Below are 57,671 nucleotides of genomic sequence, written 5' to 3'. Positions count from 1 at the left end.
ACTTTTGCTGTTCCTTGGGCTAAGTATGCTCCTGTCTCACGCATTCAAGCAAATGTTCACACTGTATCGGGAAATCGAAGAAAAAGCGAACATGGATCGCAGAACAGGGCTATACAATCACAGCTACTTTGAAAATACACTTGAGGCTGAATTAAATATATCCAGATCCGAGAATACTCCTCTCAGTCTGGCTCTGATTGATATAGATGATTTCAAAAAATACAATGATCATTTCGGTCACCTCAAAGGCGATCAGCTACTGGGATTTCTCGGTGAATTTCTTAAAAAGGAGACCTCCGGCACCCACATCACCGTATCCCGCTATGGTGGAGAAGAATTCACTCTGCTGATGCCCGATCATACCGCTGAACAAGCATACGAAATAGTTAATGCTATTCGAAAAAGATTGAATGATTCTCGTTACGAGGGTGTTGAAATTTTTCCGCACGGCTGTCTGTCCTTCTCCGCAGGCATTGCACAAAGTCGCATTGACATCTACGACAAATCACAGCTGGTCGATCTGGCGGATAAAGCCCTGTACTACGCCAAGAAACAGGGAAAAAACATCGTTCATACGCACGGAAGTTTAAATGAAGTGGAGCACGAGGTCGATCTGGGGCAGGATATTCGTGATCTTGAACAGCAGCTTAATTTGTTCTTGTACAAGGATATTAACACTTTCAAGCATTCCAAACGGGTATTCAGATATGCAGCAGACATGAGCGATGTGCTTCAGCTCGGACCAGAGGATAAGCGGCGCCTCATACTAGGTGCCCTCATTCATGACATTGGTAAACTGGAGATTCCCTGGAATATCCTCAATAAAAAAGAGAAGCTGTCTGGTGAGGAATGGCAGATGGTGCAAGCGCATGTCATGTGGGGCAAACGAATTGTCGAAGCCAACGAACGATTCATAGATTTGGTTCCTTTTGTGGAGCTGCATCATGAACGTTATGACGGAGGAGGCTATCCGTTTGGCTTTAAGGGCGAGCAAATTCCACGTTTATGTCGGATGCTGACGATCATCGACTCTTTTGATGCGATGACAACTGAGCGCCCCTATCAACCCACCAAAACGTTCGAGGAGGCCATTGAAGAACTACATGCTTGCTCGGGTAGCCAATTCGATCCCGAACTAACGGCTATTTTTATCCATTATATTCAACATAAGCAACCTGCTTTCACGGATTTCATGGAAACAGGGCTCTAATTTCTTCATAGGTTCTTCTTCTTTGCCCCTAGCGTGGTTGAAATCGTCCTGAATTCAACCACGCTAGGGGTTTTCATATGATTGGCATTTTGCATAGTGCTTATTATTTCAAATTTCATATAAATGTCATAATTCGCTCCATCTATTCACGCTATATGCACTATGATTAAGATAGGAATGGGTTTGTCCGTATAAAATGTTACAAATGGGGATATCCTCGCTTCAAGTAATCGAGAGAAGGTGACTTCACAGGCATGTTGTACCTGTCCAGACCAGCCCGTGTGGCTTGTCTTTTATTGCTGTGTCTCCCCCTTCTAATCCTGTTTCCTCACTCTTCGTTGGCTCATGCATTTATCATTGAATCCAGTCCGACCGAAAATCAGGTTTTGGACAAGTCGCCTTCTCAGGTGACCATCACCTTCAATGAAGATTTGCAATCTGCCTTCATGTCGATCAAAGTGACCGACGAAACAGGCAAGCGGGTCGACACAGGAAAAGCACAGCTCAACCCGAATCACAAAGCCACCATGGAAATCCAATTGATTCCAGAGGTGAAAAATGGCATTTACTCCGTCAATTGGAGAGCTTTATCCGCAGACGGACATCCGGTTAATGGAGTCATTCCATTTCAAGTAGGTAGCGGTTCCAATGCGCCTACTCATCAAGCTATCGCACCTGAAAGCTCAGGGACATCACGAATCGACTTAATCGCTGTCCGTTGGTTTCTTTACATAGGACTATCGCTGCTTTTTGGAGCGATTTGTTTCCGGCTGTTCATCTTACCGAGCATAAGCCAAGACAAGAATCGAAGTGAACAGCATCAGCAAAATCAGCGGCCCTTTGACACATTGCCCCGCTGGACTAAGCTGCTATGGAGCGGCTACGGCATAACGTCTGCCGCCATTCTGATCAGCCTGCCACTTCAGGCTTCATGGGATGCCGGGGTTTCCATCAGGGAGGGCTTCTCACTCCCGATTCTGGGAGAAGCTCTCCAGTTTACTGGAGCCGGGCAAATTTGGTTTATCCAGATGATTCTCGTGCTGCTCCTAAGCGTAACGCTGATTTACGCGCTGGATTACAGCATTTCGGATCGCCAGCGCCGTCTTTGGGGCTACAGCTCAGCTCTCCTAACGCTATGCCTCATGCTGTCCAAAGCCTTTGTCGGTCATCCGGCAGCGGCTACCCACCCAGCTCCGGCCATTGCGGCGGACTTTGTCCATCTCGCAGCAGCAGCTTTTTGGATCGGCTCACTTGCCGTCATGGTCGTGTGCCTGCCTGTTGCCGGAGCGGAGTTGCCCGTATCCGAGCGGGCAACTCTGCGGCAAGCCGCCCTGCGCCGCTTTGCCGGCTGGGGCATTGCTATGGTGGCAGCGCTACTTGCCACCGGTATATATGGAGCCGTGCTGTACATTCCGGCTCCCTCCATGCTGCTGAACACGTCCTATGGACTCGTTCTGCTCGGCAAGGCAGCGCTGCTGCTAGTCATGCTGGCCTTTGCGGCCAGCCAGTTCCGCAGCGCAAGGCAAGCGGCGCCCAGCAAGCAAGCCGCCCGGGGATTGCGTGCCGAGGTGTCCGTCGGCCTGCTCGTGATGCTGTTGACTGCGGTGCTCACTCACCTGTCACCCGGCCAGGCACCTGCTGTTCCGTTTGAGGAGACTCGCACTACGGGCGGATACAACGTTACGCTGTCAGTCAGTCCCAATGCAGTGGGCAGTAATGAATTCAAGGTATCCGTTCAGGATAGCAAAGGTGCTGCCGTTTCGGGAATCCAGCAGGTTACATTAACGCTCACTCCAGCAGACCCTGACCAAGATCAACAGGAATTTGTTCTGCCCGTAAAGCAGCAACAGCCATTCCACAGTCAGGAATTGATGACCTCCGAAGGAACATGGGCGGTAAAAGTACATGCTCTGACGGCATCACTCGATGCGGTTGATGCTGATTTCACCCTGCATGTAGGCGGTAAAAAATAATTATTTTATGTTTAAAAGGAGCGAATTGATTATGAATACAACGATTCAAACAGCAAAATCCAGATTTTCCAGGTTTGCGACCTCTATGGGTCTAATTGCGGCGGGTGCCTTACTTTTTGCAGGTATGGCCAGTGCACATGTGACAGTCAAGCCTTCTGTTTCACAACCTAATGCGTGGGAAACGTACACATTGAAAGTACCCGTGGAAAAAAACATTCCAACCACCAAAGTCGCCTTGAAAATTCCGAAAGAGGTCGTTTTCAAACAATACGAGCCTGTACCGGATTGGAAAGTAGCCACCGAAAAAGACAGCTCTGGCAAAGTAACCACCGTGACCTGGACGACTGAAAAAGACGGCATTCAAGCGGGTCAGTATCAGCGTTTCAGCTTTGTAGCGCAAAATGCAGACCAAAATACCGCAGCACCCTGGGACGCCTTCCAATATTACAGTGACGGAAGTATCGTGGAATGGACAGGTGACGAAGGAAGTAATAATCCACATTCCATTACTGAAATCACGGCGGATGCCACGTCAGCAACTCCTGCCCCTGCCGCAGACAGCGGACACGATTCAGCGGGCACGGCAGCAGGCCATACGAGCACAGATGCGGCTAAAGATAGCAGCAGCCCCGCACCTGCTTCGAACAATGCTGTAGAAGCTACACCTGCCGCTTCTGCTCCAGCCAGCTCTGCTGCACAAACGACAGCACTCGTCCTCTCGATCATTGCAGTCGTTCTTGGTGCCGCAGCTGTCGGCATTGCACTCAAGCGCCGCAAGTAATCTGGGTTACGGATAAAGGTTAAGACCGTTTTAAAAAGAAAAGCTGACACCTATTAAAAGGGGTCAGCTTTTTTGGTATGAAAGAAAACGATAATATTCAGCTTAAATACATACTTAGATTCATCTCATCCTATTATTTCACATTCACCTTTCTATCATTTTTTTGGTAAAATAGGTAGAACCCTCACGATTCTAACATGATAGCATTGCAATCTATTGAGCATAGGAGATCATAGGATGAAAATCGTAAATAAGGCTCTGTTATCTAGTGCTATTTTTCTGAGTACCACAGTCGGTATCTATAGCCCCTTGGCACAAGCCGAGGCCAGCAAGATCAGCATTATGCTGGACGGATATCCATTACCGTTCCCCGTACAACCTGCCATGATGAACGGCACGACCATGGTTCCCTTTCGCGCTATTTCTGAGGCGCTTGGCATTACAGTGAAATGGGATCAAGCCAGCCAAAGCATCACCGCTACCAAAGCGCAAGGCTCTGCTACCAAGCAGGTGGTTCTAAAGATGGGTAGCCGCAATGCCACAGTGGACGGACAAACGGTTCAACTAACAGCCGCTCCGCAAACCGTGCACGGTAGCACCATGATTCCGCTGGGCTTTTTCGGGCAGCAGTTTGGAGCCACGGTGAACTGGAACCAGGGAACACGGACGGTCTCCATTACATCGCCACGTGAAGCTATGTATACAGTAGGCTTCTATGCGCTGTCTTCCTTTGACCAAAAATCCAAAATACCGGATTTTAACGCAGTTGCCTTCGGCTGGAGTCGAATTGATACGAACGGACAATTTACGACAAACGGCAAGGAATACAAATGGCCTCAAGCCGCTGGAACCGTAACGCCGGAGTCCATTGTGCAGGAGGCAGACAGCCAGGGGACTTCCCCTTACCTGATGGTCTATTCCGGAGATGGCAATCACGAGCTGACCAAGATTTTGGAAAATGCGCAGCTTCAAGAACAGACCATTTCCCAAATCGTCAGCACCGCCACCGACAAACAATTTAAAGGCATTACGCTAGACCTGGAAGGATTGGGCTGGAGCGGCGATAAAGCCAAAGCGCGTTCAGACTACAACGCCTTTATTAAAAAGCTATCGGCCAAAGCGCATCAGGCTGGACTCAAGCTCACCGTCGTTCTGCATCCGCTGAACAGCTCTTACTCTGGCTATGACTACAAAACGCTGGGCAATCTGGCGGACGATCTGATCATCATGGCCTATGATTACGGACAGAAGGCTACGCCTGAGCCTTTGGAAAAAGTGGATGAAGCCATACAACTGGCCTTGAAGGAAACCTCGCGGGACAAGCTCATTTTGGGGATTTCGATGGGTAGCGAAAAAGACAGCACCGTTAACGCCAAGATCGGTTTAGCCAAACGTTATGACCTCAAAGGAATCGCTATATGGCGCTTGGGCATCATTGGAGAAACAGCCTGGGCACAGATGAACGAAGCCATCGAGTTTAAATAAGTGTACATTTTATCTCCCTGACCTTATTCCGCCCGCTAATGATTTCTTATGCGTCTTCTATGAAATCATTTGGCGGGCTTTCTTCATTCCCTTTAACAAAAGTGCTTGCCTGATTTGGAAGTTGTCGTCACAGGCTCGCAACCCTGTTCTCCATAGAAGATCCCCCAGTCTCTCATAAAATCCAGCAACGGCCTTAACGTATCTCCTAACGGGGTAAGCGAGTATTCCACACGCGGTGGGTTCTCATTATAAATTTCACGGTGCACAATGCCATCTCTCTCCAATTCGCGCAACTGCAAGGTTAGCATCCGCTGTGTAATATTAGGCAAGGTCCGTCGAATTTCGTTATAGCGCCGCGGTCCTGTGGTCAAATGATACAAGATGACTCCCTTCCATTTGCCGCCTATAACCCCGACGGTTTTCGCTACCGGACATCCAAAATTAACGCTAACTGCATGTTCCATCTCCTGTGCCATGTATACCCCTTCTTTCTGTAGAATGTGTAAACCAATAGCCCCCGACGCATGACAAGGAACAAATATGTGCGTACTTGTTCCCTGCAAAAACTTTCTATATGATAACTATATATTCGATATCAGCTCTCATTATAGTAGCAGAAAACCCATAGAGTACCAACTAAACCCATACCCAAAGGAGTACATTTTATGTCTAATACATCAGCTAAAAAACAGGAAATTCTGGACGCCTTTCTGTTCAGGCACGCCACGAAAGAATTCGATCCCAATCGCATCATACCGGAAGAGGATTTTCAGTTCATTCTCGAAACCGGACGACTTTCTCCAAGCTCCGTCGGTTTTGAACCATGGCAGTTTGTAGTTGTACAAAATCAGGCATTGAGAGAAAAGCTGGCTGCAGTTTCCAGCGGCGGTCAAAAGCAGATTCCTGCGGCTAGCCACGTCGTCCTGATTTTGGCACGCAAGGATGTTCGTTATGATTCTCCTTACGTGGAGTATATGTATAAAGAGGTTAAAGGTATGTCTGAGGAGGACTTTGCCTCACTACCAGGCCGCTATAAGATTTTCCAGGGTGAAAATCAACGCTTACTGGAAAACGAACGTACGTTATTTGACTGGGCTTCCAAGCAAACCTACATTGCCTTAGGCAATATGATGACAGCAGCGGCTCAGATCGGTATTGATTCCTGTCCAATTGAAGGCTTTAACTACGATCAGGTGCATGCCATTTTGGAGAAAGAAGGACTGTTAGAGAACGGGCTGCTCGATATTTCAGTCATTGCTGCCTTCGGTTATCGCGCTCATGAACCCAAGCGGGAAAAATCCAGACAACCACTGGAAAAGGTCACCCGCTGGATTCTGTAATCTAATATCCCGAGTCTCTCCCCCAAACACTGAACACTGAAGCATCAAAAAAGGCGGGCTGCGGCACTTCATCTGAATGATGAATCTACCGCAGCCCGCCTTTTTAGGTCACTTCAATCTCTATTAAAATACCCTTGGAAGCCAGGTTATCCAGGCACTCCTTCATATACTCATCGTCATGCTCCACATATGCACCCGCGCCTGCCAGTTCCTCACCCAGCTCCGCCTCCCAAGGCTCACACTGCTTACCGCGATACAACGGCTGTTCCCATAGTGGATCAACATTGTACCCTCTGCTTTTCATTTCGTCCATAATGAGCCTATGATAGCGCACCAGCAGCATGGGGTGATAATCGAACACATAATTCACGGTGGCGTGTGGCTTGCCCCACCCATTCCCACGCAGGGCACAGCACTCACGATGTTGCCCCAGCAGTTGCGGACGGGGTAACTTGTCGATTAAATGTTCATGCCAAAGCCTCATGCTTCCACAACCCTATCTGTAGCTTTTTCTGGTCTATTGGATTAGCATACGGATACCTGTCAGCACAATGCCGATCAGGAAGCCTGTAACTGCGCCGTTAATACGTATCCACTGCAAATCCTGTCCCAGTTTGTCCTCCATCAGTGCAATCAGGGATTTGTTATCCATCTTGTCTACATTTTCGCGCACCAAGTTACCAATCCGACTATGGTTAGCTTCCACCAGTCCAGTAATACCTTCCACAATTCGCACATTGATCTTGTCCAGCAGCTCGGTATTCCCTCTTAAATCAGTCAGCATCCGATCCAATAGCGGTAAAATATAGGTCTGCACATAGCTTCCGTCTTCCATGTAGTCCAATAAGCGTATACGCAGTTCTTCCATTTTGCCCAGCACTGACGCATCGCCTTCCCAGGCTTCAACAAGGCTATCCTTCCAGCCGTTCAACCCTTCCTGAACCGTATCTTTCGTCGCCAATCGGGTCACCTGCGTCCTCAGACCATCCAGCACAGCCTGACGGCGCGGGTGCTCTTCCCTTTGCAGTTCTGCTACCTGATCCAGCAGGAAATGACGAATCATTTCACCCATACGCTCTTCGTTCAGATAGCCGAGGAATGCGTTCAAAGCAAACTGCATCAGCCCGCTCACCTGCAAACCACTGACAGCCTGCATCCCTAAGGTGCCCAGCGTATAACCCGTTTCGGGTCGCAAAATCCAGGACTCGGCTTGCTTCAGCGTGTAATCCAGTGCCCGGCGATCATAGCCCTTCTCGCTGGTCTGACGAGCAAGCGCCTCCAGCAGCGGTCCGGCGTCAAAGTCAGTCATCTGCCGCTTCAGCTCTGCCACGATGACCGGAGCCAATTCCGCGAGCGGGAGTGACTGGACAAGCCGCTTGGCAAGAACATCTATGGATGCCGCCGCCTCCGGCGTGCGCAATCCTTTTTCCACACCTCCCAGCACCAAATCGGCCAAACGGATATCTGCAATTTTAGACGCGATGCTGTCTTTGTTTAGCAGGTTATTTTCCACCGTACTTACCAATGCATTCGTGAGCTTGTCCCTATTTTTAGGAAGCAGCGCGGTATGTGGTATCGGAATGCCTAGCGGATGACGGAACAAAGCAGTGACAGCGAACCAGTCTGCCAGTCCCCCTACAAGTCCTGCCTCAAAAGCTCCGGCTAACAAACGAGCCCAGCCATATTGCTGGAAGGGCAATGTGGCTGCAAAGCCTGCCCCTAGAATAACGAGCGACCAAGCCGCTGCGGTTTTCGTATTTTTTGGTTTTCCCATCCTGTAATCCTCCAAACTGACTGTCGAGTAAGTAAAGCACTATACCTGTATTACCCATCATATCATTGCCCGTGTCATTTCCAAAGTTGAAAGCACTTGAGATGAAACGCGCAAGGGCACTTTTTGCGTAATTTTTTATGCATATATCTCTCTTTTTTACATTCATGTTTGTGAACAAAATCACAGCACTGGGCCCAAACTCTTATTTTCAATAATAAGCCTTACGAACCATTTTATCAGAACCAAGTCCCATTTTTTTTAAACCGAAAGGAGAAGTGAACAAGAAAGTTGAATGGGCATAAGATACCTTTTTTCAGTACCATGTTGGTATTTGACCTCAGAAAGGATTTGAATCCATGATAACCCCAGATTCTTTCAACAGCATTCGACTTTTTCATATGGATTACCAGGTTATATATCCATAAAAAGTGATACTCCCATAAAATTCAAACACATATTTTGCTATATAGACATATTTGATGTGATAAAATAAACTTTTATAAATAGGGAATCATGTTTAATCAGTCATTATATATTGGTAATTCAAACCAAGATATGCTAGATAAAATTGCTTTTTTGTAAAGGAATTGAATATGACAACAGACCAAAAAAACAACGTGGGCCTCTGGAATGGCGATCCGGTCGTTATTGTACGCACTCCCTCCGCTTTTGCCAAGCAATCCCTTTTGTATATCCAGGAATTAGGCTACTTCCAAAAAACTTCTGCTTTTATGATGGAAAGGAAAGAACTTGCCTCTTTTTTGCTTGTCTTTACGTTGTCTGGTAAGGGAGAATTACTGTACCGGGGCAAGAAATATATCATAAAACCTCAAGATTTGTTCTTTGTTAATTGCGAGGAATATGTTCAATACAGCACCTCCGGTCATGAATCCTGGGAGTTTATCAGCCTGTACCTGTATGGCAATCTGATTGAAAATTTTTACGAACAATTTGCCAAGCATAATAAACCGGTCATTTCCATGCATAATCCGCATATTATATTGGATAAGCTCCATGCTCTGATTTGTGGGCAGTCTGACAGAAGTCTTTCCGCTGAGCTACTAACGTCCAGGCTCATTGGTGAAATACTAACGTGCATTTTGCAACATCCCTATGATCATCCGTGTGTGAATGCTGAAACCCTGAGCGAAGTACGTCGGGTACAGCGATATTTGGATCAGTCCTACTGTGAGCGAATAACACTGGACTCGCTGGCAGATATGTTTGAATTAAACAAGTTTAATCTGGCTAAAAATTTCAAAAAGCAGATCGGTTTCTCTCCGATTGATTATCTCATTAATGTCCGTATCACAGCCGCTCAAAGCTGGCTTAAAACCAGTGACATGTCCATTGTGGATATCGCAAGGTACGTAGGGATTCCCAATACGAGCCATTTTATTAACCTATTCAAGGAGCATGTAGGAGAAACACCTCATTCCTTCCGCAAAAAATGGGGGAACCGTTCCAAGTTGTAAATGAGAGGTTACATGAAATCAGTTTGATAGATGATAGACGCACAAGCTATTCAAGTTAATGGCAAAACTGTCGAAAGGCAGTGACGCAAAACTATAGGGCCTTCCTTTCCAGATGGCAGCCAGCTACCAGATGAACGAGCTTTTTATTATGTCTTTTTTACATAGATCCATCACAAATTGCTTTACCTCTCTCGAAGAAAGCCCTGATCGCTATGATCAGGGCTTTTTTTCTATTGGGATAGTCATGTCAGCCTAGCATGCTGAATATACTAATTTCGAACTAGGAGGAGGGAAGGAAAAAAACATAACCGCCGAAGCATTGCCATATTACGATGAATAGGAGAATCACTTGGAGCATGAGAACAAAAATAAATGTAATGATCATTGCCTTATTGCTCATTGTCCAAAGCTTTTTCAGCGCAACGCTGGCTTACGCAGATGCTCCAGCCCCAGAACTGCCGCAGAGTGCTGTATCCGATCCTAACCATACCGTTACGGATGCTGTATACGTTGTCCCAAACCTTGAACCTCCTAGGGAGATTCCTTCAAACACGGTTCCCTTCGTTCAAGGAGCAACCAGTTCAAAGTCTCAACATGATGCAGCTCCGCAGAGCATATTAACGAAGTTGAGCCTGACCGACGAAGCAGGGCGTGTCATTGATGCGGTATATAGTCCAGACAGCCAATTCGACATCGGATCAGCCATCCAACTAGGCTATGAATGGGAGCTTCCTGACAATACCTATAAGTCAGGGGACACCTTCACCTTTCATTTACCAGAACAGTTTGTCATCTACACTGATATCTCATCTCCACTAGTCACTACCGACGGAACCGTGGGATACTTCACAGTAGATCGTCAGGGCAAGGTGATCATGACCTTTAACCAATATGTAGAGAATCATTCCAATGTCAGCGGCAAACTGCAAATCAAAACCGAGTTTACGAAAGAGATGATGAAAGGCAGTACAGAGATCATCATTGTGATTCCAATCAAAGGCGGGGTACAAACGGTCATCGTGAATGTAAAACCCCAGTCAGGGCCAACCCTAAGCAAACAAGGGAAAATAGCTGGCACCAATCAGATCGACTGGACCATTGATGTGAACAAACAGCTAAACACCGTAAAGCATGCCCTCATCACCGATCCAATTCCTTCAGGGTTGGAACTCAGAAGAGACTCTATCCGGCTCTATCATCTACAAGTCAATATCGACGGCTCGACCGTTGTTCGAGACCTAGTGAATGCAAGTGAATATGCCATTGAAGCAGATCAAGCCGGGACAGGGTTTGTGATTCGTTTTCAAGACGATAGCATTAACACGGCCTATCAGATTCAATATTCCACGCGTATTATTGGCGATGAAACTCGTTTCTCCAACACAGCAACGCTTTCAGGAGATGCGATAGAGAACGTTGTTGCTACCGCTACTGTTCAGGTGGAACGTGGTGAATTTTTGTCCAAAAAGGTTGAAAAATATGATCATGCCACACAAACACTCTCGTGGGCCATAAGATATAACTTCAGCGAGACAAAAATTCCCGAAGCCAAAGCTCTTTTAATTGATCATTTCAATAAAACTCAAGAATTGCTGCCCGGTTCTTTGAAAGTATTTAAGGGAAACACACTGGAGGAGCTCCCATCGTGGGCATATACTGTCATCCCAGTTGATTATCCGGACCGCAACGGCTTCAAACTTCAATTCAACTTCGACGTAGATTCAGCCTATACCATCCGATACCAGACTCAAGCCAGAGGCCGTGTCTATGATAATGGAAAAGTTATAAACATCATAACCTCGGATGGAACGCAGAAGATTGTATCGACGGAAATCATAAGCGGAGTTATGACTAAAATGTATGACACACCCAATTACAACACCAAAATCATACCTTGGGTGATTACCATCAATACAGACTTGTACATCATGAAAAATATTGTCATTCAGGATGTGTTTCCAAACGGGGGCTTGGCCTTGTTACCGGACACCCTGAAAATTCAAAGTGTTGACGGAACAACGGAGCTACGTGCACCCACGGATTACGAGCTGATTCCGCTATCACAGGACTATAAACAAGGATTTACGCTCATTTTTCATAAAGCCATTCAGAAGGCTTATACAATCAAGTATTCAACTACCTATAATAATGACTGGAAAACGGATACAACGAAGCCCGAGTTTCGTAATAAATCCCATATAGAATACCAGTTTGAAGACGGAGAAAGATCATCGCAAGAAGTGGAGTGCCCGATCTGGCCGGACTTTATGACACAACGAAACGGTGCCAAGCAAGGAAGCTATAATGCGACCTCCAAGCTCATTACCTGGGACATTAAAGCTAACTACAATCGCAAGATCCTGAATCACGCGGAAGTGAGAGACCCCTTGTTACAAGGTCAGAAGTTACTGCCCGCCTCCGTAAAAGTATACGATATGACCTTGCTGGGATGGTGGGATGGCGTACAAAAAGGGGCTGAAATCCCAGCAGATCAATACACCATTATTCCTCCCTCCGAGCAAAATGGTAATGAATTGCGTATCCAGTTCAAAAATAAGATACAGACTCCCTACTGGATTACCTTTCAAACTTCATTGGAAGGAGAACTGATTGAAAAGGAAATCCATAATCAAGCCCTTCTACTGGATGGACAAAAAACTGTCTCCGAATGGGCAGCGCAAGTCACGGTACCTCATGGCGGAGAATATGTATCTAAAGTCGGTACACAAAATGGAAATAAGATTGACTGGAGCATCCGCATCAATGAAGGACAGTCCCATGTATCCAATGCTAAAATTATAGATCAGCCTAGCAGCAATCAAATCTTAATTGAGGATTCCTTTCATTTGTACTCTACAATCATCGCTGCCAACGGAAATACCACCAAGGGCACCGAGTTGATTAGAAACCAAGATTACAAGCTGTATATCAAGACAGATGCTCAAGGCCAGCAAACGTTTGAACTTACTTTTGCTAAGGATATTTCCACTGCTTTTATACTTGAATACCAATCGTTCATTCATGCTGAAGACAAAGCCAAAGTGAGTAATAAGGTTGCCTTTGAGGGGGATCGCTTGACGACAGAACTGCGGGAAACCAGCCAGGAAATCATCGTACGAACGTCTTCCGGCTCCGGTTCTGGCGGGGGTGTGACCGAAAGTCTTGAGCTGACCAAGGTAGATCAGGATATGCCTGACAAGGTACTGCCTGGCGCACAGTTTGCGCTCTATGATAAAGGTCAAAAAAGAGCCCCTCTCATTCAGACCACCAATCAGGAAGGCAAAATCATCTTTTCTTCCTTGCTTCATGACGATTACATCTTGGAAGAATTGGCAGCACCGGAGGGCTATAAAATTACCGAGGGCAAGCTCGAGATCAAAATAGACGCAACACTGCGACAAAGCTCTGGCGTAAAGAGGGTTGTGATCACCAATCGTAAAGAAAAGAAAAACGACCCTGAACCACCTGTAGACCCGGGAACTCCAACAGACCCCACGAATCCCTCAGGACCAGGAACGCCTACTCATCCAAACCCCTCACCCCCGTCCGGAGGCTCAGGTAAAAAACATGACAAAGATCCGGAAATACCCAATATTCCGCCTATAATCGTCCCTCCGTCATTGCCAAAGTCTCCGGAGGACATAGTCCCTCCACAGGAGGAACCTGCGCCTATACCGCCGGAACTGCCAGCCGTCATGCCTCATCAAGATCCTCCTCCGGTGGATTCGAAAGACGATCCCGAACCTAAGATCCGTCTCAAGGTTCCGGGGAAAGAACCTGAAGAGCCGGAGGATACACCTGCGGTACATCAATTACCCCAAACAGGTGAAAGCAGCCCCGTTCCGTTCTATTTGACAGGCATAGCGATGGTTATATGGGGCGTATTTTTGAAATTCAGACGGACAAACAAAAAATAAAATTAATCACCTGCCCTGATCTCCCGGCTCATTCCATTCCCGATTAGAATGAGCCTGGAATGGGGCATTTTTTTTAAAAGTATGTATGATCCGTACTTTGCTTAGGGGAGGCGAGATTGCTGCGTCTGCGTAAACTTTCCTACGTATTTATTGTGTTAGGCTTACTTTTTATTTTGTTTCCTAAAGCGACGGAATGGAATGAGGATCAGGAACAAAGCAAGCTATTAAAAGCAGCCGAGCTACCATCAGGAAAAAGCGATGCGCTTAGAACCGCCAGTCTTACAGACAGCTATGCTCGCTTGTCCACTCGTCTTACGAAAGTTCCGGTTAGTGAAGCACGACAAAATACTTCCCCACCTCCTGCTCCCATGGCAAGCGCTAATGAACAAACTCCCATAGCCACTATTAGTATAAGTCGTATTGCTTTAAAGCTCCCTGTATTGGAAGGCGCAACGAGGATAAATATGAGACACGCGGCTGTACATATGCCGGAAACGGGGACGCTGGGACAAGTGGGGAATGCCGCCATTGCTGCTCATCGAGCCCGTACCTCTGGACGTTTATTTAATCGTCTAAATGAATTGAAGATTGGGGATAAGATTGTTGTCAACACTCGGGGTAACCAATATGTATATAGCGTTTATAGCCTGAAGGTGGTTGATCCTACGGACGTGTCTGTTCTAAAAAGCTTCAAAAAACAAAAGCTGCTCACGCTGATTACATGTGACCCTCTCGTCAACCCCACCCATCGTCTCATTGTTCAGGCCAAACTAAGCACCTAAAGCCATTTTAAAGTACCTATTTCTATGAGTAAAAATAAATCAGGCGGGCCATTCCTGTTCATTACAGAAATACACCCGCCAATGCTCACATCATGATTCAGTTGGATTCTTGGCAATCAGCTTGAAATCATCAAAGTGGAATCCTGGTGCAACCACACAGGTTACCAGCACGGGCTCATCCCCAAGCGGACGTGCCGTTTGCCATACTGCTCCTGGGACGAGTGCTTGTGGATGCTGTCCTGCCTCCACATCCGCACCGACGATAATCACAGTTTCTTCACCAGGCTCTTCTCCGCTTCCACCCAATTTCAACTCTACAGGGCTTCCGCTATGATATAACCACAGCTCATCAGAATGGACCACATGCCACTCGGAGAACTCGCCCGGATGCAGCAAGAAATACGTAGACGAAGCTGCAAAGCGCGGACCGGAATACACATCCGGCAGTACAGGCTTCGGAATTTGGAAATGGGCCTTCCACATCTCTTTGTACCAGCCGCCTTCTGGATGGGGCTCCATGCCCAATGCCGTTACTAGCGGTGAAATAGCTTTCGTCATTGTCTAACCTTCCTTTACCCTAAATTCCTTCTTCCCTACTGTAAAACATAGCGTTGCTTTTGTCACGTTTCTCCCTTGGCATGTCGAACGCTATTATTCCATGTCAAATTAAATAACATTAAATTGTGAATATTCATTTGATTTTATCATATAAATAGCAGTTAACAAGCAAAAGGACATACAAAAATATACTATGCGTAAAGTTTCATGACATAAAATCTTGTTTTTTATTGTAAGCTTATAGTATCATGAGAGAAATTTTGAAATTCTAATAGAGCTTGATCATGTCAATCCGTCTACTAAGCTATGTATCCAAGTCTAAAAGGGGTGAGCTCTCTGATCCAGTTTCGCAATGTCAACAAGCATTACGGTCACTTCCATGTACTCAAAGACGTCAATCTTCAAATTAAGGAGGGCGAGGTCGTCGTAATCATCGGTCCCTCCGGCTCGGGTAAAAGCACCCTGCTTCGCTGCATCAATCGTCTGGAAACGATATCGGATGGGGAGCTGATCGTTAACGAGGTCCCTGTACATGACAAAAAGATTGATATTAACGCCTTCCGCCGCAACATCGGGATGGTGTTCCAACATTTCAATCTGTATCCACACAAAAAGGTGATTGAAAACATTGTACTGGCACCTATGAAGGTACTGGGCATCTCGAAAGAAGAAGCTACTCAAACAGCCATCACCTATCTAAAGCGCGTCGGAATCGAAGAAAAGGCACAGAGCTACCCCTCCCAATTGTCCGGTGGACAGCAGCAGCGGGTCGCGATCGCCCGTGGGCTCGCGATGAATCCAAAAATTATGTTGTTCGACGAGCCTACTTCAGCTCTTGATCCCGAAACGATCGGAGAGGTACTGGATGTTATGCGCTCGCTCGCCCATCAGGGCATCACAATGGTCATTGTCACTCATGAAATGGGCTTTGCACGTGAAGTGGCGGACCGCGTGATTTTTATGGATAAAGGACAGATTTTGGAAGACAGCCAACCTGCCGAATTTTTCCAGAATCCGGGTGAAGAACGGGCTCGCCTGTTCCTGAGCCGTCTGATTCATCATTAAACAGACTACCAATGTAGCGTAAATCGAAAGGGGAATGTTCTGATGAGAAAAAGATTTCAATGGAGTACTTTGGTGCTGGTAGCTTTATCTTGTCTGCTCGTCTTGGCAGGCTGTGGAGGCAAAGAAGGAGCGGCAACGTCGGGGAATGAGCCGGCAGCAGCCAACGGGCTGGAAGCGATCAAACAGCGTGGCAAACTGGTCGTTGGTGTGAAATACGATACCAAGCTGTTCGGACTGAAAGACCCGGCTAGCGGAAAAGTAGAAGGCTTTGATATCGACATCGCTAAGGCTGTAGCCAAACATATTTTTGGCGATGAAACCAAACTTGAACTAAAAGAGGTCACGTCCAAAACACGAATCACCTTATTGCAAAACGGGGACATTGACGCCATTATCGCGACGATGACCATTTCGGATGAACGTAAAAAACAGGTTGATTTCAGCGACGTCTATTTTAACGCCGGGCAATCTCTGCTCGTGAAAAAGGGGAGCCCCATCACCGGGCTGGAATCTCTGACCCCAAAAACCAAGGTGCTCGCCGTGAAAGGCTCTACTTCCGCCAAAAATATCCGTGAAAAAGCTCCTGAAGCAACGATATTGGAATTCGAAAACTATCAGGATGCTTTCAACGCCCTCAAAGCAGGTAAAGGAGAAGCGTTAACTACCGATAACTCTATTCTGCTCGGCATGCAGAAGCAAGATCCGAATTATATTCTTGTAGGCGGGAACTTCACAGAGGAACCTTACGGCATTGCAGTGAAGAAGGGACAGCCTGAACTGCTGCAAGCCATTAATGATACGATCAAGGAACTGAAAAGCAACGGTGAATACGATAAGCTCCACGAGCAATGGCTTGGGGTTAAACCCGAATAGTATTCTTGTGAAGGAGCCGCGATTGCGAGCTCCTTCCTTTCTTAGGTCTGGATAAGGAGGTACATTCACAGATGCTTACTTTTGATATCAACGTACTTTTTGATCATAGCGACCGTTTCAGAGAAGGCTTGCTTCATACCGTTCAAGCTAGTGTCATTGCCTTGATCGGAAGCTTTATTCTAGGGGCTATTATTGCCATCCTCCGAATTGCGCCTTTTAAATGGCTGAACTGGATCGGTACCGTCTATGTAGAGGTCATCCGCAATATCCCATTGCTGATCGTCGTACTGTTTTTTTATCTCGGGCTTCCCACTTTGGGCATCCCTTTGGACGGATTCGTATCTGGAACGCTTGGATTGACCGTATACACGGCCTCCTTTATTGCTGAGGCCATACGTGCCGGCATTCAATCTGTGCCCAAGGGGCAATTTGAAGCGGCAAGGTCCTCCGGTTTGAGTTACAACCAGACGATGATTAGCATTATTTTACCGCAAGCCATCAAAATTGTACTGCCTGCGATCGGCAACCAATTCATTAATCTGGTCAAAAACTCTTCCGTGCTGGCTATTGTGGCCGGACTGGACCTAATGTATTACTCGGACCTCATTAACTCGGATACCTTCCTGCCCATCACAGTCTACGCCATCACGGCGCTGTTGTATCTTATCTTGACGGTTCCGCTTAGCTTTCTTGTACTATATATGGAACGGCGTCTGTCCAAAACATCCTAAGGAGGGAAGCCCGTATGGATTTCGGTGGATTGTTTGTGTGGCCTAATGTGCGTTTTATACTGGAGGGCTTCCTGCTCACGCTGGAGGTTGCTATTTACTCTATCGTGTTCAGCTTCGTTCTCGGTATCTTATTCGGCATCCTGCGCTATACTCGCTTACCTGTCATTTCACAGGTTGCAGCCTTTATCATTGATCTCATTCGCAATCTTCCACTATTGCTCATTATTTTCTTCATCGGTATGGTTTTACCATCCATCGGATTGTCGATTTCCCTCAAGTGGGCAGCCATTACAGGCCTGTCGATCTTCGAGGGAGCCATGATCGCCGAGATTGTGCGCAGCGGTCTGAATTCGGTCCATAAAGGACAGGTGGAAGCCGCACGTTCCTCCGGTCTAAGCTACTCTCAAACCTTATGGCATATCATTCTGCCCCAAGCGCTTCGTCGCATGGTGCCCCCGATTGTCAGCCAGTTCATTTCCCTATTCAAGGATACCTCACTGGCTGTCATTATCAGTTTGCCGGAGCTGACGCATAACATTCAGATTGTCGGTGGGCAAAATCAATCCTTTGTCATTCCAGCCCTGCTGTTCGCAGCTTTCCTGTACTTTGCTGTCAATTACAGTATGTCACTGATTGCACGCAGGCTGGAAGTTCGTACACATTAAAGCTCGTGATACTTATCAGCGTTGCCACTAGTTGGAACGCACTGTTAGTACAGCTTGTATCTTTTCAATTAATCGCTTCAATGCTTCTCCCTGATAACGGCCAGACCGATAAATCAACTCTAGCTGACCCTGGAGCACGCCGCACAAAATAGGTACAGTGCAAAATTGTGAGCGATCCAATTCTGCCGCAAGGGACTCCGTCTGTAGGGTTACGGCAAGTCCCTCCTGCACCCAGCGCAGGATTGAAGGTATGGAATTTGTCTCCAAGACGGTTGCAAAGGGATACCCGCGATCCCGGAAGCACTTCTCAATCAGCTTCCTGCCGGGATGACACTCTGGCTGCATCGCCCAGGGTACATGCCTCAATTCGTCTAGCGTAATGGAAGAACGGTTGGAAAACACATGCTCTACCGGAACAACAAGACAATAGTTCTCCGTACGAAGAGGAAGCTGGACAAGCCTTTCATCCGTACCCGAATGCAACGTAATGCCAACATCCATTCGGTTATCCAGCAGCTGTTCTGTTACATCAAATGATGGATGGATGTGCAGGCTGACTCTAGGAAATGACTGATGAAAATGGATAAGCATTTCATGCAATGACTCCTCCAGCTCCGGTAATGCAATACCAATCCGCAAACTCCCGCGTTGCTCGGTGCGCAACTCCTCAATGGAAGCCTTTGCTTGCTGTAAATCCTTGAGCGCATGTGCACTGTGTTGCAGCAACAATTTCCCGGCATCTGTCATTTTAATTTTCTTACCTGCACGGTCAAAAAGCGTCATGCCCAATTCCTCCTCCAGCGCCTTGATTTGCAAGCTAAGCGTGGGTTGGGAGATTCCAATCTTTTCCGAAGCTTTCGTAAAATGTAGTTCCTCGCATACGGCAATGAAGTATTGAAGCTGACGTATTTCCGTCTTCCTTCTCTCCCTTCGAGAATCCCCAGAATGATTGCATGAAAAGGTCAAAAGAAGCGCAAAATCGGATCCATCCGGTTCGCGCTTCTTCTTCAGGTTATTGCGCTTTTTTGAGATTATTGGGCTACTTCTGCTTTTTCCGCAGTCAACGTAATATTCGCAAACGTGTCTGCATCATACTCCTTGCCACGAGTAATATCGTAATTGGCTACCCGATTATTCACTGCCTCTAACGAGTAACGGAATAACGTCGGTACGATGGGTGCCTCCTCGCTCATATACGCCTGCCACTGATTGTATATATCTTTACGATAATTGTCGTCAAAGGCTTTCACAGACACCCCTTCCTGCAACAGCTTATCATTCTCTTCACTGGTAAAGCGCGAGTAGTTAAAGCTGGCTCCGCGTCCATACAGCCCACTAGGGTTTACATCTGTACCTGTACTCCATGCGCCGCCAAAAATATCAATGCCGGGGTCATCCTTTTGCACACGGTCATAGAAAGAATTGAACTCAAGCAGACGACCGTCCACCAGTTCGACATGAAGCCCGACATCCTTCCAATTTTGCAAATAAAACTTCGCCAGCGATTCGGCTGTCGCATCCCCGCTCATTGCTGCATAATGGAGTACCAGTTCCTTGCCCTTAGGGTCCTCACGGTATCCATCTCCATTGGTATCCACATAGCCTGCCTCGTCCAGCAGCTTTTTCGCCTTGTCCGGGTCATACGTGATGCCCTTTGCATTCATATCATGATATCCCTTAAAGGCAGGCGGAATCAGGGATGTTGCTGGAATCCGAAGTCCATGATAGAGCTGCTTGCCGACCTGCTCATTATTCAGCGCATAGCCGAGGGCCTGACGCAATGACTTGTTCGCCAGCTTGGCGTTCGGGTCCATGATATTTAGATTCTTGGCCTGATCGAATTTGCCCATCTTAAAGCCTACATAGCTATAAGATAATTCCTCCTGACCGAGAAACTGTACATTTTTCGGATTGCTGGCCTCATTGTAACGGGTGGTTGGATAGCTGGCCCAGTCGACTTCTCCACTTTTCAGCGCCTCGGTAATGACATTCGGGTTCACCACCTTCAGATGAAGGCCATCCAACTTGGGCTCACCGTGGAAATAATCTTCATTTTTGACGAATTCCACAGATTCACCTGTGACCATAGATTTAATTTTGAACGGCCCATAGCCAATCGGGTTTTTACGGACAGGATCAGATCCGGCCATATCTTTCACGGGAATATTCTGAAATACCTTTTTCTCCAGTGGTGTAGACCAAAGCCCCGATTTCACCGAAGGATTAGGTTCCTTGAAATGAATGGTAACCTCTTTCTCATTCAGCACCTTGATGCCAGAAATGGTTTTGGCCTTACCCGCGTGATAATCCTCCATGCCCACAATGTTGGTCATAAAGCTATCATAACGCGGACCTTCATAGTCTTTATGACCAATCACTTCATAGGAAAAAGCATAGTCCTCTGCCGTTACGGAATTACCATCCGTCCAGTTCAGCTTGGGATCAATTTTGACAGTCACAGCCTTATTGTCTGGGGAAAAGGAAATTGTCGCCGCTCCTTTATCGTCAATATTTAGATTGGAGTCAATCGAAAACATAGAAGGGTAGAAAAACTGGAAGACTTCAAAATCAGGATTGCCTTCATAAAATACAGGATTCAGAATACCTTCAAAAGGGGTATCAGACACGAGTGCATAATTGATGATGCCACCCTTAATCGGCGCCTTATCGTTCTTGACCGCCTTCGCCAGCGCTGTCGCATTCACCTGCTTGCTGTCGGACCCTGAGCCGCCTGTACCGTCAGACGATTTCCCTCCATTTGAAGCGGAAGGCGAACCGCTGCATGCGGCCAGTGAAAATACCAAAATTGCAGATAGAACAGGCAGAATTCCTTTTTTCCAGTGTTTAACCATTGTAAATCCCTCCTTGTCATTGTCCTTATCCTTGAACTTCAGTTAACCCAATCGTTGTCTGGCATCCGTGGCGCGTTTGAGCGCCTGGCCAATAAAGTTAATCGCCAGCATTAGCACCAAAATAAGCAGTGAGGCTGGCAACCACATCCACCAGCTATTCTGCAAAACATCCGGGTCATTGGCATAACTCACCAGTGTACCCAAGCTTGGCGTAGATTCCGGTAAGCCAAAGCCGAGATAAGAAAGCCCGGTCTCAATCCCGATATTCCCCGCGAGGCTGAGGGTCAGATTGACGATCACGACCGAGCTAAGATTGGGCAGCACGCCAAACCAAATGATTTTCCAATTGGGTGTGCCAAGGGTTTTGGAAGCCTGCACATAATCCAGTTCGCGCTCCGACAACACCTTGGCCCGGATCAGACGTGCTTTCCCAATCCATAAAAAGGCAGTCATAATGAAAATAAAGGACCCTATGCCGCTTTTGGGTACAATGCTGACAAATACGATAACCAGCATCAAAACCGGAAGCACCAGAATAAAATCAATGATTCGCATGATGATGTTATCGACCAGTCCCCCATAAAAACCAGCCAACAAACCTAACGTTAAGCCAATAGCGGCGGATAACAATGTAATCGTAAAGCCGATGGTGAAGGAATTGCGGGCTCCAATGACCAGCTGACCGAAAATATCCCTGCCCGCTCGATCTGTCCCCAGCCAATGCACTGAGCCTGGAGCTTCACGGATCGCGCCCAAATCGACCGTCGTGACTACATCCTGATTTACAAACAGGACAGAGGCATATATAAAGATCAAGAACAGAATTACAAAGCCAATGGAAACCAAGGACATTTTGTCACGCACCAGCTCACGACGCAGTACAGACCAACTGGATGGTGATTTACGAATGATTTCCGGCGTGAAGACCTCCTCCACCTGTATAGACACCATAATCCCTCCCTTTCTCTAGACTTGTTCGCTATTCAATTCGAATGCGGGGATCGACTTTGCTTAGGATGACATCAGATAAAAGAGTTCCTAATAGCGCCAAGAAGCCTGAGATCATGACCAGCGCGTTCACGACTGAAAAATCCCGTTGAGTGATGGACTGGAGGAATAATTGGCCCAACCCTGGATAACCGAAAATAGATTCAAGAAAAATATTGCCTGCAATTACTCCCGTCAGGTCATAGCCCAAAAAGGCAGCAATCGGCAATAGAGAGTTTTTGAAAATATGTCGGGAATAAATTTTACCTTCGGGTACCCCTTTGGAACGCGCTGTTTTCACAAAATCCTTCAGTCTTGTGTCAATGACCTCATTGCGCAGATACTGAATCGTAGCCGTTGTACTGAGCAATGCGCCTGTAACCGCCGGTAAAATGAGATGATACGACTTGTTCACGTAATATGACCATGTCCCCGGCTCCACGCCTACATCCACACTGCCGCTGGTTGGAAACCAGCCGAGCCTGAATCCGAATACGTACAGCAGCAACAACGCGAGTATAAATAGAGGTGTCGCAAAGCTGAGATAGGTATAGCCCACTACGGTTTTGTCCAGCAGACTATGCTGATAACGACCGCTGAGTACGCCGAGCGGAATGGCGATCAGATACGTCAGAACCAGAATTACTACGCCCAGAAAGAACGTGTTCCCCAGACGGCTGCCAATCAGATCGGTAACGCTAATTTTATGTACATAAGATTTGCCCAGATCCCCGTGAGCCAGCTGGACGAGCCAGTTCCCATACTGCACCCACACCGGATCATTCAGCCCCAGTTTTTGTCGCTGTTCTTCCAGTGCGGCCGGATTCAGATTGGGTGTCGAAGTAATAAGTCCTGTCAGGGCATCCCCCGGCATAGCCTTAGCTAGGAAAAATATAAGCACACTCAGTGCAAAAAGTTGAGGGATCATAACCAGCAGCCGACGCAGTGTAAATTTCCACATATCTGTACCCCCCTTATGGTAGCGCGACTTTATGGGATGGACTTACTGATTTTAGTGCAAACGGCTTTCCACTCGCGTCTAGATGTTTGGGTAGCTCTGTTTTGTAGGAGGATAAAAGCATTCGCCTTTTTTGGGCATTTTCCAGTCGTTTAGTAGGATCAATATTGGGAATGGTTGCAATGAGGCGCTGGGTATACAGATGCTGTGGACGTTCATAAATGTCTTGCTCGCTCCCCTGCTCCACTAGACGTCCTCGGTACATAATACCGATTTGGTCACACATATGGCGGATAATACCTAGGTCATGACTAATGAACAAATACGTTAAATTAAACTCCCGCTGCACATCCTTCATAAAATTAAGCACCTGTGCCTGCACGGAAACGTCCAGCGCCGACACCGGCTCATCTGCAATGATCAGCTTGGGGTTTAATGTAAGCGCACGCGCGATCCCGATCCGCTGCCGCTGCCCCCCGGAAAATTCATGCGGATATTTGTAGGCTGCATCGGCGTTCAAGCCGACCTTTTCCAGCAACGTCTGTACTTTCCTTCGTTCTTCCTCACTGCTCAGCCTTTCAAAATTTCGCAGCGGTTCAGCAATGACATCCAATACGCGCTTACGCGGGTTGAGCGAAGAGTATGGGTCCTGAAAAATCATCTGAATATCTCTACGCAGTGGATGGCGATTGTTACGGCTCAGAGCTGTAAGGTCCTTTCCTTTAAACAGAATCCGTCCGCTCGTCAGCTTATTTAGACCGATGATCGTCCTGCCTGTCGTCGTTTTTCCACAGCCGGATTCTCCCACCAGCCCGTATGTCTGGCCTGCCTCAATGCTGATCGACACGCCATCCACTGCTTTCACCTGATCGATAACACGCTGGAAGAAACCACCGCGCACCGGATAGTGGACCCTCAGATCATTTAACTCTAGTAGTGCCATGAGCAGCCTCCCCCTTTGCCTCGTCTTCAAAATGAAAATGCTGATAACATGTACAACGGACCCAATGTCCAGGGGAAATTTCATTTAGTTGGGGATGGTCTTCATGCACTCTCTGCTGAATCCAGGGAATACGCGGAGCAAAGCGGCAACTATTGCGGGGGATATCTTGTAATGAGGGAACAATACCGCCGATGACATGCAGTGATTCCCCCTTGGTATGAGATCCCGGCATAGAAGCAAGCAAAGAACGCGTATACGGATGCTGTGGATGCCTGAATAATTCAAAAACATCAGCGCTCTCCACGATTTCTCCGGCATACATGACCACCACGCGGTCGGCTACTTCTGCCACAACTCCAAGATCGTGCGTAATCAGGATAATTCCGCTCTCAGTCTCCTGTTGAAGCTGTTTGAGCAAGTCGAGAATTTGCGATTGGATCGTTACATCGAGCGCAGTAGTTGGTTCATCTGCAATAATAAGAGAAGGTCGGCAAGCTATGGCAATCGCGATCATCACACGCTGCCGCATCCCTCCTGACAGTTCATGCGGATACTGCTCATACACACGCACAGGATTCGGTATATCTACGCTTTCCAGCAGCTCCAGCACACGTTCCCTTTTTTGCTTCGTAGATAGTGACGTATGATAATCAAGATTTTCCTCAATCTGCTTGCCAATGCTCATCAACGGGTTGAGTGCTGTCAGCGGGTCCTGAAAAATCATGCCAATGCCCGCTCCGCGGATTTTATTCATTTGTCCTGAAGAAAGACGGTTCAGGTCCGTGCCTTTAAAAAGGACCTCTCCCTCTACACGTGTGCGTTCCATGTCATGCAGTTGCGGGATAGAAAGCGCCAGCGCGCTTTTGCCACAGCCAGATTCTCCGACTACAGCCAGCACTTCATTGGGGTTGACCGTCAGATCCAGATGGTCGACTGCGGGGTGATATTGATCCTTGATGCGAAAAGAGACGGATAATCCTTTAATTTCCAACACGGGTTCGGTATTCAATGCGCGCTTCCTCCATTCTCCATGGTCTTGTCCCGCTTATTCTCACCATGTTTGATGTTTAAAACCTCTCATGAACATTACATACCGTTTTTGTCGGAATAATTTGAATACATCCTATCACCAGTATATGGATATATCAATTAAGATTATGCTATCAACATCATTTAAAAAATCAATGATCCAGCAGTAGCGCGGCCTTTCTGGCACAAAATGTAATGAAATAACCAACCACAGGTTAATTTTCATCACAAAAAAAGTCGCCTGATCCCTCTACAGGGATCAAACGACTAACTAGCACCAGCTCACATTGAGCTCCTCACGATAATTATGATGCCGCTCCATAGGAGCCAGACTTGAACGTTCTAGGATCATACCATTTGTAGCCTGCTGCCGGAGCAGACCAAGGCTCAGCCTGCGGTTCGGTAGAAGCCGCAGGCTCCTCGAATGGCAGAAGCTTCGTTGGTTGATCCAGAGTCAAGCCTTCCACATCGGACAATTTCGTGTAGTCCTGCTTCCATGCAAGCCATTGGACCGTTTGCACCAGGAAGGTGGAATCATCCACTTCCTCGAAACCATCATATGTCTTCTTCGACTGTCCGTTTTCCTCACGCACATATTTCGGTGTAGCATCTTCTACAGGGGAAGAATCACCGATGAACGCTGCCTTGCCTTGACCTACCTTGGAGATAGCGGCATAAGGCCCTTCTGCACGGCCCCCGCCATTATAAACTCCCTGGTCTACAGCATTCCCCCATTTTTTCGTGCCTGAAGGGATATAAGCAATGCCTTTAGCCTTGGTAGGATCAATAATAGCCAGCGTAGATCCTGCATGCATTGCAATCGAGCGCACACCCTTGGTAATGCCGAAAGATTGATCTGCGGCTACAATGTCAGTAGCATTCACGTCACCAAGCGCATTATAACGGAAACGAACACCAAAGTTGGTCGCCAGCCAATCGGAGCTTGTTAATCCTTGCATCGCCGGTGATGCTGCTTCTTCTGCAGTCATGCCTTTGGCCGGATTAGTATAGGCTCCACGACGGTAGCCATTCATAACTTCGGAGGAATCCCAACGGTTTTTGTTACGGTCCGCATTATAATGATCGGAGATGAAGAAGACGCTCCCCCCGTTATTCACGTATTGCAGCAGAGCGGCCTGCTCGGATGCCTTAAAGGCAACATTCGCTTCACCAATAATGAACACATCATATTGGCGCAGCTTGTCATATGTTATGGCCTGCTCTCCATAAGTAAAAGGAATGGGACGATTCAATTGGTCTACCGTAAAGCCTACATTACGCAGTCCATTGGCAAAGTCGGAAAAGGCGCCTTCAATGACCCAATCTGCTGCACCAGCGGTCTGTGCGTGCGTATTATCGAACAGCACCTTTTTGCCTTTTCCATCCGGCAATGTAGTACCGGGTTGACCCGGGTTGCCAGGTTCAGGTTCGCCAGGTTCACCTGGTTCCCCCGGTTCGCTTCCGCCCACCAGTTCAACAGCGCTTGGGCTTTTCACTCCACCAAAATTATTGTAGGCGCCGAGTGTACCCGTCACACGAATTTTGCTGCCGATCAGCTCAGGATGGCCTGACAGCCCAAATTGCCCTCTATACGCTGAAGTCAGCTGTACATCCAATAGATTAGACGTATTACGTTCATTTGCCTGATCGGCAATCAGTACGTTAAAATCATTCGCGAACGGAGAAGAAAAGTTAGCCGTTTTCGATCCGGTAGCATGTCCGACAATGAAGCCTTCCACCGTCACCGTACCTCCACTGCTTTGGCCCTGAAGTGCTTCGGCTACTGTCGATGCTCCCTCTGCCTTGACCTGACCGAGTGGAACGAAGATCCCGATCAGCAGTGATACGATTGCTGCTAGATGCAGCATCCCTTTTAAGCGTGAACCTGTGAACCGCAAGCCTTTTACCATACGTCAATATCCCTCCTATGTTTTCCATAAATGTACTTGTCCTTTATCAGATTAGCCGCCAATCTTCTAATTCCTTCCTGATTTCATCCATAATTATGTAAATTTTAATCTTTTTTATTGGAAACGCACCTGTTTATGTAAAAATTGAACCCTGTGATTGACACCGAGCACGGCATACATTACCCTAAGAAAGACATGTAGAACGGTATACGCGAATGAAGATGACGGGAGAGTCTGTCCAGGGAGCCTACACTCTGGCGGCACCGAAGGAGCAAGACGCCAGCACCCGGCTGGCGGATAATCTCTCAGGTCCATGTATCGTCATCTGACGCAACTCTGGAGAGAGCGCAAGCCACCCAAGGGGTAAGGCGGTAAGAACACCGCACGAAACTCTCAGGTAACGAGGACAGAGATAAGGGAAACTTCCTTATCCTGTCCTTTTTTGTGCTCACATTGCGCGTCAGCATTAGGAACCGTCATAAACGCGCAAAGACGCGGAAATACCATATAGTATGGTATTAGAACATACAGGGGGCCACACCATGCGTTTCAAAGATGTATTTTCCATTATCGGCCCGGCCATGACCGGACCTTCCAGTTCACACACCGCAGGCGCGGTGCGACTCGCACGCGTTGCCCGGCACTGGCTCGGAGCGCAGCCTGACCGTGCCCGCATGACATTATACGGCTCCTTTGCCGATACGTATAAAGGACACGGTACAGATCTGGCGCTCATCGCAGGACTGCTTAATTACGATACGGACGATCACCGGATTCCCGATGCCGAGCAATGGGCCGAACAAGCCGGGATGGCCGTGGAATTCGCCGTTAGCGGACTCCCCGCCCCTCATCCGAACACTGTCCGTTTCGAGCTGTGGAAGGGCGAGGATCAGCGCACACTGTTGGGCTCCTCCATCGGCGGCGGCAGCATCCATGTCCAGCAACTGAACGAATTCCGGGTCAATCTGACCGGGGAGCTGCCTACGCTGGTGCTTCTCCACTCAGATAAGCCCGGTACATTGGGCGCGATAACTTCAGCGCTGGGCGCGGCTCACATTAACATTGCCTATATGCATGTGGATCGCAAAGGCCGAGATGGTGAAGCACTTACCGCCATCGAAACGGACAGTCCACCTACGGCTGAACTGATCGCAAAACTGCGCTCTTTGCCTCATATGTATGAAATTAAAATGATTAATTTGAAAAAAGGAGCTGAATCCGATGCGGTTTAGCCATTTGCATGAGATCAGCGCTTTATGCGCTGAAGAATCCACCACGATTGGCCGCTTGATGATTCAAGAGCAGGTACAAGAAACGAATACAACGGAGGAAGAAATCTTCCGTCAAATGTCTGATTATTATGAAGTCATGAAGGAAGCCGTTCATCGCGGACAGACACAAGACACCGTATCCCGCAGTGGATTGACGGGCGGGGACGGCAAGCGCCTAGCCGAGTATCTGCGGGCAGGGGAAACCTGCTCCGGTGATGCCTCCGCGCTCGCCATGGCTTATGCCCTCTCCGTGTCGGAGGTTAATGCATCTATGGGTCGCATTGTCGCCACGCCTACCGCAGGCTCATGTGGGGTTATCCCTGGTGTATTCATCAGTGCGCAGGAACGGTTCGGCTGGGATGATGAGCATATGGTGAACGGCCTGTTCGCCGCTGGTGCTATTGGCTACGTGATCGCCAACAACTCCTTCATTTCTGGCGCCGAGGGAGGCTGTCAGGCTGAGATTGGCTCAGCTATCGGGATGGCCGCTGGCGCTATGGTCGAGCTGCGCGGTGGTACGCCTGAACAGGCTGTTCACGCCGTGGGTCTCGCCCTTAAGAACACGCTCGGCCTGATTTGCGACCCCGTCGCCGGACTCGTGGAGATTCCGTGCATCGTGCGCAACGGGCTGGGAGCCGTGACTGCACTTGCCGCAGCAGATATGGCTTTGGCGGGTGTGCGTAGCGCTATTCCGTCTGACGAAGTCATTGACGTGATGCTTGAAGTCGGCAGTGCGATGCCGTCGAAGCACCGCGAGACCGCCAAAGGCGGGTTGGCCCAGACGCCGACTGGCAAGCGTTTGACCGAATCACTTACACGCAACACACCAACCAAGAAGGATAAGTCATAAATTATAAGCGGTAGCCTCCTTAAAATAAAAGAGCAAGCCTATCGTCCTTGGACGTATGCTTGCTCTCTTTTTTACTGAACGGTTACCTGTACCTTCGTCATTTTACCTGCATATTTCACAGTAATTACAGCTTTACCCTTGCCCTGTGCCTTAATGTTACCGTCTTTGACGGTCGCAACAATAATTCTGGACGAGGACCAGACAGCCGGTTTGGAAACATCCTTCTCCGACTCATCCTTATACGTGGCTGTAGCCGTAACCTTAGCCAGCTGTCCTGCCTTCAAATTCAAAGCAACTTCGTCTGTTTGCAGGTATTTAAGCGTATCAACATCCACGGGTACACTAATTACCTTCCCGCCAAACTTCGCCTGAATGTTAGCTTTACCGTAGCTAACCGCAGTAACCTGACCCTTTTTAACAGTGGCTACCTTATAATTAGACGTTTTCCATTCAGCTTGGGCCGTAACGTCCTTTTCTTTACCATCACTCGATTTAACCACAATCGCGATGGTTTTTTGATCTCCAGATTTGAGCGATAATGCAATTGCATCCGCTTCAATCTTTTGCGCTACGTCCACTTCTACCGTAAAAGTAATGTTTTGCTTGCCATATGAAGCAGTCACAGTTGCCTTACCGCTACCATTCGCTTTGATCAAACCTTCGCTAACCTCAACCACTTTTACATTGCTAGTTGTCCAGGTGGCGTCCTTAGTTACATCTGTTTTTGTACCGCCACTCTTAACTCCTGTTACTTTCAGTTGCTTCGTTTCCTGAGCACCAAGCGCAATTACACGCGAGTCTGTTTCCAGACGGTCTACAAGGCCTACTTGCACGTTAATCGTCAGTTTTTTGCCATTATAGGTCGCTGTAATAACCGCTTTACCAGCGGATTTACCCGTAATCGTTCCTTTGGACACAGAGGCAATATCTTCTGCGCTTGAAGTCCATTCTGCATCCTGTGTTACATCTTCTTTACGTCCATCCGCATAAGTAGCCGTCAAAGTTGCAGTATAGTCCTCATCAATATCAATCGTTGCCGTTTTGGAGGACAAAGACAGATCACCGGGTACATTTACGGATACCGTAGCTGTAACTGTTTTGCCACCATAAGAAGCGGTGATCGTAGCCTCACCTGTTTTATAACCCGTGACTTCTCCCGCACTGACAAAAGCGATGTCTTCATTGCTGGACTTCCACTCTGCCTTACTTGTGATATCTTCTTCCGTACCTGTTACATACGTTGCGGTCAGCTTGAGCTTTTTGGATTCCTTGGCATTCAGGCTCAGCTTGTCCTCACTCAAATCCAGATATCTGGAGGTTTCGACATCTGTCTTGATCGAAACGGTCTTATCTCCATACTTAGCGGTCACCGTAGCCGAACCCGCTCCAATCGCCATAATCGTTCCCTTATTCACAGTCGCAATTTTTTCATCACTTGATGTCCAAGTAGCTTTATCTGTGATATCCGTTACCGTCCCATCCGGATAAACGGCAGAAACTTGTACTTTTTTAGATTCATCCAGACGGAGAAAAATATTGGATTCACTGGCTTTCAGCTTATTCGTTTGATCGACATCCACCGAAATCGTAGCAGACATCGTGCCATATTTACCTGTAATTGTCGCCTTCCCCGCACTATAGCCGGTAATAGTGCCTTTCAGTACATCCGCCACGGCTGCATTACTGGAACTCCACTCGGCGGACTCTGTCACGTCCTGTACCGATCCATCCGGGAACGTCGCTGAAAGTTTAACCTTCTCAGTATCCTTCAACAAAAGAGAAACCTCTGATGAACTGACATCAAGACGTTTAACCTGCTCCACCTGCACAGCAATGGTTACGGTCTGTTGACCATATACGGCCTTAATATTGGCTGTACCTGCTCCCTGAGCGGTAACCAATCCGTTAACTACTGTGGCTACCTTTTGATTATCGGAGGTCCAAGTAGCATCACCCGAAACCTGAGCTGTTGTATTATCACTGTATGTCGCTGTCAAATCAACCTGTCCTGTACCGCTTGAACGCAAGTTCAGGCTTTGTACACTGGATGTCAGCGCCTTAACCTTTTTCGTTACATGTACCTGAACCGATTGCACCTTCTCTTTATAGGTCGCAACCACGGTGGCTTCCCCTTCAGCCTTGGCCGAAACTGTACCATTATACACAGTAGCAATAGCTGTATTATCACTTTTCCAATCCGTGCTTACGGTTACATTCGAGGTTGTCCCATCGCTAAAAACAGCAGTAGCCGTCAACGCAGCCGTATCTCCCTGCTGCAAAGTTACCTCGTTAGAGGAAAGGACAATCTTGGAAAGCACCGCATCCGCAGCAGATGCAAATCCTGCATATGATGTAAAACTTGAAATCAGGATGACCAACGCCAGAAAACCGGACCATCTATTCTTCAAAATCTAATTCCCTCCCATTTCAAAACTTAAATTAAGGATTTCGCAAAATCCTTACACCTACGTTTTATGTCGTCATATGGAAAAGAATAGTTTAGGCTTCGAAGGAAATTTGGTCCTTATTAACTAGATCGTCTCTGATAAAGATTAGACATTACAATTTGTGTAGCTTTAGAGCCATAGTGAAGAGTTTTCTCAACAGATCCACAATCTCGCATTTACAAACAGCTATATGCTGCTGCGCGAACTCTTAAATGATGGTATTCTTCCATATTAGGAGCCAGTTGGTGCATATAAACGACGGAGTAATCAGATGGCTTTACATTAACAGCTCAGCCACCGTTTCCTTCCAACGATGGATCACCGATTCCGGTTCCTTGAGACGAACCGTGACACCTGTCAAGATATCCGCATATTGGGCCGAATCTTCTCTGGCTGCAAAAACATGCGCCGCAAATCGCTCACGTACATGCTTGGCTCCGGGCAAAGCAGGCAGATGTTCCAGCGACAACCGCACATAATGCGCCTTCCCCCCAGTAAACACCGCAAGCGTCGCCTTGCCAGTACGGATCATGTTGCCCGTCGTGGTCGTACCCGGCCATAGTGCCAGACGCAAATTCCCCTCGTCCAGCGCTACAACCTCGCCCACACTAATCATCGCTATGTGCGGCCACTGATCTTCCGTGACCGTCAGCAGCATCATTGCTTCATGCTGCTTGTCCTTCAGCTCCTTACCGTCCAACAGCGTAAACAGTTCCTTACCGATCCTTGGTGTCTGCATGAAGTATATTCCCCTTTACTTTTGGCCTATAACTTCAAAGTACCATAATTTATGGCTACTTACGAACGACCCTATATCCGCTCTGGAATAGGAGGAACATGAGCAGCATTCGGAATATCGTGGGGGTTTACCTTGAACGCCGATTTATACTTTGCTGGATCCGTAATGCTATCCGGTTCTGAGGTACGCCATGTGAACAGGCATACAGGGCACAACAAAACCTCCCAGGCGCCTTTAACTGGCGAGCGGGTAACAACTTCTGAACGATTAGATTCACAACGGGGACAAATATGCATCTGTCAGCACTCCTTTAATCTTTCTTTATTTTTAAAAATATTCAGCGAAGCATTTGGCTCAACTTTTTCTCCCATTCTGCTACACCCAACGGAGAATCGAGCGACTGCGAGTAATGTCCTCTAATATCCGGTGCTACAGGTGTCGTCGCATCCAATATCATTTTGTGCGTCATACCTGCCGAATCAGAGCCGGGGTCCAGCGGTAAAATAGACAAGCCAGGAACAATGACAGCATCATGCTTTGGATGAAGCTTGGTGGATAAAGCCCACATGACCTGCGGCAGATTGAACGGATCGACCTCCTCATCCACCACAATCACGAGCTTGCAATACCCCAATCCATGCGGAGTCGTTAACGCACGCATTCCCACAGCCTTTGCAAAGCCGCCATACCGGGTTTTCGTGGAAATAATAGCGACCAGCCCATGCGTATACATGGCATTAACAGCCACGATTTCATTAGGAAAAGCATCCTTAAGCTGCTGAAACAGCGGTACACTTGTATTCACACCGATCATATAATCCGTTTCGGTCCAAGGCATCCCGATGTACAGATGCTCAAAGATAGGCTGTTTGCGGTGATATACACGATTAATCTGAATGACTGGCATCGCGCGGCCGCCGGAATAGTGACCTGTGAATTCACCGAAAGGACCTTCATACTCACGTTCACCTGCTAACACTTCGCCTTCCAAAATGACCTCGGCTCCCCAAGGCAGATCCAGATCTGCATCCTTCGCTTTGACCACACGGTAAGGCTCACCCTGAATGGCGCCCGCCATCTCATATTCGGATTGATCGTACAGCAGCGGCGTAGAAGCAGCCGTTGTAATCACAGGCTCACATCCGAGGGCAATAGCCACCTTCAGATTTTCGCCGCGCTCCTCAGCCTGACGGATATGGATCGCAATATCATGCTGTGGTACAGGCTGGATGCCCAAACGGTTCTTGCCTTTCACCTGCATCCGGTACAAGCCGACATTTTGCTTACCGTAGGTGTCCGGGTCATCCAGATCGCGTGAAACTAGAATTGCTTTATCCAGATAAAACCCTCCGTCCCCCTGATTCAAACGAAACAACGGCAAAATATCAAACAAATTAATATTCTCCGTAATCTCGACTTCATGAAAAGGAGCGGTTTCTTCCCGCTTTACGGGCACCGGAAATTGTTCATAGCGTCTGGCAAATTCAAAAAACTGCTCCTTGAGCGGCGTGTTTTTGGGCATTCCCATCATGAGGGCATGATTGGGCCAGGAGCCCATCACATTCATTGCAATACGAGCATCCGTATATCCATAGATATTGTTGAAAAAGAGAGCAGGCGTCTTATCTCCAAGATTGTTTAATGCTCTGTTAGCTGCTGCGAGGTCCGGCTCCGGCTTTACCTCATCGCTGATCGTGAGTAATTGTCCCTCCTTTTCCAAGGTGTGTAGAAAATCGCGAAAGTCTTTATAAGCCATTATTCATTCTCCTTCGTCTTTCGATTTCTCAATTCTGGTGCAGCCTGGAGTCATTCTGCTTCATTCCATCCCAGCGTTTGGCTGCGGTTGTGACAATACCGAACTGATCCAATGCACGAAAAACAATATGATCCACCAATTCCTCGATACTTGCAGGATGATTATAAAAGGCAGGCATCGGCGGCAGGATCATCACGCCCATACGTGACAGCTCCAGCATATTTTCCAGATGGATACTGCTTAATGGTGTTTCTCTGGTCATGAGCAGCAGCTTCTTTCGCTCCTTCAGTATCACATCCGCTGATCGGGTAAGCAGGTTGTCCGCCATACCAATACGAATGGAGGCAAGGGTCTTCATGCTGCAAGGAGCGACGACCATGCCGTCTACTCGAAAGGAGCCGCTGGAAATACGCGCAGCCTGATCCTTATACGAGTAGACCGCATCCGCCATCGCCTCCACTTCCTTCACCGTGTAGCCTGTCTCATAGGGGATGTTCGCAATAGCCCACGGGGATAGCACCAGATGGCTTTGGACTCCAGCCTCTCGTAATTGTTGTAATATACGGATACCAAAAATCGACCCTGTCGCTCCCGATATTCCTACAATGATTTTCTTCATATGTCCCCTCCTTCCATCCCATCGTTTTATGTTCACCCATGCATTACTGTCAAAAATTATACGCTCGTTCCCTGCACACGAAAAATATATATAATATATGTAATGCATACTTTAAAAGTATTCAAATCGAAGCGTTGTTTAGAAATGAGGAGGAATCCCCAATGGACTTGAAGCATCTGCATTACTTTTGCGTCATCGTGGAGGAAGGCCAAATCACCAAGGCCGCCAGAACGCTCAACATGGCCCAGCCTCCATTGAGTCAACAACTCAAAAATATGGAGGACGAGCTTGGTGTAAAGCTGATTTACCGTGAAGGAAAAAAGTGGGAAGTTACCGAGGCCGGGTATACACTGTATACACGCGCCAAACGATTATTGGCTGAAATGGAGGACACCTGTAGAGAAATTGGGGAGTTTGAAAACAAAGTAACCGGCACACTTGCTATAGGCACGTCATCCGCCTGTATGTCTCTGATTACTGAACAACTCAGCCGCTTTCATCAGGTTTATCCAGAGGTATACGTTAAAATAGGACACGGAGACACACATCATCTGGAAGAGCTGCTGCACCAAAATAAAGTTGATCTGGCCCTGCTGCTGCTTCCGGTAGATGACAAATCGTACCATACGATTGAACTGGAGGGCGTTTCTTTTGTTGCGGTTCTTCCGTGTGAATGGGCAGATCGCCATCCCAGTGGGGAAATTACCTTACAGGAAGCTGCCAGCTATGACCTCTTGTTGGGACGCCGAACAGAAGGACACGGACTATACGAAACCGTCATCCGCAAATTTCAGGAACACCATCTTATTCCGCGCGTCGTACTGGACTGTCCAGAAATATCGACCATTCTCTCGCTCGTTTCCACAGGCATGGGAATTACCATTATTCCAGACGCTGGCTTGGGACAAGAATACGGGAACAGATTTCGCACACTCTCCATTAAGGAGCCATTCCCCTTCACACAGCCTGCCGTCGTATGGCGCAAAGATCGTTATTTATCCAATGCAGCTCGCAAATTTGTTGAACTGCTACAAGCTGGAGACGCGAAAAAGACTGTTCCCGAGTAGATGCTCTACCGCTCTACTCCTGAAACAGTCTGATGCTAGATGAACTTCCTTCATTCGGTCGTTGATACCGCCTTACTTGACTCCTTGATGCCGATACTCGGTTGGAGTCATTCCACATTTGCGCCGGAATACCTGTGTAAAATGCCGCATATCCTGATAGCCGATCCGCTCCGAAATATCAGCCAGCCGCAGATGAGGATCACTGAGCAGCCGCTTCGCCTCCTCCATACGCAGGCAAATGACATAATCCTTGTAGCCTTGTCCCGTCTTTTGCTTGAATAACTGGCTGAAATACACCGGATTCAAAAATACGATTGAAGCCACCTTCTCCAGCGACAGCTCCTCTGTAAAGTGAGCCCGAATGTATTGCAATGCCACATCTACCGTATGCATGCCTTTGCGTAAACATTCTCCTGTATCCGCTGCTGCGGCTGCAATCTCCTCTGGTGTACGTCTTAGTCGCGCCACCTCTTCAGGTATGGAGGCAAAATTGTGATGAACACCCGAACGTGTAATTTGTAGGGGCACCTTCACATAACGCTTCAGATGGGATTCGAGCAACGTCTCTAGCCGTGCGGCCTCTGCCTCATCCCTTAGCCTTGCAATGCCCAGCAGACTATGGCGGTCTAGACTGACGACAAAGCCGCTGCCTCCTGCCTCAATGAGCTCGGACAGTACATTTTCAATCATAAAATGCTCCAGATGCGTCTGCTTGTGATCAGGTTCCATGCGAACCATGAAGAGATGGAATTCCGGATAATTTTCGACAAAAGGCTGTATATCCAGCTTGCCCGTGTCCAGTCCAAGGGCATAGCGTTGGAAAACGGCTTCACGCAAATAAACCATATTGGATTTGAGAAGCCTACCCTCGTTCGCCTGCTGCGAGGCCACAAGCGCTTCGGCTGCCAGTATTTCAATGCATTCCAGCAGCTTTCTTTTACCAATCGGCTTTAACAGGTAGTCTTTGGCACCCAGCTTTACTGCTCTTTGTGCATAATGGAAGTCGGAATGGGCCGAAATGACAACCCACTGCAGATGAGGATGCTTTCGCTTAGAAATACGCATGAATTCCAGACCATCCATACCGGGCATCAGGATATCAGTTAATACAATATCTACAGGATGCTCCGCCAGAATGCCTGCTGCCTCCTCGGTGGAAGCAGCGAGATGAATGCCGCAGGTTGGTAGAGCTTGGCCAATGGTACGCCGAATCCCCTGCCGAATCATATTTTCATCGTCAGCTATCAGAATATTCATGTTTCTCCTCCTTCTGTGGCAGAGGCACACTTACAGTGACTGTTGTTCCGGCCCCAGGTACGCTAGAGATCCGTAGGCCGTACTCTTCTCCGAACATGTGCCGTAGCCGTAAATTTAGGTTTTGCAGGCCGATGCCTCCCGCCTGCCCGCTGCCCGCCTGTTTGCCGGGTTCTGCCAAAGCGATCTGGACCACCTCCCATCGTTCGTACTCCATCCCTGCACCGTTGTCGATGATGTGCAGGCTCAATACACCGCCATATTCCTCCGCTCTGACGAGCAACTTGCCACCTGTATCCGCATGAAGAGGCTCCAATCCGTGCTTCACCGCATTTTCAATCAATGGCTGTAAGGTCATTTTCGGCAAGCGGATATCCATCCATCGTTCTTCAATATTGATGTCTACGGATACCCTGCCCTCCAGCCGGGCTTGGATAATGGTAAGATAGTGGCCAACCTGCTCCACTTCTTCACGAAGGCTTACATCGGTCCCCTCTTCCCAATGGCTGCTGTAACGGAACATATGGGATAAGGAGAGAACCACCTCTCCGAGCTGATCTTGTCCCTTTTCATCCAGCATCCAATAGATCATATCCAGCGTATTATACAGAAAATGTGGATTGACCTGCGTCTGTAGCGCGTGCAGTTCCGCATTTTTTTCACTGACCGATGATATACGCACCAGCTCGATTAGCTCTGCAATCCGTCTTACCATATGGTTAAAAGAGGTAGCTAGTTGATTGATTTCTTCATAGGATTTGGTGTTTACCGTATGACGGAAATTTCCTGTCTCTACCCGCTTCATTTCCCGAATGACTCGCTTGAGTGGAAGGGAAATGCCCCTGGAGACGATAGATGCAATTAACGCCGACACAATAATAAGTATAGGTGCCACGATAAATAAGTACCTTTGATTTTGCACCAGCTCCACGTTCAGATCCTCACTAGGTGTCACACTAATCACAGACCAGTCGGCAAACGGCAACTTGGAAGCGATTACAACTCTTTCATTACTTCGATTTACAATAACATCCTCCTCTGGTACCTGCTGCTCTAGATTTTGCAAATCCGGTGGCGGATCAGAGGAAGTGGCCGACACAATTCGGTTTTCATGACCCAACAAATATACCTGACTATTGGTGCCTAACCGCAAATTGTGGAGAGCGGACAAAACAGAACGCGGCTCAGCCTCAAACAGGACAATACCAATCGGCTTGTGTTCATCCAGATCATAGAGCTGCCGTCCAAACGCAAACACGGGTCTGGTTTCCACCTGATCAATGACAGAGTGAGGATACACGCCCAGCCATGCAATTTTGCCCGCCGACTTTCGAATTTCCTTATACCATTCCGTATGTTCGTAATGAGTATCAATGACATTCATATAATTGCCATAGTTATATACCTTGCCTGTGTCTGTGATGACATGGATGCCAATCAGATCCTCACGCGAATAATAGATAGCCCCCAGAATATTCGTAATCGTACGTTCGTTGATGTAATTGACAGCAGGTAAATCACTACTATCCGTCGTCAACAGACGAACCAAATCCATATTGTTGCTGATCGATTTGGAGAGACTGTTATAGCTGCCGAGTAGCAATTCGAACAGGCCTGCCGTCTGGGATACATTTTTACGCGCCAGCTCGCTGACCTTATCATGGAACTGCACCGTAGTACGGTTGTAAAATAATAGACTGACTGCCAGCACAATGCCGGACATGCTCAATAGGAACAGAACAAACAAGCGGTATTGAATGGATTGAAAACGGCGCATCATACCTCCGTGCGCTCCTTTCGCATCGACCGCTATCCTTTAACCGCTCCCGCAACCATGCCCTTGGTGATATTTTCGGACAGAACAAAATAAATAATAATGACCGGTAAGGCACCCATGACTAGAAAAGCACCAATATTACCGTAGTTCACAGAATACTGGCTGACGAACGTATATACGCCGAAAGGGAGAGTTTTGAGCTTCTCGGATGAGATAAAGGTGGCAGCCATAATGTATTCATTCCAGATGTTAATGAAAGTTAAAATACATACCGTCATGATAGGCGGAATCGAGATGGGTAAGATTACACTGCGGAAAATACGATAAATGCTTGCTCCGTCAATGTAAGCGGATTCTTCAATTTCGTGGGGAATGGACCGCATAAAGCCGGATAGGATGAAGACCGCAATCGGTGTCTGAAAAGCAATGTAGGGTAAAATCAGTGAGAAATACGTATTCAGAATATGGACGTTTTTAAACATCACCATTAGCGGCAGTAGTGTGGCTTGCATCGGGATCATCATCCCGATCAAAAACAAAGTCAGCACAACAGCCCCGAAGCGCCAACGAAAACGTGTAATCGCATAAGCAGTCATCGAGCTTAATAAAATAACGAAAATCATCGTAACCCCGGTCACCAGCACACTGTTTCCTAAATAACGCAAGTAGCTCCCTGATTCATAGGCTTCCTGATAGTTGTGCCACTGGGGCACTTGAGGGAGTGCAAAGAAGCTTGAGCTCAATATCTCTTCATTCGTCTTCAACGAATAGGTCAGCAGCCAAAAGAGTGGATACAGCTGCGTGACAATTAAGATTGCCAATAAGGAAAAGACTCCCGTTTTTTTCAAGGCATTCAACAGTTCCATCTCCTTTAGCTTACCTTATTTTCGATTCGTTTGAAAACAAAATTTATCACAATTGTAAATGACAAGCAAATCACTACGAGAATTGAAGCCAATGCGCTGCCATATCCGTATTTCATCGATAAAAAGGACATATTGTACATATACGTGGATACTGTATCCGTCGCATGGGCTGGTCCTCCACCCGTCATCACCCAGATCAAATCAAACGATTGCAGGGAGCCGATAAATGCTAATACAATTGATATCTTGAAAATAGGTACAATAAGCGGCAGCGTAATATAGCGGTCTGCTTTGAATCCTTCAGCTCCATCAATTTTGGCTGCTTCGTACAACTCATTCGGTATATTTTGTACCCCGGTAAACTGGATAAGCAAATGATAGCCAAAATACTGCCACAACGATACAAAATAGAGGGCGTACATCGCTATCTGCGGTTCCGTCAGCCATGAGCGTGTCCAGCCTTCCAGCCCAATCGCCATCAAAATACCGTTCAGCATTCCACCCATCGAGGCCGGATTATAAATCGTCTTCCACAGCTGCCCGATAATGACCACCGACAGAATAACCGGCAGAAAATACATCGTAACCAGCGTATTGGCCTTACGCACATAACGATTAAGCAAGATCGCCAGCAGCAGACAGAACGGAATCTCCAGCATGGAAAACACAGCAAACATCATAGTCCGTTTCACGGATGGCCAGAATACTGAATCTGCTGTAAAAATCCGCTCAAAATTAGCCAGCCCCACGAACTTTGCCTCGGCAATACCGTTCCAATCCAGCAATCCACAATACACCGACACCAGAATCGGAACAAATACCATACAGGTATACAACAACAGGCAGGGTAGCACGAAAACGGCAATGGTACGTGCTGGCACCTTCAGTACATTCATGCTCTAATCTCCTTTGTGTTGATTCTGAAGATCTTCTGAGGATGCGCAACCTACATGATTTCCAATCAGGGAAGAAGCATTTCGCCCCCTCCCTAGTGTCTGCTACTTCAGAATTTTGCAAAATTCAATGCCAGTCGCTCCAAAGTACGATATCTAGACGAACTAGGCCATTTCGATCTATATATTGTTCATTGGGAGTCGCTTATTGGATTTTTGCAAAACCTCACTTATTTATTCGCTTCAAAAGTGTTCTGATGTTCCTTGGCAACTTGTGCAGAGTCTTCCTTTTGCACGAACAGGTTTTGAATGCTACTCAGATGCGCCTGCGCAATAGCCGGATTCATCGTATTATCAAAAGCGAGATCGCCCCCTTTTACATTCTTGAACAGCTCATTAAGACTAATCGCTAACTCGGAGTAGCCCGCTTCCTTCAGATCACCTTTCATTTTCTGACCGCTGCCAATCGCATTTTTCAGATCAAACTGAATTTTGGGCATCTCCTTAATAAAATAGTGCAGAAAATCCTTCGTTTCCTGTAAATGTTCACTGTTCGCAGATACCGCAAATGCGCTGCCCGGCGCAATTACATACTCATTCACATCACCCTTGCCATTCACCGTAGGGAATTGAAACGCTCCTACCTTACCCGCTACCGAAGAAGCATCAATTGACCCCGTTTCCCATGTACCCATGATATACATCGCGGCTTTTCCTGTTTTAAAAATATTACCGCCTGCATTGTAGTCAATAGATGTAGCTCCATCCGGGAAAGCTCCTGCCTGCACCAATTCCTGAAATGCATCCACCGCTTCCACAAAAGCCGGGTCGTTAAACGTCTTTTTGCCGTCCAGTACATCATTGAGAAAATTCGGTCCTTCATTCGTACGCAACAAAATGTTCATAAAAAGGAGGGACCCCGTCCATGAATCCTTTTCCCCAATGGCAATCGGAGTAATTCCCTTCGCCTTCAGCGTTTTGACCGTCGTAATCAGCTCGTCAAAGGTGGTCGGCAACTTCTGGATTCCCGCCTGCTTGAACAGTTCCTTATTGTAAAACACCACTTCTATATTGTTGCCATCCGGAAAAGCGTAGAGCTTATCGTCGAAACTATAGTAATTAAGAAGTCCATTCTGAAATGTATCTTTTAGCCCCTCTTTATCAGCCACATCGTTTAATGGAGCCAGCAGCCCGGCATCTACGAATGGCTTCATCTGTGCAGCCGGGTTTACAATCGTGATATCAGGTACTTCCTTCGCCGCTGCCTGTGTCTTCAGCTTAAGCTTTTGTTGATCTGTATTTAGCGAATCCAATTCAATTTTGACATGAGGATGATCCTGCTCGTATTGACCTACAATTTGCTTAATCATTTTGTACGAAGGGGTGCTCGGATCAGGATTAATGTTCTGAAAGGTAATCGTAACATCCTTCGTTACATTGCTTCCACCCTTTTCCCCTGAATTCCCCGGACTTGCGCTCTGTCCGTTATTACAAGCTGCCAGCGTCAATGCCAAGGCGCTCACCATCACAATGGCAAACGCTTTCATTTTTGTTCTGCTCATGGTCCTTTTCCTCCTCTTGTTGAAGCATTGCGCAATTTGCCCTCCTTATTGGTGGACACTCAATGCCCGCTTGTTCTTTTCATTATGTTCCATAGAAAAGACGTGAACAATGCGTGAACTTAAGGAGAAGGGTTTGTTTTTTCAAGCCCTCATTTGCGTGCTTCAAAATTCATTCATATCATAACTTGCAATTTGTCTAGAACACAGGCATAATATGAATAAGATCATCTTTTGATAATGATTATCATTATTAAATGATAAATACACATAGACTTTAAAGGAGGCAGGACCGCAGTGAAAGAAACTTTCAGTAAAACCTCCCTGCATATTGATGATTATTTGGACCTTCTCAATCTTGCCGTACAAGTCGGAGATACCAAGTGGCAAAAAGAAATTACCCGTAAACTTCAAGCCTTGAGTGTCCTTCAGACAGAACAGGTTGAAATAGATTAACTCCCCAGTTAATACTGTCCTTAGTTAAAAATGCTAACTAAGCACCACTATACAAAGGACAACCAGGATATCATAAAACTTTTGACCGAATCCATGAGAAAGACCTTTCATGTGAATGATAAATGAATCGGTTATAGGAAAAAAAGCACAGCCCGTTAAGGCTGTGCTCAGATTGTCGAGAAACCCCCTGTTTTTTTGCAGGGGGTTTAAAACTGTCTTAGTGGTCTAAAAACTAGGGTCCTCAGATCGTTTTAAATCGATTTTTGTTTTAAAAGATGCGTCTCCCCATATAAAAATAGAAGTGTCGAAAAGTCCTCTGGACTTTCTCGACACTCTGAGCACAGCCCGTTAAGGCTGTGCTCTTTTATTTTGCTTGGCGACGTCCTACTCTCCCAGGACCCTGCGGTCCAAGTACCATCGGCGCTGGAGGGCTTAACGGTCGTGTTCGGGATGGGTACGTGTGGAACCCCTCCGCTATCGCCACCAAACATGAATTTGCTGTGCAAATTCTACATTCAAGGTTACACCCTGAAAACTGGATCCGAAACTCATTTGCGTTTTATCTTAGGATAAGCCCTCGACCGATTAGTATTGGTCAGCTCCATGCATTACTGCACTTCCACCCCCAACCTATCTACCTCGTCGTCTTCAAGGGGTCTTACATACTGGGAAATCTCATCTTGAGGGGGGCTTCACGCTTAGATGCTTTCAGCGCTTATCCCTTCCGTACATAGCTACCCAGCGGTGCTCCTGGCGGAACAACTGGTACACCAGCGGTACGTCCATCCCGGTCCTCTCGTACTAAGGACAGCTCCTCTCAAATTTCCTACGCCCACGACAGATAGGGACCGAACTGTCTCACGACGTTCTGAACCCAGCTCGCGTACCGCTTTAATGGGCGAACAGCCCAACCCTTGGGACCTACTTCAGCCCCAGGATGCGATGAGCCGACATCGAGGTGCCAAACCTCCCCGTCGATGTGGACTCTTGGGGGAGATAAGCCTGTTATCCCCAGGGTAGCTTTTATCCGTTGAGCGATGGCCCTTCCATGCGGTACCACCGGATCACTAAGCCCGACTTTCGTCCCTGCTCGACTTGTAGGTCTCGCAGTCAAGCTCCCTTCTGCCTTTGCACTCTTCGAATGATTTCCAACCATTCTGAGGGAACCTTGGGGCGCCTCCGTTACTCTTTAGGAGGCGACCGCCCCAGTCAAACTGCCCACCTGACACTGTCCTCGTACCGGATCACGGTACCAAGTTAGAACCTAGATACGATCAGGGTGGTATCCCAAGGATGCCTCTCTTCAAGCTGGCGCTCAAAGTTCTACGGCTCCCACCTATCCTGTACAGATCGTACCCAAATTCAATATCAAGCTGCAGTAAAGCTCCATGGGGTCTTTCCGTCTTGTCGCGGGTAACCTGCATCTTCACAGGTATTAAAATTTCACCGGATCTCTCGTTGAGACAGCGCCCAAGTCGTTACGCCATTCGTGCGGGTCAGAATTTACCTGACAAGGAATTTCGCTACCTTAGGACCGTTATAGTTACGGCCGCCGTTTACTGGGGCTTCGGTTCATAGCTTCGCCCGAAGGCTTACCACTCCCCTTAACCTTCCAGCACCGGGCAGGCGTCAGCCCGTATACTTCGCCTTGCGGCTTCGCACAGACCTGTGTTTTTGCTAAACAGTCGCTTGGGCCTTTTCACTGCGGCCCCCTCGGGCTATTCACCCTACCGAGGCACCCCTTCTCCCGAAGTTACGGGGTCATTTTGCCGAGTTCCTTAACGAGAGTTCTTCCGCGCGCCTTAGAATTCTCTTCTCGCCTACCTGTGTCGGTTTGCGGTACGGGCACCTTCTCCTGGCTAGAGGCTTTTCTTGGCAGTCTGAGATCATGACCTTCGCTACTACAATTTTCGCTCCCCATCACAGCCCAGCCTTAACGATGTGCGGATTTGCCTACACACCAGCCTCACTGCTTAGACGGACATCCATCAGTCCGCGTCACTACCCTACTGCGTCACCCCATCGCTCATAACGGATTACGGTGGTACAGGAATTTCGACCTGTTGTCCTTCGACTACGCCTATCGGCCTCGCCTTAGGTCCCGACTTACCCTGAGCGGACGAACCTTCCTCAGGAACCCTTAGGCTTTCGGCGGATCTGATTCTCACAGATCTTTTCGTTACTCATACCGGCATTCTCACTTGAATGCAGTCCAGCGCTCCTTACGGTACACCTTCAACCCGCATTCAACGCTCCCCTACCCCTGATGCAAGCATCAAGCCATAGCTTCGGTGGTGTGTTTAGCCCCGTTACATTTTCGGCGCAGAGTCACTCGACCAGTGAGCTATTACGCACTCTTTCAATGGTGGCTGCTTCTAAGCCAACATCCTGGTTGTCTGTGCAACTCCACATCCTTTCCCACTTAACACACACTTGGGGACCTTAGCTGATGGTCTGGGCTGTTTCCCTTTCGACAATGGATCTTAGCACTCACTGTCTGACTCCCGGAACTAAATCTATGGCATTCGGAGTTTGACTGAGCTTGGTAACCCTTGCGGGCCCCGCACCCAATCAGTGCTCTACCTCCACGATTCTGTTTTCCGAGGCTAGCCCTAAAGCTATTTCGGGGAGAACCAGCTATCTCCGGGTTCGATTGGAATTTCTCCGCTACCCCCACCTCATCCCCGCATTTTTCAACATGCGTGGGTTCGGGCCTCCAGTGCGTGTTACCGCACCTTCACCCTGGACAGGGGTAGATCACCCGGTTTCGGGTCTACGTCCACGTACTCAAGTCGCCCTATTCAGACTCGCTTTCGCTGCGGCTTCAGCTCTTCACCTTAACCTTGCACGGGAACGTAACTCGCCGGTTCATTCTACAAAAGGCACGCCATCACCCATAGATCGGGCTCTGACTTCTTGTAAGCACACGGTTTCAGGATCTATTTCACTCCCCTTCCGGGGTGCTTTTCACCTTTCCCTCACGGTACTGCTTCACTATCGGTCGCCAGGGAGTATTTAGCCTTGGCAGATGGTCCTGCCGGATTCATACGGGGTTTCACGTGCCCCGCACTACTCGGGATCCGTCTCGGAGGGAACAAGTTTTGAACTACAGGGCTTTTACCTTCTCTGGCGGGCCTTTCCAGACCTCTTCATCTAACCGGTTCCTTTGTAACTCCATGTGAGACGTCCCACAACCCCAAGGAGCAAGCTCCTTGGTTTGGGCTAATCCGCGTTCGCTCGCCGCTACTGACGGAATCACTATTGTTTTCTCTTCCTCAGGGTACTTAGATGTTTCAGTTCCCCTGGTCTGCCTCTATTCTGCCTATGTATTCAGCAGAAAGTGACTGTCGATGAAGACAGCCGGGTTTCCCCATTCGGACATCCCCGGATCAAAGCTTGCTTACAGCTCCCCGAGGCTTTATCGTTGTTCGCCACGTCCTTCGTCGGCTCCTGGCGCCTAGGCATCCTCCGTGTGCTCTTTGTAGCTTAACCTAGACTTTTCTTTCAAAAAAAAGAAAATGTCGATGTTTGATAAAGAATGATTTTTGCCAAAGGCAAAAGATCTTTCCTTACCTGCTACCTTTATTTCACTTGTTTACACAAGATCAGCTTAAAGGAATATTCTAAAACGCAATTTCGTTTCGGTATCCAGTTTTCAAGGTGCAAAGCTGTAAACAACCAGCTTTTTTTTGAGAGTTTGAGCTCTCAAAACTGAGCAACGAGTGAGTAGTTTTTGAAGCTTACGCTTCATATTTGAATGTTTCCGTTGCAGGAAACGATTCTCCATAGAAAGGAGGTGATCCAGCCGCACCTTCCGATACGGCTACCTTGTTACGACTTCACCCCAATCATCTACCCCACCTTCGGCGGCTGGCTCCCTTGCGGGTTACCCCACCGACTTCGGGTGTTGTAAACTCTCGTGGTGTGACGGGCGGTGTGTACAAGACCCGGGAACGTATTCACCGCGGCATGCTGATCCGCGATTACTAGCAATTCCGACTTCATGTAGGCGAGTTGCAGCCTACAATCCGAACTGAGACCGGCTTTTCTAGGATTGGCTCCACCTCGCGATTTCGCTTCCCGTTGTACCGGCCATTGTAGTACGTGTGTAGCCCAGGTCATAAGGGGCATGATGATTTGACGTCATCCCCACCTTCCTCCGGTTTGTCACCGGCAGTCTGCTTAGAGTGCCCAGCTTGACCTGCTGGCAACTAAGCATAAGGGTTGCGCTCGTTGCGGGACTTAACCCAACATCTCACGACACGAGCTGACGACAACCATGCACCACCTGTCTCCTCTGTCCCGAAGGAAAGGTCTATCTCTAGACCGGTCAGAGGGATGTCAAGACCTGGTAAGGTTCTTCGCGTTGCTTCGAATTAAACCACATACTCCACTGCTTGTGCGGGTCCCCGTCAATTCCTTTGAGTTTCAGTCTTGCGACCGTACTCCCCAGGCGGAATGCTTAATGTGTTAACTTCGGCACCAAGGGTATCGAAACCCCTAACACCTAGCATTCATCGTTTACGGCGTGGACTACCAGGGTATCTAATCCTGTTTGCTCCCCACGCTTTCGCGCCTCAGCGTCAGTTACAGCCCAGAGAGTCGCCTTCGCCACTGGTGTTCCTCCACATCTCTACGCATTTCACCGCTACACGTGGAATTCCACTCTCCTCTTCTGCACTCAAGCTCCCCAGTTTCCAGTGCGACCCGAAGTTGAGCCTCGGGATTAAACACCAGACTTAAAGAGCCGCCTGCGCGCGCTTTACGCCCAATAATTCCGGACAACGCTTGCCCCCTACGTATTACCGCGGCTGCTGGCACGTAGTTAGCCGGGGCTTTCTTCTCAGGTACCGTCACTCTTATAGCAGTTACTCTATAAGACGTTCTTCCCTGGCAACAGAGCTTTACGATCCGAAAACCTTCATCACTCACGCGGCGTTGCTCCGTCAGGCTTTCGCCCATTGCGGAAGATTCCCTACTGCTGCCTCCCGTAGGAGTCTGGGCCGTGTCTCAGTCCCAGTGTGGCCGATCACCCTCTCAGGTCGGCTACGCATCGTCGCCTTGGTAGGCCTTTACCCCACCAACTAGCTAATGCGCCGCAGGCCCATCCACAAGTGACAGATTGCTCCGTCTTTCCTCCTTCTCCCATGCAGGAAAAGGATGTATCGGGTATTAGCTACCGTTTCCGGTAGTTATCCCTGTCTTGTGGGCAGGTTGCCTACGTGTTACTCACCCGTCCGCCGCTAGGTTGTTTAGAAGCAAGCTTCTAAACAACCCCGCTCGACTTGCATGTATTAGGCACGCCGCCAGCGTTCGTCCTGAGCCAGGATCAAACTCTCCATTAAAGACCAACCGAAGCTGGTTTATAGAAAGAGCGATAAGCTCATTTTGAAACTGACGAGATAAAATATCTCTTGTTTTGATTTTGCGAACAAAATCGTTTTACTCACTCGTTGTTCAGTTTTCAAAGATCAAACATTTCTCTTTCGCCGCGTTTTTCAGCAGCTATAAGATCATATCATGTTCGTTTCAAAAATGCAAGGGTTATTTTTTCTTTTTTTGAAGATCATTTCACCCAAGCTTTTCGCTTTTGAAACTGCTGTTTTGTTGTCAGCTCAAATAATATATCATTTTCAGCAATAGAAAGCAACTTGTAAATAATACCTTTTTTTAAAACTTAAAATCCCTCCCACCTTTTAGTCAACCATTATTAGCTCCACTGTTACTTCAAAACAGCTAGTTCATAAAATGTCATGTGTTCAGTTCCATTTAATATAAATATATTATTGGTAATTAGCCGCTATACGACGTTGATTAGTTTTTTTTGTAATCTATGTTGTTCGTTACCCCATGTGCTAGATTGTTAGAAGACATGCAGCAAGACGAAGTCTCTTGGACCCCGCCTAATGGTATTCATATATTAGAGGCGACAAATTTCATGGGCACATTGGCCGTACGAAGGACAGCAGCACATGCCACGTAATACCTTGAGATCGTGAATGACAATCTTTCCATCCCTTGTATCTAGGGTTCCCTGCTCTTTCAGCGCGCTCAGCATCCGGTTCACACTCTCTCGCGTCGCTCCAATCATCTCACCTAATTCGGAGTGACTTAGCTTCATATTTAGTAAAATGCCATCCTTCACAGCCACGCCACATGTATTGCTAGCACGGATCAATGTAGATGCTAACGCTCCAGTTTTACCATACAACAGTAAGTCCCGAAAACGCGATTGCATAATGCGTTGCTTCATCGCCATCCACTGGATGAACTGAAGTGCCATTTCCCCATTTTTGGACAAGAGCGACTCCAGATCCTTAACAAGCACGACGCCTAACTCACACACATCGGCTGTTTCCGCAGTGCAACTATACTCTTCTCCATCTATCCCGCTAAATTCCCCAATTAAGTCGCCTTGATGCTGAATGGTCAGAATCAGTTCTTTACCATCTTCTGTCGATTTACGAAGTTTAACATGACCTGAATGTATATAATAAAGCTGCTCTGCATCATCGCCTTCTCGGAAAAGCATAACGCCTGCCTTTACCTTCTTCCAGGACATAATATCTTTTAGCAGAACAAAATGTTCTTCTGTCAAATAAATCTGAATTCCCGTGCGTTCCGCTTCGTCCCCAAACCGTTCCATACAAGTGGCTTGCATGTTAGCGTCCTCCTCGTGTTTACCTGATATCTATATCATAATGTTTTAATGCCTGGGTTGTTATCGGGAGAACACCTGATTTTATACCTTCCTACTCCCTGATTTACTGTGATAAATATCACTTCCGAGGTAAGCTAACGCCCCATTTATCGGCCTTTTCCCTACTCCTTACCCGACCTGATGAAAAGTCAGTGTTTCCTGCGCCTATAGATCAGGGGGTTCCCTGATCTACTTTTGTAACTGTCGGAACTACAATGAATTAGAGATATAGTTTGGTTATGAAAAAGGATGTGTCTTCTATGCTACAAATAACGGATGAAATGCGAAAAGAACTGAACCAGTTAAGAGATACTATTTATAGTGATCTCACTGCCCTTGCATTTATGTCCAAGTCGGGTGGTAGGCTGCATTGGTATTACGCCTCCGGCAGCCGAAGCAATCGCTATCGCCTTATTTCTTTTAAGATTGGCCATGGTATTGCCGGGATGGCTGTTCGCTTGGGACGTACCGTGACTGTAAGTGCTTTACTATCGGGTAGTATACGTCTGCGTCAGGAGTGTGCACTAATGCTGGCCGAGCAGCTTCACTCTGCTGTTGCTATTCCCTTTTCCAGCACAGGGGATCTGCCTAACGGTGTGCTGCTTCTTGGTAATCGTGATGTGAGGACGTTCACAGAGTCTGATGTGGCCGAGGCCACTCAAGTCGCTCAACGCCTTAGCCAACTATGTGCTTACCCTCTCACTCCATAGATCAACAATGTTACTGTAGATAATAAAACTCATAAAACACTTGATATGGCTGTCCCTAACTATCTTTGTTGATTGAAATCCCTAAAATTTGCTATGATTATGACAAAACGCACGGTTTTTTTACCGTTCGAGGGGATGACAAATTGATTCGTATACTAGTAGTGGATGATCATGTTGTCGTACGTTCTGGCCTCATGGCCCTATTGGACGGCAAAAATGGTATTAAGGTCGTAGGAGATGCAGCAGACGGGGATGAGGCGATCCGTAAAGCAGTAGAGCTACAACCTAATGTCGTACTCATGGATTTTAGCATGCCACCTGGCAAAGATGGTCTCACGGCAACCACTGAATTAAAAAAACAGTTGCCCGATACAGAAGTCCTTATTTTAACGATGCATGACGATGAAGAATATCTGTTCCGAGCCATTCAGGCTGGAGCATCCGGATATATTTTAAAAAGCGCACCTCACGAGGAGTTACTCGCTGCCATCCAGTCTGTGGCCGAAGGTAGTGCCTATTTGTACCCGAATGCAACCAAACGACTGATGAGTGAATATCTGGACAAAATCAAACAGGAAGGCATAGCCGGACCCTATGAATCCTTGTCTGAGCGGGAAAAAGAGATTCTATCGTGGGTAGCCAAAGGATATGCCAACAAGGAAATTGCCGAGCACCTGGTGATTAGCGTCAAAACCGTAGAGTCCCATAAAAGCAATCTTATGGAGAAGCTTAACTTGAAAACACGACCTGAGCTAGTCAAATTCGCACTAAAAAAGGGGCTGCTCCATTATGAATGAACCTTCTAACCCTTTACTGCAGCATGCCTTTGGTGAATCAACCGATAAACTGCTGAATGATCTGGAAATTTATATACCAGAATCCCCTTTTCTTCATGCGCTGCGTAACTCACTCCACCAATTATCCAATCTGAAATTTGCTCTAGATACGTCTTCCATCGTTGCTTTGACCGATCATCGAGGTATTATTCAGTACGTAAACGACAAGTTCTGTGAGATTTCGCAATACAGTCGTGAAGAGCTGATCGGTCAGGATCATCGTCTTATTAATTCAGGCTATCATACCTCTGCCTTCATGAAAAACCTGTGGACTACGATCCGTTCAGGTGAGGTATGGCAAGGAGAAATACGTAATCGTGCTAAAGATAACAGCTACTATTGGGTGAATACTACGATCGTTCCGTTTATGGACGAGGAAGGTAAACCCTATCAGTACTTAGCGATCCGCAATGAGGTCACTAAACTGAAGAAAGTAGAAGCAGAACTCCAGTCTATGATGACGCAAGTCATGCAAATACAGGAAGAAGAACGTAAACGCTTTTCAAGAGAGCTGCATGATGGGATAGGGCAAAGCTTGTTTTCACTTATTATCCAATTGGATAGCCAACTTGCCGAACAACCTAGTGCTACTCTGGAGAATCTTCGTTCGCAGGTGACCGACATCATCAAAGATGTTCGTGGTCTAGCGTGGGAACTTCGTCCCTCAGTTCTGGATGATCTGGGTGTCGTCCCAGCCATAAGAACCTATATTGAAAACTTCTGTTCTCATTACGGGATTGAGGTGCATTTTCAATGCACTTTACGTAAACGGGTTGATATTCGCAAGGAAATTGCAATTTATCGGATTGTACAAGAAGCATTAACGAATGTAGCCAAATACGCAGATGTAGCAGAGGCATATGTCGACGTCGAGGATCAAAATGAAATGATACAAGTGACCATTCGGGATGAGGGCATTGGATTCTCTGGAAAGTCCCAAGGAGAGGGAGTTGGATTGTTCAGTATGGAAGAACGAGCTAGAGGGGTAGGGGGATTTATGAGCATAACCTCTGCTCCAGACAAGGGAACCTCCATCCAGCTGACCATTCCCGTGTAAAAACTGTCCACTAGATCGGTTATCGGTGTATGCCAGTTGTATGATTAGAACGATATACACCGATACCGAAGATTATGGATAATCAACACATTGTGGATTACATGAGGATAAATACAAAAAAAGAGAGAGCTCTGTCCCCAGACAGGCTCTCTTTATTTATAAGGTGTCACCACTGAGGCAACAAGAATCCGCTATAGCAAAAAGCGGGTGATGGGAATCGAACCCACGCTACCAGCTTGGAAGGCTGGAGTTCTACCATTGAACTACACCCGCAAATCAGTATCGGGATGACACGATTTGAACATGCGACCCCCTGGTCCCAAACCAGGTGCTCTACCAAGCTGAGCTACATCCCGACATTATACATTTTTTAAGAAATGGCGCGCCCTGAGAGATTCGAACTCCCGGCCTTTTGATTCGTAGTCAAACGCTCTATCCAGCTGAGCTAAGGGCGCATATTAAATTCCATAATGAGTAGTCAAGGCGCCACCCAGATTTGAACTGGGGAATGAAGCTTTTGCAGAGCTTTGCCTTACCACTTGGCTATGGCGCCGTATGGATAATGGAGCGGACGACGGGAATCGAACCCGCGACCCTCGCCTTGGCAAGGCGATGCTCTACCGCTGAGCCACGTCCGCAAAATATGGTGCGGTCGAGAGGACTCGAACCTCCACGGGGGGTTAGCCCACACGGACCTGAACCGTGCGCGTCTGCCAATTCCGCCACGACCGCAAAATAATTATAAATGGTGAGCCATGAAGGACTCGAACCTTCGACACCCTGATTAAAAGTCAGGTGCTCTACCAACTGAGCTAATGGCTCTTAATGGCTGGGGATATAGGATTTGAACCTATGCATGACGGAGTCAAAGTCCGTTGCCTTACCGCTTGGCTAATCCCCAATAGATTAAGAATAAAGGGCGGCCGATGGGGCTTGAACCCACGAATGCCGGAGTCACAGTCCGGTGCGTTAACCACTTCGCCACGACCGCCATATGATTATGAAAAGACTGGTGGAGGATGATGGATTCGAACCACCGAACCCGTAAGGGAGCAGATTTACAGTCTGATGCGTTTGGCCACTTCGCTAATCCTCCAAAATGGTGCCGGCGAGAGGACTTGAACCCCCAACCTACTGATTACAAGTCAGTTGCTCTACCAGTTGAGCTACACCGGCACATTACTCATTTCCCACTTGAAAGGTGGCTCGGGACGGAATCGAACCGCCGACACGAGGATTTTCAGTCCTCTGCTCTACCGACTGAGCTACCGAGCCATATTTTTTTATTACTACATCATATAATCCGCACTTTATATGCCAATTATATATGAAGTTAAAATGGCGGAACTGACGGGATTCGAACCCGCGATCTCCTGCGTGACAGGCAGGCATGTTAGGCCTCTACACCACAGTTCCAGAGGCATTTCCAACAGGAAATTAATTGCGGGGGTAGGATTTGAACCTACGACCTTCGGGTTATGAGCCCGACGAGCTACCGAACTGCTCCACCCCGCGACATTAAAAGGCATTTCTCAAATTTTCTTATGGTGGAGGCTGAGGGGCTCGAACCCCCGACCCTCTGCTTGTAAGGCAGATGCTCTCCCAGCTGAGCTAAGCCTCCATAATATGACCCGTAGGGGATTCGAACCCCTGTTACCTCCGTGAAAGGGAGGTGTCTTAACCCCTTGACCAACGGGCCTTGCAAAATAAGTTCTGGTTTCAATAAATTTATGGCGGAGAGAGAGGGATTCGAACCCTCGCACCACTTTCGCAGTCTAACCCCTTAGCAGAGGGTCCCCTTATAGCCACTTGGGTATCTCTCCGAGTAGCGGCAGAGGGGATCGAACCCCCGACCTCACGGGTATGAACCGTACGCTCTAGCCAGCTGAGCTACGCCGCCACCTTATATATAAAATTCAGAAATATTCAAAACATGGCTCCCCGAACAGGACTCGAACCTGTGACAACTCGATTAACAGTCGAGTGCTCTACCAACTGAGCTATCAGGGAATATTGGTGGAGCCAAGCGGGATCGAACCGCTGACCTCCTGCGTGCAAGGCAGGCGCTCTCCCAGCTGAGCTATGGCCCCAATCTTTTTGTTATTCTGGAAGTGGTGGGCCTTAGTGGACTCGAACCACCGACCTCACCCTTATCAGGGGTGCGCTCTAACCAGCTGAGCTAAAGGCCCTAACATGCAAAACTTCATTATCCTTTGAAGGATATCGCTTGGCGACGTCCTACTCTCCCAGGACCCTGCGGTCCAAGTACCATCGGCGCTGGAGGGCTTAACGGTCGTGTTCGGGATGGGTACGTGTGGAACCCCTCCGCTATCGCCACCAAACATGAATTTGCTGTGCAAATTCTACATTCAAGGTTACACCCTGAAAACTGGATCCGAAACTCATTTGCGTTTTATCTTAGGATAAGCCCTCGACCGATTAGTATTGGTCAGCTCCATGCATTACTGCACTTCCACCCCCAACCTATCTACCTCGTCGTCTTCAAGGGGTCTTACATACTGGGAAATCTCATCTTGAGGGGGGCTTCACGCTTAGATGCTTTCAGCGCTTATCCCTTCCGTACATAGCTACCCAGCGGTGCTCCTGGCGGAACAACTGGTACACCAGCGGTACGTCCATCCCGGTCCTCTCGTACTAAGGACAGCTCCTCTCAAATTTCCTACGCCCACGACAGATAGGGACCGAACTGTCTCACGACGTTCTGAACCCAGCTCGCGTACCGCTTTAATGGGCGAACAGCCCAACCCTTGGGACCTACTTCAGCCCCAGGATGCGATGAGCCGACATCGAGGTGCCAAACCTCCCCGTCGATGTGGACTCTTGGGGGAGATAAGCCTGTTATCCCCAGGGTAGCTTTTATCCGTTGAGCGATGGCCCTTCCATGCGGTACCACCGGATCACTAAGCCCGACTTTCGTCCCTGCTCGACTTGTAGGTCTCGCAGTCAAGCTCCCTTCTGCCTTTGCACTCTTCGAATGATTTCCAACCATTCTGAGGGAACCTTGGGGCGCCTCCGTTACTCTTTAGGAGGCGACCGCCCCAGTCAAACTGCCCACCTGACACTGTCCTCGTACCGGATCACGGTACCAAGTTAGAACCTAGATACGATCAGGGTGGTATCCCAAGGATGCCTCTCTTCAAGCTGGCGCTCAAAGTTCTACGGCTCCCACCTATCCTGTACAGATCGTACCCAAATTCAATATCAAGCTGCAGTAAAGCTCCATGGGGTCTTTCCGTCTTGTCGCGGGTAACCTGCATCTTCACAGGTATTAAAATTTCACCGGATCTCTCGTTGAGACAGCGCCCAAGTCGTTACGCCATTCGTGCGGGTCAGAATTTACCTGACAAGGAATTTCGCTACCTTAGGACCGTTATAGTTACGGCCGCCGTTTACTGGGGCTTCGGTTCATAGCTTCGCCCGAAGGCTTACCACTCCCCTTAACCTTCCAGCACCGGGCAGGCGTCAGCCCGTATACTTCGCCTTGCGGCTTCGCACAGACCTGTGTTTTTGCTAAACAGTCGCTTGGGCCTTTTCACTGCGGCCCCCTCGGGCTATTCACCCTACCGAGGCACCCCTTCTCCCGAAGTTACGGGGTCATTTTGCCGAGTTCCTTAACGAGAGTTCTTCCGCGCGCCTTAGAATTCTCTTCTCGCCTACCTGTGTCGGTTTGCGGTACGGGCACCTTCTCCTGGCTAGAGGCTTTTCTTGGCAGTCTGAGATCATGACCTTCGCTACTACAATTTTCGCTCCCCATCACAGCCCAGCCTTACGATGTGCGGATTTGCCTACACATCAGCCTCACTGCTTAGACGGACATCCATCAGTCCGCGTCACTACCCTACTGCGTCACCCCATCGCTCATAACGGATTACGGTGGTACAGGAATTTCGACCTGTTGTCCTTCGACTACGCCTATCGGCCTCGCCTTAGGTCCCGACTTACCCTGAGCGGACGAACCTTCCTCAGGAACCCTTAGGCTTTCGGCGGATCTGATTCTCACAGATCTTTTCGTTACTCATACCGGCATTCTCACTTGAATGCAGTCCAGCGCTCCTTACGGTACACCTTCAACCCGCATTCAACGCTCCCCTACCCCTGATGCAAGCATCAAGCCATAGCTTCGGTGGTGTGTTTAGCCCCGTTACATTTTCGGCGCAGAGTCACTCGACCAGTGAGCTATTACGCACTCTTTCAATGGTGGCTGCTTCTAAGCCAACATCCTGGTTGTCTGTGCAACTCCACATCCTTTCCCACTTAACACACACTTGGGGACCTTAGCTGATGGTCTGGGCTGTTTCCCTTTCGACAATGGATCTTAGCACTCACTGTCTGACTCCCGGAACTAAATCTATGGCATTCGGAGTTTGACTGAGCTTGGTAACCCTTGCGGGCCCCGCACCCAATCAGTGCTCTACCTCCACGATTCTTCTTTCCGAGGCTAGCCCTAAAGCTATTTCGGGGAGAACCAGCTATCTCCGGGTTCGATTGGAATTTCTCCGCTACCCCCACCTCATCCCCGCATTTTTCAACATGCGTGGGTTCGGGCCTCCAGTGCGTGTTACCGCACCTTCACCCTGGACAGGGGTAGATCACCCGGTTTCGGGTCTACGTCCACGTACTCATTCGCCCTATTCAGACTCGCTTTCGCTGCGGCTTCAGCTCTTCACCTTAACCTTGCACGGGAACGTAACTCGCCGGTTCATTCTACAAAAGGCACGCCATCACCCATAGATCGGGCTCTGACTTCTTGTAAGCACACGGTTTCAGGATCTATTTCACTCCCCTTCCGGGGTGCTTTTCACCTTTCCCTCACGGTACTGCTTCACTATCGGTCGCCAGGGAGTATTTAGCCTTGGCAGATGGTCCTGCCGGATTCATACGGGGTTTCACGTGCCCCGCACTACTCGGGATCCGTCTCGGAGAGAACAAGTTTTGAACTACAGGGCTTTTACCTTCTCTGGCGGGCCTTTCCAGACCTCTTCATCTAACCGGTTCCTTTGTAACTCCATGTGAGACGTCCCACAACCCCAAGGAGCAAGCTCCTTGGTTTGGGCTAATCCGCGTTCGCTCGCCGCTACTGACGGAATCACTATTGTTTTCTCTTCCTCAGGGTACTTAGATGTTTCAGTTCCCCTGGTCTGCCTCTATTCTGCCTATGTATTCAGCAGAAAGTGACTGTCGATGAAGACAGCCGGGTTTCCCCATTCGGACATCCCCGGATCAAAGCTTGCTTACAGCTCCCCGAGGCTTTATCGTTGTTCGCCACGTCCTTCGTCGGCTCCTGGCGCCTAGGCATCCTCCGTGTGCTCTTTGTAGCTTAACCTAGACTTTTCTTTCAAAAAAAGAAAATGTCGATGTTTGATAAAGAATGATTTTTGCCAAAGGCAAAAGATCTTTCCTTACCTGCTACCTTTATTTCACTTGTTTACACAAGATCAGCTTAAAGGAATATTCTAAAACGCAATTTCGTTTCGGTATCCAGTTT

41 protein-coding genes, 21 tRNA genes, 5 rRNA genes, 1 pseudogene and 2 riboswitches (1 of these 70 running past the window's edge) are annotated in these 57,671 nt (G+C 47.9%); of the genes and pseudogenes, 19 read left to right on the top strand and 49 right to left on the bottom strand.

The features are described from left to right. The 4 genes from ACYCSE_RS11300 to ACYCSE_RS11285 form a co-directional block, all read left to right on the top strand. Window positions 1-1,210: the 3' portion of a bifunctional diguanylate cyclase/phosphohydrolase gene (locus ACYCSE_RS11300; RefSeq protein ID WP_459702268.1), read on the top strand. The gene continues 641 nt to the left of window position 1, outside the view; only the last 1,210 of its 1,851 coding nucleotides appear in the window; the start codon falls outside the window, past its left edge; the stop codon is at window positions 1,208-1,210. Between the two features lie 254 nt (window positions 1,211-1,464). Next, on the top strand, window positions 1,465-3,183 hold the full coding sequence (locus ACYCSE_RS11295; protein ID WP_459702267.1) for a copper resistance CopC/CopD family protein: 1,719 nt from the start codon (window positions 1,465-1,467) through the stop codon (window positions 3,181-3,183). Between the two features lie 31 nt (window positions 3,184-3,214). Beyond that, on the top strand, window positions 3,215-3,964 hold the full coding sequence (locus ACYCSE_RS11290) for a YcnI family copper-binding membrane protein (RefSeq protein WP_165178786.1): 750 nt from the start codon (window positions 3,215-3,217) through the stop codon (window positions 3,962-3,964). Between the two features lie 237 nt (window positions 3,965-4,201). After that, window positions 4,202-5,449, top strand: a complete 1,248-nt coding sequence (locus tag ACYCSE_RS11285) for a stalk domain-containing protein (protein ID WP_459702266.1) — start codon at window positions 4,202-4,204, stop codon at window positions 5,447-5,449. A 92-nt stretch (window positions 5,450-5,541) separates the two neighbouring features. On the opposite strand, the gene ACYCSE_RS11280 is transcribed toward ACYCSE_RS11285, so the two are convergent. Then, entirely contained in the window at window positions 5,542-5,925 is a 384-nt protein-coding gene (locus ACYCSE_RS11280; protein WP_023986690.1) for a winged helix-turn-helix transcriptional regulator, read from the bottom strand. Window positions 5,926-6,114: 189 nt separating this feature from the next. Between ACYCSE_RS11280 and ACYCSE_RS11275 the strand changes: the two genes are divergently transcribed. Beyond that, window positions 6,115-6,789, top strand: coding sequence for an NAD(P)H-dependent oxidoreductase (locus tag ACYCSE_RS11275; protein ID WP_459702265.1), 675 nt, complete (start codon window positions 6,115-6,117; stop codon window positions 6,787-6,789). Window positions 6,790-6,892: 103 nt separating this feature from the next. Here the strand turns inward: ACYCSE_RS11275 and ACYCSE_RS11270 are convergent, their stop codons facing one another. After that, window positions 6,893-7,273, bottom strand: coding sequence for a TIGR02328 family protein (locus ACYCSE_RS11270; protein WP_029514679.1), 381 nt, complete (start codon window positions 7,271-7,273; stop codon window positions 6,893-6,895). A gap of 33 nt (window positions 7,274-7,306) precedes the next feature. Continuing rightward, the gene (locus ACYCSE_RS11265; protein ID WP_459702264.1) at window positions 7,307-8,563 is read right to left on the bottom strand and encodes a DUF445 domain-containing protein; all 1,257 of its coding nucleotides are present in this window, start codon (window positions 8,561-8,563) and stop codon (window positions 7,307-7,309) included. Between the two features lie 593 nt (window positions 8,564-9,156). On the opposite strand from ACYCSE_RS11265, the gene ACYCSE_RS11260 reads away from it, so the two are divergent. From ACYCSE_RS11260 to ACYCSE_RS11250, 3 genes are all read left to right on the top strand, one after another. Beyond that, the gene (locus ACYCSE_RS11260; protein WP_459702263.1) at window positions 9,157-10,038 is read left to right on the top strand and encodes an AraC family transcriptional regulator; all 882 of its coding nucleotides are present in this window, start codon (window positions 9,157-9,159) and stop codon (window positions 10,036-10,038) included. 50 nt (window positions 10,039-10,088) lie between these two features. Then, window positions 10,089-10,169, top strand: a riboswitch (cyclic di-GMP riboswitch). A 225-nt stretch (window positions 10,170-10,394) separates the two neighbouring features. Further along, window positions 10,395-13,955 carry a collagen binding domain-containing protein gene (locus tag ACYCSE_RS11255; RefSeq protein ID WP_459702262.1) on the top strand — a complete coding sequence of 1,187 codons (3,561 nt, stop codon included), beginning with the start codon at window positions 10,395-10,397 and terminating at the stop codon, window positions 13,953-13,955. Window positions 13,956-14,071: 116 nt separating this feature from the next. Further along, entirely contained in the window at window positions 14,072-14,737 is a 666-nt protein-coding gene (locus tag ACYCSE_RS11250; RefSeq protein ID WP_341162465.1) for a class D sortase, read from the top strand. 90 nt (window positions 14,738-14,827) lie between these two features. Here ACYCSE_RS11250 and ACYCSE_RS11245 read toward each other — a convergent pair whose 3' ends face one another. Continuing rightward, a complete protein-coding gene (locus tag ACYCSE_RS11245) occupies window positions 14,828-15,295 on the bottom strand; it encodes a cupin domain-containing protein (protein ID WP_013308442.1) in 468 nt (155 codons plus the stop codon). 327 nt (window positions 15,296-15,622) lie between these two features. On the opposite strand from ACYCSE_RS11245, the gene ACYCSE_RS11240 reads away from it, so the two are divergent. From ACYCSE_RS11240 to ACYCSE_RS11225, 4 genes are all read left to right on the top strand, one after another. Continuing rightward, on the top strand, window positions 15,623-16,360 hold the full coding sequence (locus ACYCSE_RS11240; protein WP_459702261.1) for an amino acid ABC transporter ATP-binding protein: 738 nt from the start codon (window positions 15,623-15,625) through the stop codon (window positions 16,358-16,360). A gap of 42 nt (window positions 16,361-16,402) precedes the next feature. Then, window positions 16,403-17,233, top strand: coding sequence for a transporter substrate-binding domain-containing protein (locus ACYCSE_RS11235; protein WP_061831943.1), 831 nt, complete (start codon window positions 16,403-16,405; stop codon window positions 17,231-17,233). A gap of 71 nt (window positions 17,234-17,304) precedes the next feature. After that, window positions 17,305-17,964 (top strand): amino acid ABC transporter permease, encoded by a 660-nt coding sequence (locus tag ACYCSE_RS11230; protein WP_023986681.1) that lies wholly within the window; start codon window positions 17,305-17,307, stop codon window positions 17,962-17,964. Between the two features lie 14 nt (window positions 17,965-17,978). Next, window positions 17,979-18,629 (top strand): amino acid ABC transporter permease, encoded by a 651-nt coding sequence (locus ACYCSE_RS11225; protein WP_039270255.1) that lies wholly within the window; start codon window positions 17,979-17,981, stop codon window positions 18,627-18,629. 27 nt (window positions 18,630-18,656) lie between these two features. On the opposite strand, the gene ACYCSE_RS11220 is transcribed toward ACYCSE_RS11225, so the two are convergent. From ACYCSE_RS11220 to ACYCSE_RS11185, 8 genes and pseudogenes are all read right to left on the bottom strand, one after another. Next, on the bottom strand, window positions 18,657-19,412 hold the full coding sequence (locus ACYCSE_RS11220; RefSeq protein WP_235307021.1) for a LysR substrate-binding domain-containing protein: 756 nt from the start codon (window positions 19,410-19,412) through the stop codon (window positions 18,657-18,659). Window positions 19,413-19,418: 6 nt separating this feature from the next. Next, window positions 19,419-19,595 (bottom strand): annotated as a pseudogene (locus ACYCSE_RS11215) (LysR family transcriptional regulator); the annotation flags it as partial. 65 nt (window positions 19,596-19,660) lie between these two features. Continuing rightward, window positions 19,661-21,481, bottom strand: coding sequence for an oligopeptide ABC transporter substrate-binding protein (gene opp4A, locus ACYCSE_RS11210; protein WP_459702259.1), 1,821 nt, complete (start codon window positions 21,479-21,481; stop codon window positions 19,661-19,663). Window positions 21,482-21,523: 42 nt separating this feature from the next. Further along, complete coding sequence (locus ACYCSE_RS11205) at window positions 21,524-22,432, bottom strand: ABC transporter permease (RefSeq protein WP_459702258.1); 909 nt, start codon at window positions 22,430-22,432, stop codon at window positions 21,524-21,526. A 28-nt stretch (window positions 22,433-22,460) separates the two neighbouring features. Further along, the gene (gene opp4B, locus ACYCSE_RS11200; RefSeq protein WP_061831945.1) at window positions 22,461-23,429 is read right to left on the bottom strand and encodes an oligopeptide ABC transporter permease; all 969 of its coding nucleotides are present in this window, start codon (window positions 23,427-23,429) and stop codon (window positions 22,461-22,463) included. A gap of 13 nt (window positions 23,430-23,442) precedes the next feature. Continuing rightward, complete coding sequence (locus ACYCSE_RS11195; RefSeq protein ID WP_459702257.1) at window positions 23,443-24,369, bottom strand: ABC transporter ATP-binding protein; 927 nt, start codon at window positions 24,367-24,369, stop codon at window positions 23,443-23,445. After that, on the bottom strand, window positions 24,347-25,378 hold the full coding sequence (locus tag ACYCSE_RS11190) for an ABC transporter ATP-binding protein (protein ID WP_250267257.1): 1,032 nt from the start codon (window positions 25,376-25,378) through the stop codon (window positions 24,347-24,349). The genes ACYCSE_RS11195 and ACYCSE_RS11190 overlap by 23 nt, the downstream gene beginning before the upstream one ends. A 325-nt stretch (window positions 25,379-25,703) precedes the next feature. Further along, entirely contained in the window at window positions 25,704-27,308 is a 1,605-nt protein-coding gene (locus tag ACYCSE_RS11185; RefSeq protein WP_235307018.1) for a DUF6359 domain-containing protein, read from the bottom strand. A gap of 215 nt (window positions 27,309-27,523) precedes the next feature. Then, a riboswitch (glycine riboswitch) is annotated at window positions 27,524-27,639 on the top strand. A 211-nt stretch (window positions 27,640-27,850) separates the two neighbouring features. On the opposite strand from ACYCSE_RS11185, the gene sdaAB reads away from it, so the two are divergent. Further along, on the top strand, window positions 27,851-28,540 hold the full coding sequence (sdaAB, locus tag ACYCSE_RS11180; RefSeq protein WP_459702255.1) for an L-serine ammonia-lyase, iron-sulfur-dependent subunit beta: 690 nt from the start codon (window positions 27,851-27,853) through the stop codon (window positions 28,538-28,540). After that, entirely contained in the window at window positions 28,530-29,429 is a 900-nt protein-coding gene (gene sdaAA, locus ACYCSE_RS11175; RefSeq protein WP_071639258.1) for an L-serine ammonia-lyase, iron-sulfur-dependent, subunit alpha, read from the top strand. Before sdaAB ends, sdaAA begins: the two co-directional genes overlap by 11 nt. 71 nt (window positions 29,430-29,500) lie before the next feature. On the opposite strand, the gene ACYCSE_RS11170 is transcribed toward sdaAA, so the two are convergent. The 5 genes from ACYCSE_RS11170 to ACYCSE_RS11150 form a co-directional block, all read right to left on the bottom strand. Then, window positions 29,501-31,837 carry an Ig-like domain-containing protein gene (locus tag ACYCSE_RS11170; RefSeq protein WP_250259735.1) on the bottom strand — a complete coding sequence of 779 codons (2,337 nt, stop codon included), beginning with the start codon at window positions 31,835-31,837 and terminating at the stop codon, window positions 29,501-29,503. Window positions 31,838-32,153: 316 nt separating this feature from the next. Continuing rightward, the gene (locus ACYCSE_RS11165) at window positions 32,154-32,615 is read right to left on the bottom strand and encodes a hypothetical protein (RefSeq protein ID WP_061832095.1); all 462 of its coding nucleotides are present in this window, start codon (window positions 32,613-32,615) and stop codon (window positions 32,154-32,156) included. A 71-nt stretch (window positions 32,616-32,686) separates the two neighbouring features. Then, the gene (locus ACYCSE_RS11160; protein WP_459702254.1) at window positions 32,687-32,911 is read right to left on the bottom strand and encodes a non-oxidative hydroxyarylic acid decarboxylases subunit D; all 225 of its coding nucleotides are present in this window, start codon (window positions 32,909-32,911) and stop codon (window positions 32,687-32,689) included. Between the two features lie 41 nt (window positions 32,912-32,952). Beyond that, the gene (locus ACYCSE_RS11155; RefSeq protein ID WP_459702253.1) at window positions 32,953-34,371 is read right to left on the bottom strand and encodes a non-oxidative hydroxyarylic acid decarboxylases subunit C; all 1,419 of its coding nucleotides are present in this window, start codon (window positions 34,369-34,371) and stop codon (window positions 32,953-32,955) included. 28 nt (window positions 34,372-34,399) lie between these two features. Beyond that, window positions 34,400-34,990 carry a flavin prenyltransferase UbiX gene (locus tag ACYCSE_RS11150; RefSeq protein WP_013369033.1) on the bottom strand — a complete coding sequence of 197 codons (591 nt, stop codon included), beginning with the start codon at window positions 34,988-34,990 and terminating at the stop codon, window positions 34,400-34,402. A gap of 161 nt (window positions 34,991-35,151) precedes the next feature. Between ACYCSE_RS11150 and ACYCSE_RS11145 the strand changes: the two genes are divergently transcribed. Further along, the gene (locus ACYCSE_RS11145; RefSeq protein WP_459702252.1) at window positions 35,152-36,057 is read left to right on the top strand and encodes a LysR family transcriptional regulator; all 906 of its coding nucleotides are present in this window, start codon (window positions 35,152-35,154) and stop codon (window positions 36,055-36,057) included. 72 nt (window positions 36,058-36,129) lie between these two features. On the opposite strand, the gene ACYCSE_RS11140 is transcribed toward ACYCSE_RS11145, so the two are convergent. The 5 genes from ACYCSE_RS11140 to ACYCSE_RS11120 all read right to left on the bottom strand — a co-directional run bounded on the left by ACYCSE_RS11140 (window position 36,130) and on the right by ACYCSE_RS11120 (window position 42,409). Beyond that, complete coding sequence (locus ACYCSE_RS11140; protein ID WP_025723834.1) at window positions 36,130-37,314, bottom strand: response regulator; 1,185 nt, start codon at window positions 37,312-37,314, stop codon at window positions 36,130-36,132. After that, window positions 37,295-39,091 carry a sensor histidine kinase gene (locus ACYCSE_RS11135; RefSeq protein WP_459702251.1) on the bottom strand — a complete coding sequence of 599 codons (1,797 nt, stop codon included), beginning with the start codon at window positions 39,089-39,091 and terminating at the stop codon, window positions 37,295-37,297. Before ACYCSE_RS11135 ends, ACYCSE_RS11140 begins: the two co-directional genes overlap by 20 nt. Before the next feature lie 29 nt (window positions 39,092-39,120). Further along, window positions 39,121-39,954 (bottom strand): carbohydrate ABC transporter permease, encoded by an 834-nt coding sequence (locus ACYCSE_RS11130; RefSeq protein WP_013308419.1) that lies wholly within the window; start codon window positions 39,952-39,954, stop codon window positions 39,121-39,123. Window positions 39,955-39,959: 5 nt separating this feature from the next. Next, the gene (locus ACYCSE_RS11125; protein WP_459702250.1) at window positions 39,960-40,850 is read right to left on the bottom strand and encodes a carbohydrate ABC transporter permease; all 891 of its coding nucleotides are present in this window, start codon (window positions 40,848-40,850) and stop codon (window positions 39,960-39,962) included. 227 nt (window positions 40,851-41,077) lie between these two features. Further along, entirely contained in the window at window positions 41,078-42,409 is a 1,332-nt protein-coding gene (locus ACYCSE_RS11120; RefSeq protein WP_459702249.1) for an extracellular solute-binding protein, read from the bottom strand. A 294-nt stretch (window positions 42,410-42,703) separates the two neighbouring features. Here ACYCSE_RS11120 and ACYCSE_RS11115 point away from each other — a divergent pair, with 294 nt between their 5' ends. Beyond that, window positions 42,704-42,862, top strand: coding sequence for a hypothetical protein (locus ACYCSE_RS11115; protein ID WP_165147892.1), 159 nt, complete (start codon window positions 42,704-42,706; stop codon window positions 42,860-42,862). 371 nt (window positions 42,863-43,233) lie between these two features. Here ACYCSE_RS11115 and rrf (ACYCSE_RS11110) read toward each other — a convergent pair. From rrf (ACYCSE_RS11110) to ACYCSE_RS11095, 4 genes are all read right to left on the bottom strand, one after another. Further along, window positions 43,234-43,350, bottom strand: a 5S ribosomal RNA gene (gene rrf / locus ACYCSE_RS11110). 77 nt (window positions 43,351-43,427) lie between these two features. Continuing rightward, window positions 43,428-46,354, bottom strand: a 23S ribosomal RNA gene (locus ACYCSE_RS11105). Between the two features lie 297 nt (window positions 46,355-46,651). Next, window positions 46,652-48,207: ribosomal RNA gene (locus ACYCSE_RS11100) — 16S ribosomal RNA — on the bottom strand. Together the 16S, 23S and 5S rRNA genes form the textbook arrangement of a ribosomal RNA operon. Window positions 48,208-48,782: 575 nt before the next feature. Beyond that, a complete protein-coding gene (locus ACYCSE_RS11095; RefSeq protein ID WP_061832126.1) occupies window positions 48,783-49,523 on the bottom strand; it encodes a Crp/Fnr family transcriptional regulator in 741 nt (246 codons plus the stop codon). Between the two features lie 299 nt (window positions 49,524-49,822). On the opposite strand from ACYCSE_RS11095, the gene ACYCSE_RS11090 reads away from it, so the two are divergent. The 3 genes from ACYCSE_RS11090 to ACYCSE_RS11080 all read left to right on the top strand — a co-directional run bounded on the left by ACYCSE_RS11090 (window position 49,823) and on the right by ACYCSE_RS11080 (window position 52,165). Continuing rightward, window positions 49,823-50,272, top strand: a complete 450-nt coding sequence (locus ACYCSE_RS11090) for a GAF domain-containing protein (RefSeq protein WP_061832127.1) — start codon at window positions 49,823-49,825, stop codon at window positions 50,270-50,272. Between the two features lie 143 nt (window positions 50,273-50,415). Further along, complete coding sequence (locus ACYCSE_RS11085) at window positions 50,416-51,069, top strand: response regulator (RefSeq protein ID WP_016818376.1); 654 nt, start codon at window positions 50,416-50,418, stop codon at window positions 51,067-51,069. Beyond that, entirely contained in the window at window positions 51,062-52,165 is a 1,104-nt protein-coding gene (locus tag ACYCSE_RS11080; RefSeq protein ID WP_061832128.1) for a PAS domain-containing sensor histidine kinase, read from the top strand. Before ACYCSE_RS11085 ends, ACYCSE_RS11080 begins: the two co-directional genes overlap by 8 nt. A gap of 202 nt (window positions 52,166-52,367) precedes the next feature. Here the strand turns inward: ACYCSE_RS11080 and ACYCSE_RS11075 are convergent. The 23 genes from ACYCSE_RS11075 to ACYCSE_RS10965 all read right to left on the bottom strand — a co-directional run bounded on the left by ACYCSE_RS11075 (window position 52,368) and on the right by ACYCSE_RS10965 (window position 57,509). Then, window positions 52,368-52,438 (bottom strand) — tRNA-Gly (locus ACYCSE_RS11075). A 9-nt stretch (window positions 52,439-52,447) separates the two neighbouring features. Next, window positions 52,448-52,521, bottom strand: a tRNA-Pro gene (locus ACYCSE_RS11070). Between the two features lie 22 nt (window positions 52,522-52,543). Further along, window positions 52,544-52,620: transfer RNA gene (locus tag ACYCSE_RS11065), tRNA-Arg, on the bottom strand. Window positions 52,621-52,646: 26 nt separating this feature from the next. After that, a tRNA-Cys gene (locus ACYCSE_RS11060) sits at window positions 52,647-52,718 on the bottom strand. A gap of 10 nt (window positions 52,719-52,728) precedes the next feature. Next, window positions 52,729-52,803 (bottom strand) — tRNA-Gly (locus ACYCSE_RS11055). Window positions 52,804-52,809: 6 nt separating this feature from the next. After that, a tRNA-Leu gene (locus tag ACYCSE_RS11050) sits at window positions 52,810-52,897 on the bottom strand. 14 nt (window positions 52,898-52,911) lie between these two features. Beyond that, window positions 52,912-52,987, bottom strand: a tRNA-Lys gene (locus tag ACYCSE_RS11045). 4 nt (window positions 52,988-52,991) lie between these two features. After that, window positions 52,992-53,066 (bottom strand) — tRNA-Gln (locus ACYCSE_RS11040). A 17-nt stretch (window positions 53,067-53,083) separates the two neighbouring features. Then, a tRNA-His gene (locus tag ACYCSE_RS11035) sits at window positions 53,084-53,156 on the bottom strand. Between the two features lie 19 nt (window positions 53,157-53,175). Beyond that, window positions 53,176-53,261 (bottom strand) — tRNA-Tyr (locus ACYCSE_RS11030). Window positions 53,262-53,265: 4 nt separating this feature from the next. Continuing rightward, window positions 53,266-53,341: transfer RNA gene (locus tag ACYCSE_RS11025), tRNA-Thr, on the bottom strand. A gap of 26 nt (window positions 53,342-53,367) precedes the next feature. After that, a tRNA-Phe gene (locus tag ACYCSE_RS11020) sits at window positions 53,368-53,440 on the bottom strand. 64 nt (window positions 53,441-53,504) lie between these two features. Further along, window positions 53,505-53,581: transfer RNA gene (locus ACYCSE_RS11015), tRNA-Asp, on the bottom strand. A 25-nt stretch (window positions 53,582-53,606) separates the two neighbouring features. Further along, window positions 53,607-53,680, bottom strand: a tRNA-Met gene (locus ACYCSE_RS11010). A gap of 30 nt (window positions 53,681-53,710) precedes the next feature. Beyond that, window positions 53,711-53,786, bottom strand: a tRNA-Val gene (locus ACYCSE_RS11005). Between the two features lie 6 nt (window positions 53,787-53,792). Then, a tRNA-Glu gene (locus ACYCSE_RS11000) sits at window positions 53,793-53,864 on the bottom strand. A 32-nt stretch (window positions 53,865-53,896) separates the two neighbouring features. Beyond that, window positions 53,897-53,988 (bottom strand) — tRNA-Ser (locus ACYCSE_RS10995). Between the two features lie 3 nt (window positions 53,989-53,991). Then, window positions 53,992-54,065, bottom strand: a tRNA-Met gene (locus tag ACYCSE_RS10990). Window positions 54,066-54,099: 34 nt separating this feature from the next. Continuing rightward, window positions 54,100-54,175: transfer RNA gene (locus tag ACYCSE_RS10985), tRNA-Asn, on the bottom strand. A 4-nt stretch (window positions 54,176-54,179) separates the two neighbouring features. Beyond that, window positions 54,180-54,255, bottom strand: a tRNA-Ala gene (locus tag ACYCSE_RS10980). 22 nt (window positions 54,256-54,277) lie between these two features. After that, window positions 54,278-54,354: transfer RNA gene (locus tag ACYCSE_RS10975), tRNA-Ile, on the bottom strand. A 36-nt stretch (window positions 54,355-54,390) separates the two neighbouring features. Then, a 5S ribosomal RNA gene (gene rrf / locus ACYCSE_RS10970) occupies window positions 54,391-54,507 on the bottom strand. A 77-nt stretch (window positions 54,508-54,584) separates the two neighbouring features. Beyond that, window positions 54,585-57,509 (bottom strand): 23S ribosomal RNA (locus ACYCSE_RS10965). Window positions 57,510-57,671: the final 162 nt, after the last annotated feature.

It is taken from the genome of Paenibacillus sp. SEL1 (assembly GCF_054602535.1).
The sequence above is the reverse complement of the archived record's forward strand: the minus strand, read 5'-3'. Positions and strand labels throughout refer to the sequence as shown.

Excerpts from the sequence above, each read along its gene's own strand:
- ACYCSE_RS11295 (WP_459702267.1), top strand. The coding sequence starts at position 1,465 with ATGTTGTACCTGTCCAGACCAGCCCGTGTGGCTTGTCTTTTATTGCTG.
- ACYCSE_RS11290 (WP_165178786.1), top strand. The coding sequence starts at position 3,215 with ATGAATACAACGATTCAAACAGCAAAATCCAGATTTTCCAGGTTTGCG.
- ACYCSE_RS11285 (WP_459702266.1), top strand. The coding sequence starts at position 4,202 with ATGAAAATCGTAAATAAGGCTCTGTTATCTAGTGCTATTTTTCTGAGT.
- ACYCSE_RS11280 (WP_023986690.1), bottom strand. The coding sequence starts at position 5,925 with ATGGCACAGGAGATGGAACATGCAGTTAGCGTTAATTTTGGATGTCCG.
- ACYCSE_RS11275 (WP_459702265.1), top strand. The coding sequence starts at position 6,115 with ATGTCTAATACATCAGCTAAAAAACAGGAAATTCTGGACGCCTTTCTG.
- ACYCSE_RS11270 (WP_029514679.1), bottom strand. The coding sequence starts at position 7,273 with ATGAGGCTTTGGCATGAACATTTAATCGACAAGTTACCCCGTCCGCAA.
- ACYCSE_RS11265 (WP_459702264.1), bottom strand. The coding sequence starts at position 8,563 with ATGGGAAAACCAAAAAATACGAAAACCGCAGCGGCTTGGTCGCTCGTT.
- ACYCSE_RS11260 (WP_459702263.1), top strand. The coding sequence starts at position 9,157 with ATGACAACAGACCAAAAAAACAACGTGGGCCTCTGGAATGGCGATCCG.
- ACYCSE_RS11255 (WP_459702262.1), top strand. The coding sequence starts at position 10,395 with ATGAGAACAAAAATAAATGTAATGATCATTGCCTTATTGCTCATTGTC.
- ACYCSE_RS11245 (WP_013308442.1), bottom strand. The coding sequence starts at position 15,295 with ATGACGAAAGCTATTTCACCGCTAGTAACGGCATTGGGCATGGAGCCC.
- ACYCSE_RS11235 (WP_061831943.1), top strand. The coding sequence starts at position 16,403 with ATGAGAAAAAGATTTCAATGGAGTACTTTGGTGCTGGTAGCTTTATCT.
- ACYCSE_RS11230 (WP_023986681.1), top strand. The coding sequence starts at position 17,305 with ATGCTTACTTTTGATATCAACGTACTTTTTGATCATAGCGACCGTTTC.
- ACYCSE_RS11225 (WP_039270255.1), top strand. The coding sequence starts at position 17,979 with ATGGATTTCGGTGGATTGTTTGTGTGGCCTAATGTGCGTTTTATACTG.
- ACYCSE_RS11220 (WP_235307021.1), bottom strand. The coding sequence starts at position 19,412 with ATGACGCTTTTTGACCGTGCAGGTAAGAAAATTAAAATGACAGATGCC.
- opp4A (WP_459702259.1), bottom strand. The coding sequence starts at position 21,481 with ATGGTTAAACACTGGAAAAAAGGAATTCTGCCTGTTCTATCTGCAATT.
- ACYCSE_RS11205 (WP_459702258.1), bottom strand. The coding sequence starts at position 22,432 with ATGGTGTCTATACAGGTGGAGGAGGTCTTCACGCCGGAAATCATTCGT.
- opp4B (WP_061831945.1), bottom strand. The coding sequence starts at position 23,429 with ATGTGGAAATTTACACTGCGTCGGCTGCTGGTTATGATCCCTCAACTT.
- ACYCSE_RS11195 (WP_459702257.1), bottom strand. The coding sequence starts at position 24,369 with ATGGCACTACTAGAGTTAAATGATCTGAGGGTCCACTATCCGGTGCGC.
- ACYCSE_RS11185 (WP_235307018.1), bottom strand. The coding sequence starts at position 27,308 with ATGGTAAAAGGCTTGCGGTTCACAGGTTCACGCTTAAAAGGGATGCTG.
- sdaAB (WP_459702255.1), top strand. The coding sequence starts at position 27,851 with ATGCGTTTCAAAGATGTATTTTCCATTATCGGCCCGGCCATGACCGGA.
- sdaAA (WP_071639258.1), top strand. The coding sequence starts at position 28,530 with ATGCGGTTTAGCCATTTGCATGAGATCAGCGCTTTATGCGCTGAAGAA.
- ACYCSE_RS11165 (WP_061832095.1), bottom strand. The coding sequence starts at position 32,615 with ATGCAGACACCAAGGATCGGTAAGGAACTGTTTACGCTGTTGGACGGT.
- ACYCSE_RS11160 (WP_459702254.1), bottom strand. The coding sequence starts at position 32,911 with ATGCATATTTGTCCCCGTTGTGAATCTAATCGTTCAGAAGTTGTTACC.
- ACYCSE_RS11155 (WP_459702253.1), bottom strand. The coding sequence starts at position 34,371 with ATGGCTTATAAAGACTTTCGCGATTTTCTACACACCTTGGAAAAGGAG.
- ACYCSE_RS11150 (WP_013369033.1), bottom strand. The coding sequence starts at position 34,990 with ATGAAGAAAATCATTGTAGGAATATCGGGAGCGACAGGGTCGATTTTT.
- ACYCSE_RS11145 (WP_459702252.1), top strand. The coding sequence starts at position 35,152 with ATGGACTTGAAGCATCTGCATTACTTTTGCGTCATCGTGGAGGAAGGC.
- ACYCSE_RS11140 (WP_025723834.1), bottom strand. The coding sequence starts at position 37,314 with ATGAATATTCTGATAGCTGACGATGAAAATATGATTCGGCAGGGGATT.
- ACYCSE_RS11135 (WP_459702251.1), bottom strand. The coding sequence starts at position 39,091 with ATGATGCGCCGTTTTCAATCCATTCAATACCGCTTGTTTGTTCTGTTC.
- ACYCSE_RS11130 (WP_013308419.1), bottom strand. The coding sequence starts at position 39,954 with ATGGAACTGTTGAATGCCTTGAAAAAAACGGGAGTCTTTTCCTTATTG.
- ACYCSE_RS11125 (WP_459702250.1), bottom strand. The coding sequence starts at position 40,850 with ATGAATGTACTGAAGGTGCCAGCACGTACCATTGCCGTTTTCGTGCTA.
- ACYCSE_RS11120 (WP_459702249.1), bottom strand. The coding sequence starts at position 42,409 with ATGAGCAGAACAAAAATGAAAGCGTTTGCCATTGTGATGGTGAGCGCC.
- ACYCSE_RS11095 (WP_061832126.1), bottom strand. The coding sequence starts at position 49,523 with ATGCAAGCCACTTGTATGGAACGGTTTGGGGACGAAGCGGAACGCACG.
- ACYCSE_RS11090 (WP_061832127.1), top strand. The coding sequence starts at position 49,823 with ATGCTACAAATAACGGATGAAATGCGAAAAGAACTGAACCAGTTAAGA.
- ACYCSE_RS11080 (WP_061832128.1), top strand. The coding sequence starts at position 51,062 with ATGAATGAACCTTCTAACCCTTTACTGCAGCATGCCTTTGGTGAATCA.